The following is a 57,671-nucleotide window of genomic DNA, read 5'->3' as shown; positions in this document are numbered from 1 at the left end:
TAGTGCTACTTCAGGATTGTCATTTTTCCATCGTTGCCTTATTGATTCTTCAAAATCTGTTTGAGTAAATTGTTTTTGCTTAGGCATACTAAATTTCCCTCTGCTTTATTTAATATTATATTAACATATTTGGTAAATTCTATCAATATAAAACTAATAAATTTAGTATATTAATCAATGATTTGATAATTATTCATATAACTTTGTAGAACTTTTGGAACTTCAATTGAACCGTCAGCGTTTTGATAATTTTCTATAATAGCAGCTATGGTTCTGCCTATAGCTAGTGCAGAGCCATTGAGAGTATGAACGAATTTCTTTATCTTCTTATCCTGCGTAACATAATACCTCGCTTTCATTCTTCTTGCTTGAAAAGTACCACAATTTGAGCAACTTGAAATTTCTCTATATTTGTCTTGCTCTGGAAACCAAACCTCTAAATCATAAGTCATCTGTGCAGCAAAACCCATATCACCGCTGCACAAGAGCATCACGCGATATGGTAATTCTAGACGTTTTAGTACTTCTTCTGCAATGCTTAGCATACGCTCAAGCTCTTTTTGAGATTGTTCCTCAGTTGTAATACTTACAAGTTCAACTTTACTGAATTGATGCTGCCTAATCATTCCACGTGTATCACGACCTGCACTACCTGCTTCTCGACGAAAGCATGGAGAAACAGCAGTAAACCTCATAGGCAGATCTTCAGCATTTACTATGCTATCTGCTACTAGGTTTGTCAGTGGTACTTCACTTGTTGGGATCAGTCTAAATCCATCTGTTGTTACAAAAGAATCTTCGGCGAATTTTGGTAATTGACATGCTCCATACATTGTTTTCTCAAGCACAAGGGCAGGATGTGATACTTCAGTATAACCAAATTCCTGCGTATGAATGTCTAGCATAAAATTAATTAATGTTCGTTCTAATTTTGCCAATTTATCTTTTAGTATTACAAACCTTGAGCCAGAAATTGCTGCTGCTTGTTTAAAATCCATAAAGCCTAATTTCTCTCCTAATTCATAGTGTGGTAAAGGCTTAAAGCTAAACTCTTTTGGCTTTCCAACTTTTCTTATTTCTACATTTTGATTCTCATCTTCTCCTATTGGAACTCTCTCTAATGGAAGATTTGGCAGAGAAGAAAGTAAAATAAATAATTCGTCTTCTAGTTTTAGTATTTCAGGATTAATTGCATTAATTTCGTTTGTAATGTTCTTTGACTCTTCCACTTCACTTATGCATTCAACTCCATCCTTCTTTAACTTTGCAATTCTATCAGTTACTTCATTACGTCTCATCTGTAAATCTTGAATGCTTGTGGTTAAAGCTCTTTTTTTTGTATCAAGCTCAAGTATTTTTCCAACTACTGATTTTTCTATCCCTCTTTTTTCAATCATTTGAGAGAAAGTTTCAGGATCTTTACGTATGAGTTCTATATCATGCATAAGCACTACAAAAAATTGATGATAATATAGAACTAAAACAACTTCAAAACTATTCTTGTTTACCGGGTTTTTCTGGTGGAGCTTGAGAAAGCATTTTACTTAGAATTTCATCCCTCGGTCCCATAGCAGTAACTGTACCATCATGCATAACTATTATCTTCTCTACCACAGATAATAAAGGAATTTTGTGAGTAATTATCAAAGTTGTAATTTTATTATTTCGTGCATGCTCAATCGCTTTTATCAAACGAGCCTCACCTGTACCATCTAAGTTGGCATTTGGCTCATCTAAAACTAAAAGTTTTATGTTACCATAAAAAGCTCTTGCTAAACCGAGTAATTGTTTTTGACCACCAGAAAGTGTGACTCCTGAGCCACCGATCAATGTATCATATCCATTTGGCAAACTTAATATCAGCTCATGTATTCCAGCAACCTTTGCAGCTTTTATAACTCCTTCAGGGTTCGGATTTGGATCCATTCTTGCAATATTTACCTTAATGCTAGTATTAAATAATTCAATATCTTGTGGAAGGTAGCCTACATAATGACCAAAATCTGTGCGATCCCAAGAATAGACATCAGCTCCATCAAGCCTTACAACCCCTGCAATAGGTTTCCAAACACCAACAGTTAATTTTGCTATCGTTGATTTTCCCGATGCACTAGCACCAATGACGCCAACTACATCTCCTGGATTTATGGCAAACGATATACCCTTGATAGTTGGTTTATTGCTGCCGTATGGAGTAAAAAATACTCGATCAAATAACAACTGCCCCTCAGGTTCTGGTAAAGACATGGTTTGCTCTCTTTTGGGACTGGTGAGTATTAAAAGTTGCAGCCTTTTATAAGATAGCCTTGCCGATGTAAGCATTTTCCAGGTATTAATTGAAGCTTCAAAAGGTGCTAAAACTCTCCCCATCAAAATCGAGGCAGCAATAATGCTTCCGGCAGTTTTATGAGCAACAATTGCAAGCAAAGCACCTGTACCAATCACTGATATCTGTAGGGTCGAGCGTAAAAATTTTGTTACACCCATAATAACATTAGAACGACCTTGAGCTTTAGTTTGCAAAGTGCGATTTTGATCATTTTTTTCGCACCACTCAGTAACTATATGTTCAGCCATACTCATAGCTTCAACTACTTCAGCATTTCTAGTTGCAACATCTATTGCATTTATATTTCTGATCGACTCTTCATTAGTTTCTTTTATTATTCTTTTAGTGGCAAATTCATTCCATATAGCCATCGATAGCAATACAACCACACCAATTACAGCAATAAAGCCAGTGGAAGGGTGAATCATAAATATGGCAATTAAGTAAATTATTGACCAAGGAGTGTCAAATAAAGAAAATACCCCATAACCAGTGATAAAACCCTTAATCACTCCAAGATCTCTAAGTGCTTCTCCGCTTGATGTAGAGCTTCTAACTGACGTGAGCCTTATTGATTTAATTATGAGATCTGGGGTCATTACTTTATCTAACCAATCGCCAATTTTTGCCATTGCCAAATAACGACATGTCTCAAGCATTGAAGAACAAGCAAATGCACTTAGGCTGATAATTGAAAGCATAACAAGAGTAGGAACGCTACCACTTGAGATAACACGGTCTAATACTTGCGAAGTATAAAGTGGCAAAAAAAGTACTAAGAAATTGATGCCAGAACTAAACCAAAAGATAAACCAGAACGCACTTTTGCATTTCTCTAAGCATATATATAAAAGACTTTCTTTTAATTCTTTTGCTACTGCTGGTTGTAAATTTACTCCTTCCACTTCTTATTACCCTTTATAATCTTCTGTCTATTTATAATATATTATTTAAAAAAATATTAATATGAATTATTGATTGTATATTACTATACTTATTCAACTTTTTCTATTTTTACTTTTGTAAATAATTCAAAAAAATTATTAGTAGTAATTACTTCTACTTCCTGAGAACTCTTATCCCATAATTTTGCCAGACAATTGACAACGTATTTTGTCATTGCTGGTTCATTTTTTTTACCTCTATGCGGCTCTGGTGATAGATATGGTGAATCTGTCTCAACCAAAACACGCTCGTGGGGAATATAAGTAGCAATATCTCTAATGACTTGAGCATTTTTAAAAGTGATTATTCCAGAAAATGATATATAAAACCCAAGTTCAATTGCCTTTTGTGCAAGTTTGTCAGATGAGGCAAAGCAATGCATAACAGCAGTGAAAGGACCTTTTTTCATCTCTGATTCTAAAACATTTATCATCTCTTCATCCGCTGCGCGCGCATGAATAATCAGTGGTAGGCCTGTCTTTCTTGCTGCTTCTATATGTGCTAAAAAACTTTTCATCTGCTTTTCAGCGTTACCTTGCTTATAAAAATCTAAACCTGTCTCTCCAATACCTATGACTTTTTTATCCGTAGTAAGTTTGATTAGGTCTTCTGCGCTTATATATTCATCATCAGTGTTTGATGGATGTACACCAACTGAGGTATAAATTTGCGCATAAGAGTGAGCAATTTTTAGCAAATCGGCAAATTCACTTATGGTAGTGCAGATAGTTTGCATTATGCCAACACCACTTTCCTTTGCATTTGTAATAACTTTTTCCACTTCTTTTTGTGAAAAATGGTTTAAATGACAATGAGAATCAACTATCATGGCCAGAAATACACTAATGTAAACTCTAACCGTAAATTGTCAACTGCAGCCAATCAAAATGGGAAGTTTGATTAGTGAAGCAGGTTTTAAACCTCAGAAAGTTATTCATTATTAATAGCTTTTGGTACCACAAAATATCCATGTTCAGATTGAGCACAAGATAAGATATCATCTTTTGTGTTTTCACAATTTACAACATCCAACCGCATGTGTAACGTATCTACAATACCGCCATAACGCATTGGTAATATGTTATCAGTGTTTAAATGTGATAAAATTTTATTTACCCAGTTTAGCATGGCTAACTCTCCTGCATAATATTCAACTTCATCTTGGGAGAGTTTTATTTTCACAAGTTTTGCAATCTTTTCTACTTCAGAAGTGTCAATAGCGTTTGCTTCTTTGTTATTTGCAAATTTGATTAAAGATAATATGATATCTTCTGTTGATTTATGTTTCAATTTTACCTCTATAAGAATTTATTGCTTTAACTAAAATGTCTGTAATAGAGATAATTTCAATCTTATCACATAAATCATTATCATGAGATATGGTATCAGTTATAACTAACTTATTTAAAGCAGAAGATGAAATTTTATCTAATGCATTACCTGATAATACTCCATGAGTTATATATGCTACTACAGATTTAGCTCCACGTTCCCTTAATGCAAAGGCAGCGTTACATAACGTGCCTGCAGAATCCACTATATCATCTACAATAATGCAATCTTTATCACGTACTTCCCCTATGACTTGCATCACCTCAGATATACCAGCTTTTTCTCTATATTTATCAATTACTACAACTTCATTAATTAGATTAACTTTATGCTGATTTAACAAAACTTTTGCAAAATTACGTGCTCTACTTAATGCTCCAACATCAGGTGCTACAATTACTGCATTTTCAAGCTCCACACTTCTAGTAGCAAATACCTCAAGTGTACTTAAGTTGTTTATAGGGATATCAAAAAAACCCTCTATCTGATGAGAGTGTAGATCTACTGCAATGACACTATCCACACCTGCTGCTTTAATTAAGTTTGCAACCAGCTTAGCACTTAATGCTGAGTGCATTTTGCCATTTTTGATTACTCTATCTTGACGACTATATCCATAATAAGGCACAACTAAAATTGCTCTTTTTGTTCCTACTCTCTTTACCGCATCAGCTGTTAGCAGCACTTCTATTAGGTTGTCATTTGCAGGAGGTGAAATTGCTTGGATAATGAAAACTTCATAACCACTTAAATCACTTACTACTTCTACGTTTGTTTCTCCATCGGAATATTTAGTAATATTTACATTGCTTATATCTATCCTAAGCTTTAAAGCAACTAACTTCCCTAAGTTTTCACTTGCACTTCCTGCAATAACCTTCATAAACTCTTTTTAGAGAAAGAGGTAATTATAGACGTATTTTTTTATAGATCAAATCTAAAGTATTAATTAGTTTACGTTGTATGAAAGATGCTAATATGTAAGTAAAAGATGTGATAAATGAAGAGACAGTCAAGCTATCCCTAAAAAAAGTAATTGATCAAGATATTGGTAAAGATGTTGTTACGCTTGGTATGGTATCTTCAATAGTAATTAAAGAAGGACATGTTGGTTTTGTTCTGCAATTTTTAAGCAGAGGGCATGCTGTAAAGAAAGCGAATCTTAAAATAGAATGTGAGAATACTTTAAAAGCCATACCAGATGTAACAAAAGTAACTGTAGTAGAAGCAATAGTAGGTACTACAAATCAAAAAATTAATAATAAAATATCAATTGAAGGAGTAAAAAATACTATTGTAGTTATATCAGGAAAGGGTGGAGTTGGAAAATCTACAGTAGCATTAAATATTGCAGTATCGCTTTTAAAGCTTGGCTACAGAACTGCTATTGCTGATGTGGATATATATGGTCCATCATTACCACAAATGCTAGGCAGTCAAGATCTCACTCCACAAATAGAAAACAAAAAAATGCTCCCTGTGGAAAGATATGGACTGCAAACAATGTCTATCGGTTATGTCATAGATAAAAATCGCGCTGTCATATGGCGAGGACCGATGATTACCAAGGCATTACACAATTTATTACTTGGAACCAAGTGGCAAGATGTAGAATATCTAATTATCGATACACCTCCTGGCACCGGTGATGTGCATTTAAGTCTTGCAGAAAAATTTAATCTAACAGGGGCAGTGATAGTTTCCACTCCTCAAGAACTTGCTTTAATTGATGCTAGAAAGACCTTTGATATGCTGAGAAAATTGGATATACCTATAATTGGTATTGTTGAAAATATGAGTTACTTTAGCTATCAAGGTTCACAAATTCACATTTTTGGAGAAAATGGCGCAGAAAAAATGGCAAAAGAATTAAATATGAAATTTTTAGGAAAAATTCCTCTTGATCCACAAATATGTAAGGCATCTGATAGTGGTTTGCTACCTGAAACATTAATGAAAGTCTATAATGATATTATCAAGCAGATTCTAGTGAATGATTAGAGAGAATTTTTATTTTTTAATCAATTAATTTATTATTAAATAATATTGTGTATAATTAAATCTATACCCAAGTCTAATACTATGAAAATATTTTATTGTTTAGTAATTCTACTATTTAGTACTAACTTAAGTTATGCAGATGAATTTTTATTAAACAGCAGTGATAAGAAAGATGAGATAAATAAAATTGAGGCTGAAGAGAATGAACTACCTATAGCTTCTCAAAATTATGTTTTAAACTTGGATAACAAACAAGTTTTAATAGATGAGAATTTGTCAGCTGATCAGGAGAATATGGCATCAGAAGATTTTGTGCGGTTATTACCTGACAAGAACTTTGAGGAAGATAAAAATTCTAGTTTTCAGGAAGAAAAAGATATTGAGGTTTTTGATTTAGAAGGCCGAAAAAACGATCAAAAAGAAAAATTAGACGATAACATTAAACTAAACAAAAATCCTTTACCTCAAATACAGCAAGGTCCAGATACAAGTATAATTGATAAACCAGATAAAGATAATAAAACTTCTAAAAAAGGTAATGATACTTCTCGTAACTCAGATAGTGATAAAATCAAGGAATCTGATGAAGAAAATGCTGAAGCCTTTGAGTTCTCACAATTGGAAGATCTATTTAAAGATGAAATTGCTGTATGGAAATATAAGAAAGTACCTAACATGGCTATATATAGTAAGTTAAGTAAAAATAACAACAATCACCTGCCAAGAGCAGTTTATTTACAAGACTATAATCAACAGATTTATTACTGTATAATGAAAAATGATTTATCTGGTTTAAGAGCCATAATGAACAAGCTTGAAGATATTGGTATGGACGATATATTTGCACTTCAACCAGACTCAGTAGATGACTTGTTAACTTTTGCTATGAAAACTGGTAAACGCGATATAGTTGATTTTCTTTTATATAAAGGAGCGGTTTTTAACGCTAACAATAGTAGTGAGCTTCTTTCTATTGCAATTCGACATGGTTATTTTGATCTAGCAGAATCAATTAAAAAGATAAGAGATTCTTCTTTTAAAAAGATAAATAATAATCCAAATTCTGATATGTATAAATGGGCAATGGAAACGAAATATAATAACTACTATATTAATAAATAGCATATTTGCAAAATATTTACTCTTTGAATGATCTGTGATATCTTATCAGTAGGTTAAGCTAAGAAGATAAAGTGAATGTTTTAAAACCTAAAGATTTAATGCAAATTACAAGATCAAGCTTACCATGGCTACTTGTTTTTTGTTTTATTTTTTTTATATGTGGGATATGTCTTGCACTCTTATTTTCACCTGATGATTATAAACAAGGAGAAATCGTCCGTATTATGTACATTCATGTACCAACTGCGTGGATGTCACTTGCAATATATATGCTGATTGCACTTTTGAGTTTTGCATTTTTAGTTTGGAATAATGTTATCTGCAGCGTACTTGCACGTGCTGCATCTTCTGTTGGAATGGTTTTTGCTGCTGTATGTTTAATTACTGGTAGTATATGGGGAAAGGGAACTTGGGGCACATGGTGGGTGTGGGATGCAAGACTTACTTCAATGCTCATTTTATTCTTTTCCTATGTTGGTTATCTTATGCTGTGGAATTTTTTTAGTGATGAAGCAAGAGCTATGAAATCCGCTTCAGTATTTGCGATATTTAGCGCGATTAATGTGCCAATAGTTAAATTCTCTGTTAATTTATGGTCAACATTGCATCAACCAGCTAGTATCCTACGTGCAGGAGGGGTAGCAATAGATAGTTCTATGTTAATACCACTTATTGCAATGTTCATATTCTTTATATTCTTATTTCTTGTCTTATGGGTATTAAATTCCCACAAATTGATAGATACATATAAGATAAAAAAAGAGATTGTTCTTAGGTTTTAAATGATAGGAAGCTTAACTGGTATAATTGATGAAATTAATAGTGACCATGTTATTTTAAATGTAAATGGTATTGGGTATATTGTTTACCTCTCAGTAAAAAGCTTAAATTCATGTTATTTAGAAAGTAGCATTAGACTTTTTATTGAAACTCACCATAGCAGAGACAATATAATTCAACTATATGGCTTTATTACAAGGGAAGAGCAATCTTGCTTACGTTTGTTAGTTAAAGTCAACGGTATCAGCTACAGAACTGCAATTACAATCTTGAGTAAATTAGAACCGATTGAAGTTTTATCAGCAATTGCTAGTGGTGATAAAGTAGCATTTAAATTAAGTGGCATGGGGCCAAAATTAACAGCAAGAATCATAACTGAACTACAAAATGAAGTAAACAAACTTAATATAAGTTATTCTCCTATTGTTCAAGAAGATGCTACTCTTGCTTTGATTAATCTGGGGTATGATAGATCAAGGGTATACAATATTGTCCAAGATATAAAAAAGGATTCACCGAATTTAAAGACTGAAGACATTATTAGCAGAGCCCTTAAGGATCTATCTATAAGTTAAAGTATGAAAGTTTAAGAACATATGTCTCAAATAGCAATTTAGATTAAATAAAATTTTTCATTTAATAACGCAGTAGAACAGAAGCCCAGGTCATACCAGCGCCGATGGATGCTAGTAAAACTAAATTCTTAGCTTTGATTTTACTTTTTACAGAATCCAGTGCAAGTGGTATTGAAGCAGCAGAAGTGTTTGCATGCTGATTGACCGTGATAACTGTTTTATCCAGTGGAAGACTTATCTTTTTAGCAACTGCTTCGATAATGCGCACATTTGCCTGATGAGGAATGAGCCAGTCAATGTCACTAATTTGTAAATCATTCTGCTTTAGAGTTTCCAAAATGACATCTGCTAATTTTTCTATACCATGCTTAAATACAGCTTGGCCACTCATACAAATATAACCAGAATTACCTGTTGTTCCAACTCCACCATTAGTACATAAAATGTCCACCTTTCCATCTGAATAAAGGTGGGTTGATAGTATTCCATGCTCTGGATCAGAGCCAACCACTACAGCACCAGCTCCATCCCCAAACAGCACACATGTTGATCTATCTTGCCAATCTATAATTTTGGACATAGCATCTGCACCGATAACTAATGCATACTTTGCCTTACCAGATTTTATAAATTCATCTGCCACCGCCACAGCATATAAAAAACCAGAGCATGCAGCTTGCACATCAAACGCAAATGCATTTTTGCATCCTAGTTTTGCTTGCACAATAGTAGCACAACTAGGAAAAGTCTTATCAGCAGTTGTTGTAGCAACAATAATAAGATCTATATCTTCTGCTAGTATTTTTGCATCTTTTAAAGCATTACTAGCCGCATGCCTGGCCATATCTGAAGTGAGTTCACCTTCACTTATAATATGTCTATATTTAATTCCCGTCCTTTGATAAATCCACTCGTCACTAGTATCAAGTGACCATTTAGCAGCAACTTCATCATTACTTAATTTTTCTTTTGGTAAGTGGGAGCCAATACCTAAAAAGCGGCTTTTATTCGACACTGCTAATACCACTTATTATTTTAGCATTAAGGTTATTACGTATTGCATCAACAGCAAACTTAATTGCATGACCAAAAGCTATATTATCAGCATTACCATGACTTTTTATCACAACACCATTTAGTCCCAAAAACATAGCACCGTTTCTTGTTTTAGGGTTAAAATGACCTAAACTGCTGCTTAACTTTTTTTTTATAAAAAAACCAAATAATTTCGTTATAAAGGAACTAGATATTTCATCTTTAACGAGAGATATTATTGTATTTACCATAGTTTCAGCTGCTTTTAACATGACATTACCCACAAAACCATCAGCAACAATAACATCTATATCACCGTTTAAAAACTCACTTGCTTCTATATATCCTTTAAAGTTTAAAATGTCTGTTGCACATTTGAGCAAATCAAAAGCCTTACGTATTGCATCAGTACCTTTAATCTCTTCAGTTCCTATATTGAGCAGAGCAACTTTTGGGTTATCTCTTCCTAAAACAGTCTTTGCAAAAGCACTACCCATTACAGCAAATTGAAAGAGTGAATCAGCATTGCAATCTACATTTGCACCTAAATCAAGCAAGATAAAATCCTTTGATTTGGTTGGAAAAACAGAAGCAATAGCAGGACGATAAATATTTGGCAGGGTACCGAGCACAAAGCGAGCAATAGCCATAAGCGCTCCAGTATTGCCAGAAGAAACTACACCAGCCACTGTTCCATCTTTAATTGCTTCAATGGCGCTATACATGCTAGATTTTTTGCGCTGTCTTAAGGCAAAAGAAGGCTTATCATCTGATAAAATTACATCCATACAATCCACAAAAGTGCTATTGCCTAATACTCTTTTATATTTTGACAATATAGGTAAAACCTTCTCCTCCTGCCCATAGATATGAAAAGAAACGTTAGTATTAGAACCTATAAGATTATTAAAAAAGAAATCTACACCTTTTATCACCGAAAGCGGAGCAAAATCCCCACCCATTGCGTCAATAGCGATAACTATATCATTTACATTCACTTGCTTTCATTTTTTACAATTACTTGTCTGCCACGATAATAGCCATCAAGAGATATATGGTGTGGCAGCATATACTCCCCTGTTGTTGAATTGATAACAATATTTTTAGGTTTAATCGCATGGTGAGAGCGGTGCATGTCACGACGCGATTTAGACTTTTTTCTTTTAGGTACTGCCAAGATACTCCTCCATATATAAGTAATTTTAACTAAAGAATTATAGTTAGCATTTTCTTTAAAGTAAATGATCTCTTAAATTTCTTAAAAAGTCTATTGTAAAACATTACTTTAATTATCTATGGTTCTAGTGAGGAACTAATAATGCCTCGTCAATGTTTAACACCATACTTAATTCCTTTCTCTACTGTTACAGGGCCAATCTTTTGATTTATTTCCATACTATCGTTAGTATAATCCCTAGTTATTGAACCATCATTTGATTTTACCTTGCCAAAGTTCTGTCTAACCACAGCGCCTTTACAATTTCCCTCTATTCCATCACGATTTATTATTACAATTCCATAATTTTTCTTTATTTGGCCATAGTTTATTTCTACTGTACCAAAATTTTTCTCTACCACATCTCCTATTTCTACTACTCCTAATTCCTCATAAGTATTTATTACTTTGCGCATAAAACCCCCTTTACTAATATGAGCTATCTAATATAAAAATTACAATAGTTATATTCTTATTGAGACATAGATACTATACTATAAAAGATATAGTAAAGCGAATTTTATGTTTTTTCTACTTTAGTCTAAAAATCACAGATATTGATAATTTTGAGATCGGGAAATGGTGTTTCCTTATTGTGTCCGGTGATCACAACTATACCGTTTTGCTTGGCACGCACTAGTATCAGCTCAGAGATTAAATAAGTTGCATTGTCATCAAGATTTGCAAATGGCTCATCAATAAGCCATAAATTTGCGTTGGCTATAAGTAGCTGAGAAAGGGATGCTCGCCTCTTCCAACCTTCTGAAAGCTCGCTATATCTAATATCTAGTACAGGCTGCAATTCAAGATAATGCGCAGCAGCCATTATAAGTCCTGTTGTTTTTCTCATCTTCGCCCAAAATCTGATGTTTTGCATAACTGTGAGATCATCCTTAAAAGCATTTTTATGCCCTATGTAGATCATGGAAGATAGGTACAAGTTGCGATCTTCATCTATATCATTTCCGTTATAACTAATACTGCCACAAGCAGCTGGGGATAGGCCAGCAATAGTGCGTATTAATGTTGTTTTGCCACTACCATTGGGACCAACAATTAAAGCTATAGAACCTGATTCAACTTCAAATTCAAGATTAGAGAATAACTCTCTATTGCCACGTATACATGATATATTTTTACATTTGAGCATAGTCTAAAATCTCACATTTGGAGCTTAAGTATAACAATAAATTTTCATTGTCTCCAGTTTACGCATGAGATAGAACTTTATTACACAATAAATGGTACTGAAAGCTATGAACCCTATTATATGCGCTTTAGATACGCAAGATATAGATCAAGCAGTTTCACTTGCAAAGAAACTTAAGAGCACGGTTTCTATGTTCAAATTGGGCTTAGAGTTTTTTGTGGCCAATGGCATATCTGGAGTGCAAAGGATAATGGATTTAGGCATGCCAATTTTCCTTGATCTTAAGCTCTATGATATACCGAACACTATCGCTAAGACAGTTGAAGTTATCAAATCAATGAATATTGCAATGCTAACTTTGCATTTAAGCGGAGGTGCAAAAATGCTCAAAAGTGCATTAGATGCTGTTTCTGATTCAGGTATAAGTTTAGTTGGTGTCACTGTTTTAACTAGTATGGATAATAATGATCTATTAGAAGTAGGAATAAACAAAACTGCAAAAGAACAAGTAGCCATTCTTGCCAAAATTGCAAAAGAGGTAAATCTATATGGAGTAGTGTGTTCAGCATGGGAGATTGCAGAAGTGCGTAAGATATGTGGAAATAGCATTAAAATAATAACACCAGGTATACGCTTGAAGAGTAGCACTGACGACCAAAAAAGAACCGTAACTCCAAAAGAAGCAATAGAGCTTGGTGCAGACTATATCGTAATTGGCAGGCCTATAACTGAAAACTGCGATCCAAAGCATACTGTAGAGTTGGTACTAGATTCACTGCAAAGAAAGACATAAATTATTATTAATATATTAATTGGTATTAGTGACTTCTCTCTTAAGATGCATTATTCCATTTGACATAATTCATATTTTTATCTACTTGACTACTATCTTTAAATTATAAATATGAAAAATCTACTATATCTAGTATTAATTATTCTGCTTACTGCCACAAATAGCTATAGTATTGAGCTGCAAGAAGCAATAGATAAAGCAATTGCAAATAGCATAAAGATTAAAGCTCAAAGCTATGCTCTTCAAGGGGCTAAAAAACAGCTAAAGATGAATGGAGTTTCTAATTTCTTGCCAATGGTTACTTATGACTTTCAAATTGCAAATGTTAATGAACCAGAAAAAGATATGTTTGGTCATATTAATCCAAATAATCCAAGCATTGATTATACATCAAAAGTAGGGCAACTCTCTATCAGTGAAAGAATAGATGGAAGTTGGCTTGCTGCTCCAAGCCAAGCAAAGTATCAAATTGCTGTAGAAAAATTAAATTTTCTTCAAATCAAGCAAAAGGTTTTACTCGATGCTGTAGGTGCTTACGTTAAAGTTTTAACTGCTATGGGAGTTGAGGACTTGAGCAAACGCAATGAAAACGTTCTTAAGCAATATTTGGATATGGCGCAAAAGCGTTTTGCTGTTGGCGAAGTAACCAAAACAGACGTCTTTCAAGCAGAAGCAAGACTTGCCTTTGCAATGTCTGAGCAAATAAAAGCAGATGGTAATCTAAGAATTGCCAACGCCTCTTATTCTCATATAGTAGGTGAAGAGCCAAAAGATCTTCTACAACCAGCTGATTTGCCTGCTATACCAAACTCTTTAGAAGAATGTTTAGAAATTGCAAAAAAGAATAATCCTATTTTGAAATCAGTGTTTTACAGACACAAAGCTGCAGATCAGGCGGTTATAATTGCGCTATCGAAATCTTTACCATCTCTTGATATTTCAGCTAAAATTAAAAATATCTATAAGTCAAGCAATCAAAGAGATTACAGTTTGTCATTTAATTTATCTGTTCCTATTTTTCAAAAAGGTATGAATTTTGCTGGAATAGATCAAGCAAATTTCACTGCAAAACAATACATGCACGATTATTATGAAGCTATTAAAAACATAGAGGAAGAAGTTATTACTAGATGGGAAAATGTTTTAACTGTTCGTTCTATACTTGCTTCATCGAAAGAAGCTGTTAAAGCTGCAGAAGTTGTAGTAGATGGAATAAAGCAGGAAGCAGAATTAAATCTTAGAACTACAATTGATGTTCTTGATGCTGAACGAGAATTATTTAAAGCTAAAATAAATTTTACAGAGGCAGAAGGGAATCATGTAATTAGTATATACAACTTGCTCTTTACAATTGGCAGTTTAAACATTACTTAACAAATATTGTTTATCATATAGGTATTATATCCAATAAGGTATTTTACTTATGATGCACGATAAAAATGATCAACAATCTGCTAGGGATGTACTGGAAGATATTAAAAAAGTGATGCATAATAATGGTTACAATAAATCTTCTATAATAAGCCAAAAATTAGATGACGAAATACCGCATCTTCAATATGATAATGATGAAGATGATGATGAATCTTTAGATTTTGAAGAAGAGAATGAAGAGTTTGAAACTTCAAATGATGCTTCTGAGCCACTTATAGATATTGCAAATACAGAAGATAGAAGCATACGAGAACAAGAAAATAGAAGCCTTCTTTCAAAAGAAAATATCGATGCTACATCTGCAGAGATTCAACATTTAGTTGAAAAAGTACATAAAACACGTGAATTGTCTAAGGGATATAGCCTCACTCTTGAGGAACTTGCAATTAAACTTTTGGAGCCTCAGTTAAAAGAATGGTTAAATAGTCACCTACATAATATTACTAAGGAAATTGTTGAAAGAGAAATCAAGTATATCACAGGTAAGTAATTTTGTATAATTGAAGATTAAGCTTGTAACTACTATTAGGATGTTACAGCTATACTTAAAATTTAAAAATCTATAAGAGAAAATTTATATCTTTATTAAGCAATCCTTTTTAAAAGACTATTATATAGTATAAGCTCTTAAATCAAATCTCAATTAGCCCTTTTTTTATAAACCACTGAATTTTTTCAGTTGCTTGCGCACCAACACTCAACCAATACTTTAATCTATCAATACTTTTTACCTTTACACGCTCCTTATTATCTTCAGATAACATTGGATCATAATGTCCTAATCTCTCTATAAAAGAACCATCTCTTGGTGCTCTTGCATCAGCAACAACAATTCTATAAAAAGGACGTTTTTTAGCTCCATGCCTTGCTAATCTTATCTTTACTGCCATAATATAACTGTTTTATTAACTAACTTTTGATTCATTATAGGTTAGTAAGTTTACAATATCAATATAAATAAAGCTGTATAAAAATAAGAAAAGGGCTAAACTTGAAGTAGCTTTATTAACAGATAATATTTATGAAAATTACTATATTAGGGTGTGGTCCTTCCGTTGGTATTCCAACAATTGGATGCAAGTGTGATATTTGTAAATCAGCTTTATCTGATAGTAAAAATAAAAGAACACGTACGTCAGCTCTAATTGAACATGAAGGAACTACTATACTCATAGACTCATCTCCTGATTTTAAAATGCAGGCAATTGCAAATCAGATAGGTAGCATAGATGCAGTGATATATACTCATCCTCATGCTGATCACTGCGCAGGCATAACTGAACTATCTGCAATAGAACCAAAAGGAGAGCAAAAAACTATGCCAGTATACGGAAGTATAAACACTTTAACTAGTGTAATATCTAGTTATCCTCAACTTTTCATTCCCAATACTCCAAGTAATCCATGGAATAAATGTCATTATCTTACTATTAATAGGATTGACTATTATAAAGAATGGGAAATAGGAAGCTGTAAAATAGTTGCTTTTCCACAAGTTCATGGAAATATAATATCTACTGGTTTTATTTTTAATGATCTAGTTGCATATTGTACTGACGTGAAAGAGTTTCCACAAAAGTCTTGGGAAATACTAAAAAGCAAGAAAAACTTAACCTTAATACTGGGATGCATAGGATATCAAGAAGCTACTGCCCATGCTCATCTTGATTTATGTCTTAATTGGGTTGAGCAGTTAAATACAAAACAGGTGATACTCACTCATATGAGTCATTATATTGATTATTATAAAATTAACAACGAACTTAAAACAACACCAAAAATTAAAGCAGCGTATGATGGCCTTGTTATAGAAATATAAAAGCAGTTTTTAGGCATTTAAAATAACTAGATTTGTATTAATGAGTATAAATAAAATATATGATGAATAAGAGGTACGTTGATAATAGTGGTAAAGAAAACAGAATAGATTTCGTATTTAGGGATTACGGTACATCAGTCTTAGTTACTTTAGTACTTATGTCTATTCCTCTTGTTTTAATATCAATACTTTATTTTTCTGATATATATAGCAGGCACTTTAATATCGAAATTAATGTGTTAATTATAATAGTAACTACTGCATTTTTTATCTTTAGAATAAAAGTCTACAAAGATGTAATAAATAAAGTAGAATTTCAAAATGCGGTGTTTGCAAATGCATTAAATCATAACACTGAATTTTGTCTTATTATACATAAAAATGGCAATGTCATTTATGCAGATGCTAGGTTTTACGAAAGATTTAAAACCTATGGCCAAAACATTGATTTAAGTAGTATATTAACAATGGGAGGAGTTGTAGAGAGGGAGCAGAAAGCTTTTTATAAAGCCCTAAGAAATAACTCTTCTATACAGACTTACTTTTCCTTTTATAAAAACAATAAAACATCAAATTTTCTTTTAACTCTTGATCCTGTCAGTACTAATCCAGAAGTTGCTACTGATAAGTGTCATGAAATATATAATTTATCATTTGCTCCCATAGCTAGACCCCAAGAATATTTTGTTTTAAAAGCAACTAAAATAAGCAAAGAACAATTATATGAAAGATTGATGGAAGCTCATGATATAGGAGTTTATTGGCTTAATCCCAATGGAATTGTTATATATGCTAACAAAAGTTTTTTAAGAATGTTTGAACTAGAAAATTTAAAAAAGGATACTTTATTTACCGATTTTATTGCAAAAGTTAAAGATAAAGTACAAATGAAAAATGGGGAAGTCACGCTATGCACTGCCAATGGCATACCATTTAACGCGCACATAAGTAATGCTATATTTTATGATAAATATAATAATCGATACAGATGTGGATTAGTTACGCCAGTTACATCAAATATAGATGATTATCAACTTAATCCATGTTTTATCAATGCACCAGTTGCTATTGCATTGTGTGATAGCAAAGGCAATTTTGTTAAAAAAAATCAAGCACTATTAAAATTTGCAAAACAACAAAACATAGACTCAATTTTTACTCTGATAGCAATAACAGATCACAAAAAGATCAAAGAATATCTTGAAAGCAGTAATATTAATAATATGACCGAAGATCTGCAATTACAGAATAACCATAATATAAAAATATATTTTAATAAATTTATTCATAATAATAATATATTTATTATTTGCTACTTTATTGATAATACAGAGCATAAGAACTTGGAAATGAAGTTTGAGCATTATCAAAAAATGCAAGCAATAGGTCAGTTAGCTGGGGGCATAGCGCATGATTTCAATAATATTTTAACTGCAATAATAGGTTTCTGTGACTTGCTTTTAATAAGACATACAGGAGGTGATCAATCGTTCTCAGATATAATGCAAATTCAGCAAAATGCGAAACGAGGATCAAATTTAGTAAAGCAGCTTCTAGCTTTTTCAAGGAGACAAACTCTGCAATTTGAAATACTTGATGTGAATAGTATTATAGCTGATCTTTCACAGATGATAAAAAGGCTTATCGGGGAGAATATAGAATTTATACTGGATTACAAGCAAGATGATGGCCTGGTAAAGGCAGATCAAGGACAACTAGAACAAGTAATAATTAATCTTGTCGTTAACTCTGGTGCTGCTATGGAAAAAGGTGGCAAATTGATTATCAGAACGCTCAAGGTAAAAATAGATCATAAAACTACCATAGCGCAAAACATGTTCTTACCCGATAAAGAGCTTATAGAACATGGTGAATATATTGTTATAGAAGTGATCGATAATGGATGTGGTATTAAAAAAACCGTCATTGAGAAAATATTTGAACCTTTTTTCTCCACTAAAGATGTAAAGTCTGGTACTGGTCTTGGATTATCAACAGTGTATGGAATAGTAAAACAAACAGGTGGATATGTTATGGTTGACAGTAAAGAGGGAATTGGTAGCAAATTTAGCGTATTTCTGCCAGCAATACATGTATTGAAAAATAATGAAGCTTACAAAGGTGAATCAGTAAAAAATACAGCTGCAATCGATGTGCATCATAGTGGTACAGTTTTACTAATTGAAGATGAGGATTCAGTTAGGATTTTCAGTAGCAGAGCGTTAACGAAAAAAGGTTACAATGTTATAGAAGCAGATTCTGGCAAGCATGCTATAGCAATTATAAAGGAGAAAATTGACAAAATAGATATTATAGTAACTGATGTAGTAATGCCAGAAATTAGTGGTCCGGAAATAGCAAAAGAAGCAATCAAAATTAAACCGGATATTAAAATTATTTTTATTTCAGGATATGCTGAAGATGTCTTTCTAAAAAATGAGGACATTAATATAAAGAAGTTTCATTTTTTACCGAAACCTTTTACTCTAAATGAAATAACAATGAAAATCAAAAAAGTATTGGAATCAAATAATTAATTTACACGATTTTAGTTTTAATTTAGACTAAACATAATTTCTTAATTTAGCGTAATGTCAGTACCAATTACAGTAGCATATGGTGATGGAATAGGTCCAGAAATTATGGAGGCTGTACTTTCCATATTAAAAGAAGCGAAAGCAGATGTAAGTATAGAAAGTATAGAACTTGGTGAGCGTCTTTATGAAAAGGAATGGAAAACTGGTATCTCTGATAGTAGTTGGGAGTCCATTGAAAGGACAAAAATACTTTTAAAATCTCCAACTACAACACCGCAGGGAAAAGGTCATAAAAGCTTAAATGTTGCCTTAAGAAAAAGATTAGGGTTATATGCAAATATTAGACCGTGTATATCATATCATCCTGTCATAGAAACAAAATTTAGTCACTTCAACATAGTAGTGGTGCGAGAGAATGAAGAAGATGTATATGCAGGAGTAGAACACAGATTGACTGAAGATTCTTATCAATGCACAAAAATCATCACAAAATCTGCATCGCAGAGAATATGTAATTATGCTTTTGAATATGCACTAAAGAACAATAGAAAAAAAGTTACTTGCTTAATAAAAGATAATATCATGAAAATGACAGATGGTATTTTTCATGAAGCCTTCAGAGAAGTTGCTAAAAATTATGAAGCAATACAAGCTGATCATTATCTTGTTGATATTGGAATGGCAAAAGTTGCAACTAATCCAGAAGCTTTTGATATCATTGTAACTGAAAATTTATATGGTGATATACTATCAGACATTGTTGCTCAAATTTCTGGCTCTATAGGGCTTGCAGGTAGCGCAAATATAGGAGATGAGTACGCAATGTTTGAAGCAGTGCATGGGTCTGCTCCTGATATTGCTGCAAAAAATATAGCAAACCCTTCAGGGCTTTTAAATGCTGCTGTACAAATGCTTGTTCATATAGGGCAAGTTGAGATAGCTCAATTAGTCTCTAATGCATGGCTTAAAACGCTTGAGGATGGCATCCATACTGCTGATCTCTATAAAAAGGGAAAAAGCAGCAAAAAAATTGGTACCACTGAATTTGCACAATCTGTGATTGATAATTTGGGACAAAAGCCAAAATTTTTACCTGAGTTTTTAGCAAGTAAAAATATTCAAACCAATAGGAAAGTATTTCATTTAGAAGAAAGTACAAAACAGAGTATTAGGGAATTGGTAGGTGCTGATATATCAATTAGGTGGGATAATTCTGCTAATTTTGATAAGTTAACTGATCTTTTTTCCAAAGGATCAAGTAGGATAAATCTTACTACTATATATTCTAAGGGATTAATTGTATGGCCACAGTCTAGCAAGTTTGTTGGTGATCAAATAACTTGTAGGTTTCATGCAAGCCAGAATGATGATATTAATGAATTATTGGTTACTCTTGAAAAAGAAGGTTTGGATGTTGTAAAATTAGAAAAACTTTATTACTTTGATGATAAACCAGGGTTTTTCTCTTAATTATTCTATAAAGAACTTATCTACTCTTAGATAAAAACCTTCTTAATAACCTCGTTTTGGTTCATAAGATCCAATACAGTTTGCTAGTTTTAAACATGGAGATTCAGCATATTTAATACTGCTGCTTCTTCGCGTTTTTTTATTCCCTAGTTGATTCATAGGTAAATCCCTATCTGCGTTTTCGTTTCTATGCAAAAGTTTATTTCCATGTTTACAATATAATAGCGAAATTATAGAGAATATGAATAAAATAATTACCATAAATATTGTTGAGTAATTATTATCTTGATTTGGATTAGGCAAAGGTTTAAGGTAACTTGAGTTAGATGAAGGTGCCAATGGCCTTAAATTTTTTGAAGTATTTTTTATAGGTTGATAATATTGATCAAAGCACTCTTTCATGTCTGGAAAACTATATCTTATTAATGTACTACAGCTTTCTGATGTACTATATTTTTCTTTGGAAACTAGGCAACGATAAAGATCCAATTCCTTGTTGTATTCTATTTTTTCTTTTCTAGTATGGGGTTTCTCAGTACTTAAATATCTACCAAATAAAGCATAAATTTTTTTTGCGTCATCAAAGTCTATATTACGGCGCCTAACGCATTTAGAAAATTCTCTAATGCCTAATGCATTAGTTTTCATGTTTCGTTTAGCATGTTGTTTCATAAAAACATCTACGCGAGGATCATAGTCACCATAATAACAAAAGTTGAGTATAGTATATCCTTTTAAAAAATCAGTTGCACTTAGGTTATTAGGAGATTCAATAGTTGGAATCTGACTACAATTATGTGGATATATCAGATCCCGATAACTTAACATACGAGATGATACTTCACTCTCGATAAAATTATTGCGCATGATTTTCATTTTTCTTGCTTTATGTTTTCTCACACTTTAATTCCTAACTTAAGTAGACAGATTTGCTAAATTTAGCATAATAATCTTAGCCTGCAATAGCTAAATCTGAAACCATTGCTACTTATTTAGTTTGTTAATATAATTAAAGAAGTTTGATTAAAGTTTAAGTTTTTATGCTAGCTCTTGCACAAAAGGTATTTGGATCAGCGGGTCAAAGGTTAGTTAAGTCGTTCTATAAGATAGTTGAGCAAATTAATTCACTAGAGCCGGAAATTCAGAAGCTCTCAGATCAGATGCTATCTGATAAGACAAAAGAGTTTAAGGAACAACTAAAGGGTGGTAAAACCTTAGATGACTTGCTAATTGAAGCATTTGCAATTGTGCGTGAAGCCTCAAAGAGGTCTTTAGGCATGCGGCATTTTGATGTGCAATTAATTGGTGGTATAGCACTGCATCATGGAATGATTGCCGAGATGAAAACTGGTGAAGGTAAAACTCTAGTTGCTACTTTAGCTACATATTTAAATTCATTAACAGGGAAAGGAGTACACGTAGTCACTGTTAATGATTACCTAGCAAAACGCGACTCAGAATGGATGAGAAGGCTATATGATGCTCTGGATTTATCTGTTGGTTGTATAACACATAATATGACTGATGAGGAAAGAAGGGTTGTATATAGCAAAGATATTGTCTACTCAACAAATAATGAACTTGGATTCGATTATCTACGTGATAACATGAAATTTTCCCGTAGTGATGTAGTTCAAAGAGGGTTTAATTATGCTATAGTAGATGAAGTTGATTCGATTTTAATAGATGAAGCTCGTACTCCCTTAATCATATCTGGTCCAATAAGTGAAGATAATAAGATATATACAAAGATAGATAAAATAACAACTAAACTTCAATCTTCAGATTATGAGCTAGATGAAAAAAATAGATCAGCTCTTTTAACTGAAGATGGGATGTCAAAAGTAGAGGAATTGCTAAAAATTAATAACTTAATTGCAGCAGATTCTTCTTTATATGACGCAGGTAATATAATAATAACTCACTACATAGATCAGGCTTTACGTGCCCACAAATTATTTACTGTAGATAAAGATTATATAATTAAAAATGGCAAAGTAGTAATTATTGATGAATTTACAGGGCGTATGATGGAAAGTAGAAGATATTCTGACGGTCTGCATCAAGCACTGGAAGCAAAGGAAGGGCTAGAAATACAGAATGAAAGCCAAACTCTTGCTTCAATAACATTTCAAAATTACTTTCGCCTATATAAAAAATTAGCAGGAATGACAGGTACAGCAGCAACTGAATCAGCAGAATTTTGGGATATATATAAACTTAAGGTTATGCAAATACCAACAAATGCTCCTGTTAAAAGAAAAGATTTAGACGATGAAATTTATTGTACGGAAGAGGAAAAGTATAATGCAGTAGTAAAGTTTATAATTGAATGTCATAATCGCCATCAGCCCATTCTTGTTGGCACAACAAGCATTGAAAAATCAGAGAAACTTTCACAGCTTTTAACTAAAAACTCACTGAAGCATTCGGTTTTAAATGCGCGTTATCATGAACAAGAAGCTCATATAATTGCCCAAGCTGGAATGCCAGGAAAAATTACAATAGCAACTAATATGGCAGGACGTGGTACTGATATTCAACTTGGTGGAAATGCTAAAATGTTAGCAAGAATAGAGCTTAAAAATCCAAATCAAGATCAAGAAATAATCCAAAAGGTAGAGAAAGATAAAGAGATCGCAATTAATGCTGGTGGGTTATGTGTGATTGGAACTGAGAGACATGAAAGTCGTCGTATAGACAATCAGTTAAGAGGACGTTCTGGTAGACAGGGTGATCCAGGATTATCAAAGTTCTTTTTATCTCTTGAAGATGATTTACTTAGGATATTCGGCTCAGATAAAATAAAAATTTTTCTTAAAAAACTAGGTCTTAAAAAAGATGAGGCAATACATCATCCATGGATCAATAGCGCACTTGAAAAAGCACAAAGAAAAGTTGAATCTAAGAATTTTGACGTACGCAAGTCATTACTAAAGTTTGATGATGTTATAAATGAGCAGCGCAAGGTAATATTTAAGCGAAGAAATGATATTCTAAACACTGAAGATAATGATATATCTTCAGTGTATAAGAACATTAACTACTTTATTGTCAATAAAATTATTTTGGATAAGTATTGTGATGAAGAAAGTTATGAATCTATTATTGATGAAATTAGTCGAATATATAGATTAAAACTAAATTTTTCTGAATTTGATTTAGATAAAGACAGTATCTTAGATTATGTAAATGGGGAAGTAGATAAGCTCTTTTGTAAAAAAGAACAATCATTTAACCAATACAGAGATGATTTATGGAATACTGTAGTTAAACAAATTATGATTATGACACTTGATCATCTGTGGAGAGAGCACTTATTAGCTTTAGAGAATTTAAAACACAGTGTTAATTTGCGTGCAATAGGACAAAAAGATCCTTTAAACGAATTTAAAAAAGAAGCATTCATTATGCTGCAAAGAATGTTAAATGAATGGCAAGAATTGATTCTACATCGTCTGGTACGCTTTAACATCAAAGATGAGCAACAATATATAGATCAAAAATTTAGTAAAATAAATGACTTTCCATATACATCGAGAAACGATAAATGTCCATGTGGTTCAGGCAAAAAATATAAACATTGTCATGGATAAAATTATAAATAAAAATTTGCAACTAATCCAATTTAAGGCCTTGGTTTTTGCAGTATAGAATTGATAGTTCATTTTTTCATACTGCACACATATCTTATTGATCGAGCAAAAATAATTATTATCCACTCTAGGTAAGAAAAAATAAATATATTGAATATAACCTACTAAGAGGTACTTATATTAATTGATGATTAAATATGGCAGAGTTTACAGAACAACGAGCAGTAAACAAGTTATGTTCATATTGGAACTTACTTAGAGAAAATAGGGATTATCCAAAAAAGGATGATATAGAATTTGAAGAAATAAAAGATATATTACAATACTGCTTTATTATCAAGGTTAATAAAATAGATGATGAGATAAAAAAGTACAACTTTATACATTTAGGAGGTGAAGCTGCTGAAATTTATAATATTGATATAGATATAACGTTTGTGCCAACTACGGTTGAGCATTTGTATCAATATCTAGATTCAGTAATAATAGATGGAGAGCCAATAATTGAAGATCTTGATCTTCAAGATTCTGTCGGTCATCATCTTATAGGAAGGCAATGTCTTCTTCCCTTAAGTGATAATGATCAAGAAGTTAATTATATATTAGGTGCAGTTAGCTGCAGAAAAGAAAAATACGATTACTTTTACGATGTAAATACTTGACAAAAAAACATAAAGATCTAATTTATTATAGTTATGTTTAGCAAGTGATGGTTATGCCAAAGTTGAAAACGAAATCATCAGTAAAGAAGCGTTTTTCCCTTACAGCAAGTGGTAAAGTACGTACAACTCAGTCTGGTAAAAGGCATGGTATGACTAAAAGGAGCAAAAGAGCAATTCGTAACCAGCGTGGTACTGCTATATTAAATAAATCTGATTCACGTATTGTTAAACTTTATATACCATACGGTCTTTAAAAGGTGGAGGATTAATAATGGCTAGAGTTAAACGTGGGGTTAGAGTTCATGCTCGTCATAAAAAAATACTGAAGCTAGCAAAGGGGTATAGAGGGCGTGCAAAAAATTGTTATAGAATTGCATTGCAGCGTGTTGAAAAAGCTTTAAGTTATGCTTATAAAGATAGGAGAGTTCGTAAGCGTGATTTTCGTGGCTTATGGATAATGCGTATTAATGCTGCTGTCCGGCAATATGGACTTACTTATTCCCAATTTGTTCATGGTCTTATAGTTGCTAATATTAAACTGAATAGAAAGATACTTGCTGATATGGCAGTCAACCATAAATATATTTTTACTGAGCTTATTCAAACTGTAAAAAGTAAATTGAACAACTGTGCCGCTTAACAAAATATCTTTGATCAAAGTAGAGGCTTTATCCAAGATTTCTGCTTCCTCCTCAGAACGTGAGCTGAAAGAGGTATATACATTATATTTGGGAAAAAAGGGCATTTTAAAATCATATTTAACGGAATTAAAAAACATAAGTGACCTAAAAGCAAAGCGTGGTAGTGGTAGTGTTATCAATGAGCTATGCAATGAACTAGAGAAGCTAATTACTCACAAGAAATATGAGTTGAAGCAAAAAGAAATTAATTTAAATTTAGATAAGGAAAAAGTAGATTTAACTACTCCAGAGAGGCCAGAAAAAGTAGGTAAAATTCATCCTATAGCCAAAGTTATCAACGAGATAAGTGTTATATTCTCCTATATGGGGTTTAAATTAGCTGATGGTCCAGACATAGAGGATGAGTTTCATGTGTTTGATGCACTTAATACACCAAAATATCATCCAGCAAGGGAAGAAAGCGATACCTTTTACTTAAATAAAGTACAAAGAATGGTTCTTCGTCCTCATACTACCTCAGTGCAAATTAGAGTAATGGAAAATAATCGAGATTTTCCGATAAAAGTTATAGCGCCAGGCAGGGTTTATCGTCATGATTTTGATAAGACTCATACGCCAATGTTTCATCAAATAGATGGTTTTTATGTCGATAAAAATATCAACATGGGACATTTAAAATTTTGTTTAAATCATTTTTTAAGTAAATTTTTTAACTCAAGTGAAGTAAAAATAAGATTCCGCCCTAGCTTTTTTCCATTTACTGAACCTTCAGCAGAAATAGATATTAGCTATAATGGTAGTGATTGGATAGAAGTTTTAGGCAGCGGCATAATTCATCCAAACGTTTTAGAAAATGTTGGTATAAATCCAAAAGAATACAGTGGTTTTGCATTTGGTATGGGTATTGAAAGGCTAGCAATGCTAAAATATAGTATTAGCGATCTTCGAGATTTTTATAATAATAATATGATGTGGCTGAACCATTATGGGTTTAACTTTTTGTCATTAACCATTTGATGTCTATCATAAGGAAAAAAGCAGCAATTATAACTGGCGCAGCAAAAAGATTAGGTAGAGCTATTGCTCTTACTTTTGCTAGTTATGGTTATGATATTGTAGTGCATTATCACAATTCTCATAATGAAGCGGTTTTTCTTAAGTATGTAATTGAAAAGCTTTATCAAAAAAAATGCTTAATTGTAAAAGCAGACTTCAATAATTTTTATTCCTTAAAGGATTTAGTAGAAAAAGCTTTTAAAATTATGCCATATTCTAATGTTTTGATTAATAATGCTTCAATATTTCACCGCAAAACTTTTTTAGAGATAGAAAATGAAGATCTTACATATAATTACAACGTTCACGTAAGAGCACCGTTTTTCTTAACTCAATATTTCGCTAAAAAATGTCAAGATAAGGGATCTATAGTTAATGTTATAGACTACGGCATTATAAAACAGTCAAGTAACTATTATGCCTATATGTTAACAAAGAAATCACTAGCAAATTTAACGCAAATGTCCGCCTTTGAGCTTGCTCCTAGAATTACTGTCAGTGCTATTTGTCCAGAGTTTATACCTGATGATGCATTTCTTTCCGGTTCTAGTCGAGATAGCACCTTAAGCAAAGTGCTAAGAAAAATCATCGATCTGCTGGATGCAACAGGACAATTTTATTTTTTATTTAAATAACTTGTTGATATAAAAAGTATTTAAGTTAAAATTAAAACTTACTAATTTAAAGATATAAAAAAATATAACGTAAATAATGAAGGGGGAACTAAGCCAAATTATGGAAGGAAAATTATCTGCTGCTAGTACAACGTTATCAACTGAAGATTGCCGTGGTGCTATTAGAATGGCAGCTCAGTTTTTTCCAATAGATAATCAATATCTTACTTCAATATATGATAGGGAAGTATTAAGCTATCCCTTTTTGATTCAGCACTTTCTCATGAAAGATATTACTTGTAGGGTGGTCGAAAGAATACTTGATAGACGATTGAAATCTGATCAGGAAGAACTAAAGTCGCTTAAAGAAGAATCGGACGGACAAAAATCCAAAGGAAAAGATTTTATCGATAGCGAAATTGAATGTACTGAAGATATGATTGATCAATATGATTTTGATATAGAAAGACAAAAAAAAGTTTTATATAGTTGGCAAAAAGGTAATTTTTCGCAATATGCTGAAGAAATAAAAGCAAGAGTTTTCAAGTATAAAAAAGGAGCAATTTTTCAAGAAGAGGTAGAAAAGGAGCTTGCTAGATACATAATTTCATTAAGTGATAAGAATGTTCAGGGTATATTTAAAAGGTTTGAAGATATTTTACCTATAAGTAGGGAAGCTAAGGTAGGCTATACTGATTACAATACAAGAGATTTAAGTAGAGAACATTCTATGCCATTTAAAATATTATCGAGCATGTCCATGATTATTTTTGTTCCTTTATCTTTCTCGTATTACACATTTGCACTGGCTATTACTCATATTTATAATACATATGCAAACTCTCAATGTAGTGGTCCTATACGTGAAAAAGTGCAAGGTATTGCTGCCGAACTAGATACTAACCACAAAAACTACTTCAAGAAAAATACTGAAGAAAGCCCAAGCAATAAGCTGAAGAAACAAGAAGTGCAAGAAATTGCAAACAATAACCCAAAGTTATAGCTGATAATTTAAAAAAATATGAAAATTGCAGAAAAAAATGCATTATACTATCATAAAGACTTTAAGTGTTTTATGGATATAAACAATACAGAAGAAAAAATTTATCAGACAAAACGTGTCACAGTCAAAGAGATAGATGACATTCTATATAAGGAGCATAAGATTTTAGACCATGGTTTTATTCGTGTAATAGATTACATGGGTTCCGATAGCGCTGTAGTGCAAGCAGCTCGAGTTTCTTATGGAGAAGGAACCAAACATATTAGCCAAGATGCAGCTTTAATTAATTATCTAATAAGACACTCTCACACTACGCCATTTGAGATGTGTGAGATAAAATTTCACATAAAGCTTCCTATATTTGTTGCTAGGCAATGGGTTAGACATAGGACTGCAAATATCAATGAATATTCAGCAAGATATTCTATACTTAGCCGTGAATTTTATATACCAAAAACCACTCAGGTTGCTGAGCAATCTAAAAATAATGCACAAGGTAGAGGAAAAGAGTTAGATTATGAAACTGCTAAAAACATAACAGAAGTTTTAAGTAAAAATTCTGACCTAGTATACTCCAGCTATGATAAATTTCTTGAAGATGGCCTAGCAAGAGAAATTGCAAGAATAAATTTAACGCTTAATTACTATACTGAACTTTACTGGAAGATTGATTTGCACAATCTTCTTCACTTTTTAAAACTCAGAAGTGACCATCATGCTCAATATGAAATCAGAGTTTATGCTGAAGAGATGATTAAAATAATAAAAAAGTGGGTGCCTTTAACTTATAATGCCTTTATTGAGTATTGTTTAGAATCAGTTTCTATTTCAAAAAGTGGGCTGGATGTAGTGCGCAAGCTAATTAAAGGAGAAGAAGTAAAAAGAGAGGAAAGTGGTGTTGGCAAAAGAGAATGGAACGAGCTTATGTCCGTATTACAAATAGATGATAAAAATGGGTGATACAATCTTTGCTTTATCTACAGCGTTTAGTAAATCAGGAATAGCAGTTATAAGAATATCAGGCCCTAGTTCTTTAAAAGCGTTAGAGTATTTCAGTATACGAAAAGAAATTAAGCCAAGAGTTGCAACTTTTGCAAAACTATATGATAAATACCATCAGTTAATAGATGAAGGCATAATTCTCTATTTTCCTGCTTCAAACAGTTTCACTGGTGAAGATGTTATAGAGCTACAGCTGCATGGAAGCAAAGCTGTGATTAAAACAGTGCTGGAGGAGCTATCAGAAATTTTTGTTATGGCCAAACCAGGAGAATTTTCCTTAAGGGCTTTTCTTAATGATAAGTTAAGTTTAATTGCAGCTGAAGGGCTTGCTGATCTCATAGATGCCGAGACAAAAGTGCAAGCAAAGCAGGCACTAAGACAAATGTCAGGAGAGCTAGACGCATTATATCAAGAGTGGCGACAAAGACTGATTAATTTGCAATCGAATATTGAGGCATATATCGATTTTCCTGAAGATATTGAAGATTCTGTACTGAAAGAATTAAGTAAGGAAATACAAGATTTAATCAGCTCCTTAGAAAATCACCTAAATGATGAGAGAAAAGGTGAAAGGCTGCGTGAAGGGTTGCATGTGGTGATAATAGGTGAGCCAAATGTTGGTAAATCTACCTTATTTAATTGTCTAGCAAAGCGTGATATCGCTATAACTTCACAGTATGCAGGTACAACTAGAGATGTTTTGGAAGCACATATTGATATTGGTGGATATCCAATTATTATTTTAGACACCGCCGGCATCCGAAGTAGCTCTGATCCGATAGAATGCGAAGGAATTGCAAGAGCAAAAAAAAGGGCCAGTGCAGCTGATATTAAAATTGCACTATTTGATAAAATAAGTAACTTGGATTGTGAAACCTTATCATTAGTTGATGAGCAAACAATTTGTGTGATAAGCAAAGCTGACAGTCAAGATAGTGGTTTTCTTTCTACAAGCAGCATGAATTTTTTGCCAATTTCTGTCCATAAAAATAAAGGGATTAGTAGATTGATAGAGTTAATTAAGGATAAAGCGCAAGCAATGCTAACCTGCAGCAATGAACCAGTTATCACACGCCAAAGGCATCGGAACTGCGTACAAAAAGCTTTAGAATACTTGCTGCTTTTTGATAATAAAAAGCCAATAGAACTCATATCAGAAGATTTGAGATTGGCTACTAGAGAACTTAGCAAAATAGTTGGGGCAATCAATGCTAATGAAATATTAGATAGCATATTTAGCAAGTTCTGTCTTGGAAAGTGATAATAAATTTAAATATCTATTTAACCTTTCCTCTAATTTTTATATAATTAACTAACTTGAGTTATTATAAATGCATAAAGATTTAAAAGAGTGTGATGCAGTTTTAGTTTTGCAGGATGGTAAATCCTTTTGGGGAAAATCAATAGGTAAAAAGGGAGAAGCTGTAGGAGAGGTTTGTTTTACCACTTCAATGACTGGTTATCAACATACTATCACAGATCCATCTTTTGCTGAACAAATAATCACATTCACATTTCCTCATATAGGTAATGTTGGCATTAATGATAAAGATTACGAAAGGCAAAAAATCTTTGCCAGCGGAATAGTAGTACGAGAAATATCCCAGGCTTACCATTCTTCCTGCAAAATGGACTTAGATGATTGGTTAAAACAGAACGAAATAGTTGGAATATCTGGGATTGACACCAGAGCGCTAACTAATCACTTAAGACGTTACGGGCACCAAAGTGGTGTTATCTGCTCACCTGATAATCTACAAAACATAAAATTTTTACCATCAGAAGGGCTAGATTTAGCAAGTAAAGTAAGTAAGCATAATGGTTACATGGTAAAGGAAGGAGATGGCAATTTAGATTATAATGTGGTTGTAGTCGATTTTGGCGTAAAAAGTAGTATAATTAACTGCTTAGTAAATTTAGGCTGCAAAGTGACAGTGATTGCAGCAAAGGAAAATTTTGCTAAAGAAGTATTAAGCTTAAAACCAGATGGTATAGTGCTTTCCAATGGTCCAGGTGATCCATTAGCTACAGCAAAGTATGCTACAAGAGAAATAGATATTCTTATAAAATCCAATTTACCTATTTTTGGTATATGTTTAGGGCATCAGTTGCTTGCTATTACGCTTGGGGCTAGGACAATAAAAATGAATCTAGGTCATAGAGGTAACAATCATCCAGTATATGAAGTAGGTAATGCAAAAGTGGAGATAACAACTCAGAATCATGGTTTTGTGGTTGATCCTAAAACTTTGCCAAATAGTGTTGAAATAACTCATATTTCTCTCTTTGACAACAGCATAGAAGGGATAAAACTAAAGGGATATCCGGTTTTTTCTGTACAGTATCATCCAGAGGGATCTCCTGGTCCTTATGATTCACATTATTTGTTTAAACGCTTTGTTGATAGTATGAAGAAATTGAGGAATTTTCATTAAGCTAACCTCTTAAATTCGTGAATTAGACCTTCTTTATAAGTTGGATATTGCAAAACTACGTTAAGGTTCGTTTTTATTTTTGCATTGCTTATGCGTTTTGTTCCATTATAAAAGCTTCTGATAGATTTTGGCAGTTTTGAAAAATGAATTGGTGCTGGTGGTTCAATCTTAAGGAGGTTTGCAGCATAAGTTATCACTTCAATTTGTGGTGACGGCAGATCATCAGCGCAGTTGTATACCTCTCCTGGATCTGGACTGTTTATTGAGCTAAACAGTATGCTAGCTATATCTTCAACATGAATACGCGAGAAAACATGACCTTCTTTTATCACACTTTTTGCTTTACCTAACTTTAGATCAACTAAAGCATTTCTATCTGGACCATATATTGCTGCCAAACGAAAAAAGTGCACTGGCAAATTACTCTGCCTCCACTTCTTTTCACATTCAAGCCGCTTTATTCCCCTTTCTTCAATTGGTTTTGTTTCTGAATCTTCTGTTACCCAGTGGCCATAATGTTCACCGTAGACACTCGTTGCTGATAGGTACCCTATCCATTTAACATTTTTAAAATAACTGCTGTATTTTTCCAATACATTATCACCGTTTGGGGGTATTGAAATTAAAACATGAGTTGCATCTAGCAGTGAGCTTTGTACAAGATTGGAGTTATAATTCAATATGTTAATATCTGCATTTTCATTAGTTTTGCTTGAAGTCCCACTGATTTTCCAATCTAAATTAGCCAATTTTTGTGCTAGAAACTTAGCTACATATCCGTAACCAAAACAAAATAAATGCATACTAAATAGAAATTTAAAACTATATATTATAGGTCTATTTATTTCTTAGCAAATGTTTGAAAGTAGTGATTTAGTAAGTGAAGATTTAAAAATCTTGGAGAATTTCTTAAATAATAGCAGCGAAAATAGCAACATATCTCTTGTCAGTAGTGTTATATCACACCTAATTAAAGCTGGAGGTAAAAGACTGCGCCCTGCATTAGTATTTATAGTATGCAAAATGCTCAGTTGTCAGGATGAAGAAGGTAAAAGAATACGTGTAGCTGCGGCAATAGAATTTATACACAATGCCACTTTACTACATGATGACGTACTTGATGAAAGTGATCTCAGAAGAGGAATAAGCACTGCAAACAAAATCTGGGGAAACAAAACTAGTATTTTAGTAGGTGATTTTTTACTGACAATGGCATTCCAGTGGCTGATAGAATGCGAAAATTTCGATGTACTATCTATTTTATCGCAGTCTTCTGCTACTATAGTAAGTGGAGAGATAAAGCAAATGCTAATTTGTAGCAATATTACTATGACAGAACAAGACTATATTGATGTCGTATCAGCAAAGACAGCAGCTCTATTTGCTGCTTCTTGTGAAGCTGCAGCTGCCTTAGCTAAGGTATCGGTACAACAAAGAGAAGCTTTAAAGAGCTTTGGGGTTAATTTTGGTATTGCGTTTCAGATAATTGATGATGTTTTAGATTATAGTGGAGAGCAGTCTGGTAAAAATTTAGGTAATGATTTCTACAATAGAAAAGTAACTCTACCTGTTATTATTTCCTATAGCCTTGCAGATGAAACAGAGAAGGAATTTTGGCAAAGTTCTTTTAGCGCAGTAGAAAATTGCAGCAACTTCCAAAAAGCTATATCTTATATTAAAAACCACAAAGCTATAGAGCTAGCTAAAGAAAAAGCAGAATCTTATATCAAAATAGCTAAAGAAAGTTTAGATATTTTCCCTAGCTCTCTATACAAAACTGCCCTTATCAATTTATTAGATTTTACCTTACATCGTAAATTATGATAAAACTATATTTTGGTTTTGCAAATTGATTTATGTTATTATACTATACTGTGTAGCTAAAAATTTTTTATTTACTAAAATTACAATATCGCTTAAAAATTTATAGCATAAAAGTTTTTAAAGTAATGAATATTAGATATTATATTACACTGTTTATTTTATGGATTATTTTATCCGGTCACTTTGAGTGTTTTTTTATAGTATCGGGTGCCTTCAGTTGTCTATTTACTATATTGCTTTGCCGACGTTTAAGTAGTGCTTACTCAAATATTTGGAATAAATTGGATAGAGTGTTTCTTTTTCGTTTTATTGCCTATATTGGCTGGTTAATGTTGCAAGTGGTTCTATCATCTGCATATATAGCAAAAAGAATATGGCAATCATCATTTAATCCTCAGATCACTGTTTTTGAATCACAACAAAGAAACAGCATAAGCCTGGCTTTATTTGCCAATTCTGTCACGCTAACCCCTGGTACTATAAGTGTTGATGTAATACAAAAAGATCCATATAAAATTATAATATCTGCAATAGATAAAAAACTTATAGATGATTTAAATGATATAGATCATAAAGTAGCACAACTTTTTTTAGATTTTAAATAAGCTTGCAGCATCTTTATACTCTTTAATAAAATTTTCTTCCATATCTTTAGGTAATGTAGCATTTAGTGTATAGCATAGGTGGCTATATAAATCTTGCAAATGCAATATATTACTTCTTTTTTTACTATTGTTATTGAACATATCAGGAAATATTCCCTTCATTATTTCAATTGTTAATAGTTTTTTTGCAAGGATATTTTCTCTTGTAATAGTAATTCTTATTAAAAGAGTGTTAAAATGATGCTTATTTCCTAAAAGAAATTCATTATTTTGCGGTTCATAGATCTTAATTATATATAAATTAATTATTTTTGATAAACTATTATTGTGATATTCACGGTTTTTTATGACTTCCCAGTTAATTACCTGTGAATCTTCAGGTTTAGAATTACTGTTGACGTTAGCTAAAAATTTGCTCATTTAACTGTCCCCTATGATGATTAACTTATGTATTATATGTTCCTTTGGTTAAGTAACTTATAACTTAGCTAATACAGTTTTTTAAACAACGGAAACTTCATGAATTAAACGATATAAGAAAATATTGAATAAATAAGTTAAATATGTTAATATATTAAAATAACTATTATTAATGGGGGTAAGAAATGATAGAAGAAACACAAAACAAAATCAATGATGGGAGTGCTTTAGAAGAGATTATAAAGAAAAAATCAGACCTTAGTGATAAGAAATTAAAAAATTACAATAATGCCTTTAAATTAGTTTCTGAGTTTTTACCTACAAGAGATAGCTTTATTATTGCCTCAACATTAAAAGACAGTGCTTTAAGTTATCCATTTTTAATTCAGCATAGCCTTGTTGATGATATTTTTAGGAGAGCAATAAAAAGTCAAATACATGAAGAACTTAAAAAAATAAATGGAGAACTTGATTCACTCAATAGTGAAAAAGAAGAAAAAATTACTCTGTTTAAGAATGCTGCTTCTAGTGAAACAAAACTTGAAAATAAGTTAGATGAACAATACTCACTGTATAATAATCTTAATCAACAAATAAAAGAGTTAAATGCAAGAAAAGCACAGCTTGAAGCTATCAATAATGATAAATACATAGAATTAATAAGATTAACAAAAATCGAATATAATACAATTTCAATTGTGGATACAGAAACAGGAATTAAGATTTGTGATTTAAAACCTATTGAAGAAAAATTCAAAGAAGAGCTTATAAGGCATATTGAACAGTTAGATGATAATTATGCTCAGAATGCATATTCGAAATTCGTTGATGAGAATCTTCAAAAGAAAATGAAGAGAGCTGGTCTTGCTTATCGTATTGAGTCTGGAATTTTAGGATGGTTTGTAGGAATTGGTTCAGCTACAATGGTATGTACCTTATTTTATCAATTAGGTTGCATAATGTTTAGAAAGTTGTCAATAGATGAAATACTAGCTAGAAGAGAGGTTCCCTTTTTCCAAAGCCCAGAAACTATAGCATTGTTATGTGGCATATCTGCTATATTATTAGGGGCATTACTCTCTGCTTCTCCAGCCCTATATCGGTGTTATCAAAGCAGTTCTGCACGCAAAGAATTGAAAGATATAGAAGAAAAACTAAATTTCGATTACGAAGATAATCATAAATTAAAGTTAGATGTTGAAGAAAAGGCACAGAACGAACGAACAAAACAAGTACAGCCTATACATCATAATTTACAACAAGAAGCTCCTAAAGAAGATCTAGCTGCTATAACGACGGTGTTTCAAGTTCAAACCTCTCTAGAGTATTCTCCTTCACCTCAGTAGTAATTCAATTATAATTAAATTGGTTATAAGTTTATATATTTTTAATGGATGATTTTTGAAAAGATAAAAGAGGAATTTTTAGATCTAAAGGCAAAGGTAAAACATTATGATGCTCTTTATTATACAAATGATAAGCCAGCAGTTACTGATGCTGAATATGATGATTTGCGTGCAAGGTTAATAGAGATAGAAGAGCAATTTCCTCAATTGAAATTAACAGGTAGCGTGCAAGAAAGCGTAGGTTCAGAACCTGACAGTAGGTTTAAAAAAATCCAGCATAAAAAACCTATGCTTTCTTTAGACAATGCTTTAAGTTTGCAAGACATAGAGAAATTTTTTGCAAAAGTAAAACGCTTTTTAAATATAGATGAAATAGAGCTACTGTGTGAGCTAAAAATAGATGGGCTATCGTTTGCTATAACTTATGAAAACGGAGCTTTAGCTTATGCTGCAACACGTGGTGATGGTTATTTTGGTGAGGATATTACAGCAAATATTGCAACTCTAAAAGAATTACCAAAAGTTTTAAATACAAATGATACTTTGGAAATTAGAGGAGAAATATATATAGATCGGGATGATTTTATAGATTTAAATAAAGATAATGAGTTTGCAAATCCCAGAAATGCAGCAGCAGGGTCTATAAGACAGCTTGATCCTAAAATTACAGCAAGCAGATCTCTTAAATATTCCGCTTATTCTATAACCAATTGTAAAGAAGAAGCGCAATATGAAATGTTGAGAAAATTAAAAGAGCTTGGATTTTGCGTGAGTAATAATATAGCAGTAGTTAAAACTATAGATGAAATTGCTGATTTTTATAACAAAATTTACAGCAGCCGTCATAGCATTAATTATGACATTGATGGGCTTGTCTATAAGGTAAATAATCTAAAATTGCAAGAGCGCCTTGGCAGTACAAGTCGTGCACCGCGTTGGGCCATAGCACATAAATTTCCTGCTATGGTAGCCAAAACAAGGTTGAATAAAATATCAATTCAAATAGGTAGGACAGGTGTTTTAACACCAGTTGCGGAATTGGTTCCTGTAAATATTGGCGGGGTTTTAGTGAGCAGAGCGAGCTTGCATAACAAAAATGAAATTGAGCGCAAAGATATAAGAGAAGGTGATATTGTTACAGTGCAAAGAGCAGGTGACGTGATCCCACAAGTTGTAGAAGTAGATAAAAGCTTACGCTCCTCTGAGGTACAAAAATTTGTTTTCCCTAGCTCTTGCCCAGAATGCGGCAGTAGTATCTGTAAAACCGAAGGTGAAGTTGCATTAAGGTGTATGGGAGAGTTTTATTGCAAAGCCCAATTAATAGAAAAGCTTAGGCACTTTGTTTCTAAGGATGCTTTTGATATTGTTGGCCTTGGTAAAAAACAAATAGAATTTTTTTATAGTAATGGCTTAATTACAAAAATTTCTGACGTCTTTTTCTTGGAAGAGAAGATTAAAGATCTTAATTTTCCTCTAGAAACCAGCAGCGGTTGCGGAAAAAAGTCAATAAATAATTTATTTAACGCAATAAGAAGTAGGGAAAAAATAGATTTATATAGACTAATATTTGCACTTGGCATTAAGTTTGTTGGGCAAAAAGCAGCTAAATTGTTGGCTAACTATTACAATTCATATACTAATTGGTATAGTGCTATGAGAGAATTGGCTATAGATGATCTGATGAGTATTGATGGTATAGGAGAAAAAACAGTTAGTTCAATTAAGTCTTTCTTTTCTGAAAAACATAACATTGAGGTATTAGATAGGCTTACATCCCGCTTGAAAATTTTAGATTCTGATTGTGGCAACTTAGATAACAAATCTGAGCTAAATGGCAAAACAATAGTATTTACTGGTTCACTGCTGCATATGACAAGAAGTGAAGCCAAAGCAAAAGCTGAATCGCTTGGGGCCAAAGTGAGCTCAAGTTTATCAACAAAAACTGACTACTTAGTTATTGGTAAAAAACCAGGATCGAAGTATAAAAAAGCTGTAGAACTTAGTGTAACTATTTTAGATGAAGATAAGTGGCTACTTTTGAGTTCTAAGTAATATATAAAGACAGTAAAAATATATGTATAAAAGTTAACAGCTACGAGCTGTCTGTGATTGATGTTGACCTGCTACAGTACTTTGGTGGCGGTTATTTAATTTTTCTTTTGTTCCAACAGCCATAGTTGATTGTTCTATATTACTTAACCCTTGACCGGCTTCTTTTATTTTATTTTTATCTATCTTGTCTAAACTATTACACTTTTGATTTTGTTTACTTGCTTTATCATCGGTATCTTTATTAGTATTGATACCTTTTATTTCTTGCAGTTTCTCTACGTCACCATTTATGCGTGCTGTGCAAGCTTGCAATGAATTTGTAGTATGTTTTTTTATGCTGGATAAATCATGATAGGTATTAGTAATTGAAGATTTAATATTAGCCCAAGTGGCTTTACGGTCTAAATCATCGTGATGGAACATGAGGTTTGGAGTTCTAAGCAGTGCATCTGCAGTACGCCCAGTACCTTCAACTACACTACCAGTTGCAATAAAGAGTGAAGCTAAAGATTCAAAAATAAAAGCAACAGCAGAACGTGTTTTAAGTAATCTTTGATTTGATTTAAGAACATCATTCTTATTTGCGCTAATCTCATCATCAAGGCCTTTCGATATATGCTTAGCAATATTTAAAAATAATCCACCTCCTATTTTGTTTAAAATCCCACCAATGAACCCACACACAAAATTACATGCAGCACCACCTAAATTAAATGGTAGCATTATAAGTGATGGTAACCATCTTGTCTCATTAGTTTTGCGATCAACAACTCGAAAAGAAGTGGGTTTTATACCACCAGAAAAAGAGTAGTATAAAGCTTCACCAAGTTTTGGTGATACAGCTTCACCATTTTTATCAACTTCAATTACTATAGTTTTATTTTTTAACTCTTCTTTGTTGAAGCCAAAAATCTTCTGCTGCTCTGAAGAAATTGCCATATCTACAAAAGGCATTGCATATATAGTGTTGCCATTATAAGATTGGCCATAACGTCCTGGTAGTTCAATAGGGTGTCTATGTTTTCCATCCCAAAAATAATTATATTTTAATGGCTGAAAATCGTTTGGAATTTCTTTAGGGAAATAGCATTCTTTTCCATTATAAAGAATTTCACGTCTTCCATCATCAACGTAAATTTCTTCAGCTTCATCATAGTTACGTATAAAATATCTGTAAGAAAAGAATTTATTCCTATGAAGACTAAATTTTTTATATCCACCGTATAAGGATGAAAGAGTATCCCCTATTTTTGACATAATTAATTGATATAAATTATATTAATTTTACATAATACTTGATTAATAATCAATTAATACTGATTCCTATAAAGAAAGTAAGTGCAAGCAACTAATACTGCTAGAAACGTAATGATAGAAATTACCTTACTAGAAAGGTTAAGTAAAGATCTTACTTTTATATTATAAACATAATCTTCAAAAATAACTTGCACCCCTAAAACAGCATGCCAAAGTACTAAGAATAATAACATAAAAAAAATTAAAACTTGCAATGGATGAGATAAAATGAAGTGAGCAATTTGCTGTTCATCTTGAATGGTAAATAGATGAGTAAAAATGTATATAAACCATGGAAATAAAAACAGCATGACAACAGCTGACAAGCGTTGAAACCACCAATGAAGAACTGGATTTTTCATAAAAAAATTAAAAAAGCTGAAGAAAGGGCAGAAAGCAAAAATAAAATTACTACTATTATACCTGTAATCGATACTCCTTTATTGGTAATATTTACACCAAAATCCCATAGTAAATGGCGAATACCATTAAAAAAATGGTAGGTAAAAGAAGATAGAAATAGAAAAGCAAAAGCCTTATTAATTAAAATAAAATATTGATGAGAAGAAAATGCAATCACAAAATCAGTAAAAAAAACATACAATGCAAAGCACCAAGAATAAAATAAGACGCCAAGGAATAAAAATACACCACTTACTCTATGAGATATAGAAAGCAAATTAGTGACTTGCATCTTACATATTATTTGAAGATATGGAGAAAGAGGCTTTACCATAACATATTGATTTTACAACAAAATAGAAAAAAAGACAGTGGCACATTGTATAATTTATATTATTAATAAAATAATAAATAAACTATACATAAAGCTAAGGAGGTAATCCAGCCGCAGGTTCACCTACGGCTACCTTGTTACGACTTAACCCTAGTCATCAGCCCTACTTTAGATAGCTGCTTCCTTTAAAGGTTAGCACACTAGCTTCGAGTAAAACCAACTTCCATGGCTTGACGGGCAGTGTGTACAAGACCCGAGAACGTATTCACCGTGGCGTGCTGATCCACGATTACTAGCGATTCCAACTTCATGCTCTCGAGTTGCAGAGAGCAATCCGAACTGAGACGATTTTTAAGGATTAGCTCAACTTTGCAGTTTCGCAGCCCATTGTAATCGCCATTGTAGCACGTGTGTAGCCCACCCCATAAGGGCCATGATGACTTGACGTCGTCCTCTCCTTCCTCCAATTTATCATTGGCAGTTTCCTTAAAGTACCCAGCTTGACCTGTTGGTAACAAAGGATAAGGGTTGCGCTCGTTATGGGACTTAACCCAACATCTCACGACACGAGCTGACGACAGCCATGCAACACCTGTGTGAGGCCCAGCCGAACTGAATCCTTCTGTTAAGAAGGAGATAGCCTCCATGTCAAGGAGTGGTAAGGTTTTTCGCGTAGCATCGAATTAAACCACATGCTCCACCGCTTGTGCGGGTCCCCGTCAATTCCTTTGAGTTTTAATCTTGCGATCGTAGTCCCCAGGCGGAATGCTTAACGCGTTAGCTACAACACAGAAATAAAAATTCCTACATTTAGCATTCACCATTTACAGCGTGGACTACCAGGGTATCTAATCCTGTTTGCTCCCCACGCTTTCGTACATCAGCGTCAGAATCGAACCAGATAGCCGCCTTCGCCACCGGTGTTCCTCCTAATGTCTATGAATTTTACCTCTACATTAGGAATTCCACTATCCTCTTTCGATCTCTAGTATAGTAGTTTTAAAAGCAATTCTGAGGTTAAGCCCCAGGATTTCACCTCTAACTTACTAAACCGCCTACGTACCCTTTACGCCCAGTAATTCCGAACAACGCTAGCCCTCTCCGTATTACCGCGGCTGCTGGCACGGAGTTAGCCAGGGCTTTTTCTGTAGGTACCGTCATTATCTTCCCTACTAAAAGAGCTTTACAATCCTAAGACCTTAATCACTCACGCGGCATAGCTGGGTCAGGCTTTCGCCCATTGCCCAATATTCCCCACTGCTGCCTCCCGTAGGAGTCTGGACCGTATCTCAATTCCAGTGTGGCTGATCATCCTCTCAAACCAGCTATAGATCACTGCCTTGGTAAGCCATTACCTTACCAACTAGCTAATCCAATATAGGCTCATCTAATAGCGATAAATCTTTCCCTCATAAGGAATATATGGTATTAGCTGTCATTTCTAACAATTATCCCATACTATTAGGTAGATTCCTATATATTACTCACCCGTCTGCCACTAAAGCATATTATAGTAAACTACAATATAACTCTCGTCCGACTTGCATGTGTTAAGCTTGCCGCCAGCGTTTGTTCTGAGCCAGGATCAAACTCTCAAGTTAAACTTAAATCAAAATGACTTAAGTACTGTACTCAAACCAAAACTAAAATAATAGCATTGGTGTACAAAAAAAATTTTGCTTTGCACCACTGCCTTTATTTCTATTCTCAAATTTACTAATCAAACAACAAAATTACTTTTTTAAGTAAATAAATAATATTAATTTATGTCAATATATTTAATTATATTTTTTTATATTTCAGAAATTGACTACATCAGAACGATATATTATAAGATTATAAAATTTTTGAAATTAATTATGATAAATCTAAGAAAGATTATATCCATTGCAATTTTTCTCATACTAATCACCCTTTTATCAACCTTATCACTTTTATGAGGTTCTAACAGACTGAAATTAAATATGCAATCGACATATTAAATTCAATAATGAATGATAAAAATTCCCTTCTACCTGTGAAGGAAAATGCTAAAACAAATAGCCCTTGCAAACTACTAACATATGCAAAATTCTATTAAATAATCATAGAAGGAATTAAAAATTTATATACTATAAATAACATATAAGTTTTTATAGTAGATTGGGATGTTTTCAAATATAGATGCAATTAATTATGTCAATGAAGGTATAAAAAAAAATGATATCGACAAAATAAGAGAAGCATTAGCTAACGGTAACGTAATAATTAATGACGCAAATCAAATAGAAGATACAAGTTTAGGGTTAGCAATAATACGTAATTGTAGTATACAATTAATAAATTTTCTATTGGAAAAAGGAGCTCAAATAAAAACAGAATATAAATTCAATAAATCTTATCTCCATCCCTCTTACTCCTTAATAATACATGAATATAACCACCTACATTTAGCTATTGCTTATAAACGTGTTGATATTGTTAATTTGCTTCTAAAACATGGTGCAGCAATTGTAGATAATATACCTTTTTTAGAGATATTAAATAATCTTAATAAAAAGATGGAATTACATAGTACTTGTTCATTTATTAAAGATAATGAAAATCGCATAATTTATGCTGAAATTGAGTCATATTCAAGTAGTATATTAACTACTCTAAATATTGCATTTGGCGTTGGTGATCCAAAGATTATTCATTTAATATTAAAACACAACAAAGCTTCTTTTATAAAAGATATTGAAGATGATGGTACTGTATCGCACTATGAGTATGGTACTCAACAAGAGTGGCAAGAGTATTATACATATCATCCATATAGTGATTCTTATGCTTCTAATAAGCGCCTTAATCGTAAATGCTATATACATTATATACAAAATTTGGATATGGGAGGTGCAGGTTGTTTAAATCATTACATTATTTCTAACAATACTGAAGCCATATTAGATAAACGAATAGGGCTATTGAAGCCTTATATTAGTACACCTAGCAGAATTGCATACATCATTATTCAACATGCTTTAAAAAGTATACAACCTGAGCAAAGCACTGAATCACAAGATTTATATAAAATAAATATACTAGATTTAATTACAAGATGCATATGTTATTATCAATTAAAGCTAGAGGACATTACTAAATCGACTTATGTTTTAATACAAGATGGTGTTGTTAATCAATTGCAACATAATATGAAATGTTGTAAACGTTTAAAAAGCAAAGAGATAGCAGATATAATTTATAACTATACAGAAATACTTTTTAATTGTGCAAAAGACATATCTTGTAGTATAGCGGTTTGTAGAGAGGAAGAAGAAAAGATTAAGAAATCAATTAGTACTACTTTTTCAAATACTACTATTCAAGATCTTTCAGTACAAGTAGATATATGGATAGGAAAACATAGGTGAATTCACTGTGTTTTAAGGCATCTAAACATCAGATTACCAATCAATATTCTTATCGCTTTTTTTAATTTGTAATACAGATATTAAACTGATCATTGCAGAGAAGATTATATAAAATCCTGGGGAAATCTTAATTCCTGTTGCCATCACAAGCCAAGTGCATATTAAAGGCGAGAATCCACCAAAAACTCCTGCTGAAATATTATGTGCCAAACTCAAACCAGTGTATCTAACTTTTGTTGGGAATAATTCACACACAATTGCGTTATATATGCCAAATGATGCTGCACTAGGCACAGCAAACATCAAATACGCAAATATAATAGCTAGATAGCTATTAGAGTGTAGCATAAGAAAAGCTGGAAAACTGGTTATAGCTAGTGTAACACAAGATAATACCATTATAGCTTTTTTTCCTATCTTATCAGATAAAATAGCAAAGGATACAGCAAGTATTCCATACAGTAGATTGCCAAAAATTTCTATTATGTAGGTAATATCAAAATTTACTGATGATACTTCCCTTATATAAGTTTTAAAAAATACTAAAAGAGCGTAAACAGAAGCATTTTGAGCAATGCCAATTCCTATGGATATAAGGAGTGGTCTTTTATAGTACTTAATAAACTCTAAGATTGGTGATTTTGATAAGTTTTTTTTATTTACTTGATATGCATAACTTTCATCAAAGATAAATCTTGTACATATAGCAACAAATCCCATAAATAGGGAAAATATAAACGGTAATCTCCATCCCCAAGAGTCAAAATCAGATGTTTTTTTACAGATTACTATTACTATTAAACAAATAATAGAACCAAGCATGCCACTTAAAACTTTGATGCTACCGAGAAAACTTAGATTTTTTTTATTATCTGCATTTTCAATTAAAAAAACTGAGCTACCTGCTTCTCCTCCCATTGCCATTCCTTGTAATAAACGAAGTATTGCTATAAGCAGTGATGCAAATATCCCTATACTACTATAACTCGGTACAAATGCAATAAATGCAGATGAAGCAGACATAAGTAGCGTTGAGATAAGTAGGGCAATTCTTCTGCCGTATTTATCACCAATGTGCCCAAATACAACTGCGCCAAATGGTCTTGCTAAAAAACCAATAGCAAAAACACTAAGGGCTTTTATTAAACTTATGTAATAGCCTTCTGACGAGAAAAAAACATCACTTATTATATAAATTAAAACGCCAAATAAAGTATAACCATACCATAAAATTACGTTGCAGATTACACTTGAGATTATTGCTTTCTTAATGTTTTTCATTTTTATAAGATTTTTGTCAACAATTGTAATTATGTTTTAGAAAATACTTTATAGAATTCTTTTTGTAAAACTTCATCAACTGCACTTAGGGAGGGTTTAATTCCTAATTTTTTCATAGAAGTGATTCCATATTCACTAATGCCACAAGGGATTATGCTGTTATAGTGGGATAGATCAGGGTGAACATTTAAGGCAATACCATGATAAGTGATCCACTTTCTTATCTTTATGCCAAAAGCTGCAATCTTTTCTTCTTTTCCATTTGTATTTACCCACACTCCTATTAAGTCACTTTTAAACTCTCCATAGATTGAAAAATGGCGTAGGCTGTTTATTATCCAGGTACTTAAATTTTTGATATACAGCCTTACATCGCATTTATTTCTTTTTTTAAGATCAAGCATTGCATAGATTACCCGTTGCCCTGGACCATGATAGGTATACTTACCTCCACGACCAGTTTGAAAAACAGGAATGGTGACATTTGTACTTATCTCTGCTGCATCTGCGCTGATACCTGCTGTATATATTGCTGGATGTTCAAGTAGCCAAATTAGCTCTGGTTTTATTCCACCAGAGATCAGCTTAATCCTCTCTTCCATAAATTCTACAGCATTTAAATATTCAATAGGTTCATCTGATTTGAGCCATTCTACCATAAGTGTATAGAGATAGGAGCTATTAATTTTTTACAGGCTGAAATAAAAACAAGCAATATATAAAATTATATTTATTAATAAATTAACATTATTTTAATATAAAATAAGTACAATTTGTAAATTAATTAATAAATAAGATTATGGCTACAGACCACTATACACGTCTTGGAATTAAAAAGGAAGAGTTTGATAAACTTGATAAGAAGGAAAAAGAAGAATTAGTGGAGAAGCAATTCAAGAAGATAGCACCTAAAGGATTGGTTGCTACGCTTCTTACTAAATTTCTTGCTCCAAAAAAATTTCAATAGACCTCTATCGAAACTAGCCTAAAATCAGAAAAGGGGAAGGTTTCAAAAAAATATAAAATAGTAAAAGAGTTGGAGGATGAGAAATTTCGCAAGGGCTAAAAATTCAATAAGATAGTGAAAGTTCTACAGGAAAAAAGAGGAAGGCTAAATGAGGAAATTAATGGCATTATTCGTGGACCTATTTCCATGTTGCACAAAGCTATGGGAGATATAAAACAGTAAAGTGGGTAGAATAATAGAGCACCCAGATTTTGCGTTACCGAATCGAAAAGAATTATTAAAAAGTGATATGGAATATGAAGTTTTAGTGATAGATAGTACAGAAACACCGATAGAAAGACCCAAAAAAAGCAACGAATTCAGGTAAGAAATACATTCAAAACTCAGTTAATTGTAGAAAAACAGAGCAAATCATTTGCAAACGGCAGAATTTTCGAATATTCAAGGAATCAAAAATTGTTAAAGTTTTAGCGGATAGTGGATACAGAGGGATGAGAAAAATTCATGAGAGCTGCCACATAGAAAAACAAAAAATTGACTAACGAACAAAAGAAAGAAAATCGGGAACCCATGAGCAAAAGAGTGGTAATAGAGAATGTGATTGGGTTAGATTCAAAATTATCGCAGAGTTTTGCTCTGAGATTCAATTTGATTGCTGCTATTTATAATTTTCTATATGAGTTTCGAAAGAGGTCTATTGTTGTTCGAATAGGAGATTATTGCGTAACCACATATTTGTACTAAAGGAAGCAATGATATGTTTGTAAATGGAAATCCTGTTGCAAGAAAGTCTGATAATTTCACAGAAAATAAAGTGTTAATTCAGCTACTGTTTTTGCTTTGGTATAGCAAGAGTGGGAGATTTAGTCTCATGTGGATTTGAAGTAATAAGTATAATGTATTTTGTAATTAAAACATGAGGGGAATGAGTGTCAGTAATGGTAAGGTATTAGAAGGGTTAGAGCATTTAAAGCAATCGATAGTTGATATTCTAACCACACCAATTGGCAGTAGAGTTATGAGATGGCTCTAGACTATTTGAACTTATAGATAAATCGAAACTTGGAGATCTATGCAGCAGTTGCTGAAGCTTTAGCCAAATGGGAAAGAAGATTTAAACTTGATAGAGTTAAAATTACAGAAGTGAGTGAAGGTTTTATCACTCGAAGGAAAGTATCTGCCAGAAGGGAAGAATGTTTCTTTTGATAATATAACAATTTGCTTGAAGAAGTTTATTGATTGAATATTATCTATAATATTCTAATTTTATCATATTCAATAAGGGGGGATATGATGTTATCATCTTATGAATCAGTTAAAATATCAAATGTTGAAGAACTAAAAAAGCAAGGCCAACAAAAGCGTTCATACATAGATATGAAACGTCCTGAAGACGTAGGAGAGTTTAATTTGAGCATGACAATATATAAACGAATTGAATTGGAAGAGCGGCGTGTTATTTTAAATCGTATAAAAGAAATAGAGGAAGAGTATAAAGGTTCTGTAAATCATTCTACTACAGAGAAAATAATAGATAGTTTGTCAGAGCTTAATGAAAGCTTTTTACAGCATAACCTAAACTATATAAGCATGATGTTTCCTTTAGTTGCAAGTAATGTAAGGAAAAAAAGTACTCTAATGTTATCTATTTAGCTAATTCCTTAAAATCTTCAGATGTCCTTTAAGAGAAAATTTAACTTACGTCTATAAACTAAATATAGCATACAAAACAGGTAGAGGGGAAAAATATGGCTGCGGAGGAAAGTTCTTTAAGTAGAGAGGATATACCGGAAGATTTATGGGAAGAGCAAATAGCTAAGTGGTCTAGTGAAGAGCTAAAACTAACAAAGAATCAAAGAAAATTAAATAGTGAATTTTTGAACAAATTGAAAAATTTAAGATTATATTTAGGAGTTTATGATTTCAACACAGATTTTGAATATGATCGTCCTGGTACTGTAGAACTTAAGAAATTTTTAGAAGCTTATAAGAATGATCGAGACTTAAAAGTAGTATTTGATCTTAAAAGAGGAGAATCAAAAATAACAGTACTACATGAAGTAGTTAACTTTAATATTGATGTCCTAGATCTATTATTGAAAGCTGGTGCTAATCCAAATGTGCAAGACAAATATGGAAAAACACCACTGCATTATGTTGCCGATAATAGTGGATCCCATGAATGTGATGAGAGTATAAGTTGTCTTTTGGAGCAAGGAGCAAGAGTTGATATTCAAGATAATTATGGCAATACACCACTACATTACGCAGCTGATCGTGGATATGTTGAGGGGACAGAGCTTCTTGTAGAAAAAAATCAAGGAATTAACATTACAAATAAGGATCAAAACACAGCATTACATCTTGCCCTTTCTAATAAAGACGTGCGTGTTGCAGAATCTATTCTAGATCAAGGTAAAAATGTAAATGTCAATATAGAAAACCAGAATGGATGGGTTCCATTATCACTTGCTGCATTTTCAAATTCTACAGAAGTAATACATAGAATATTAGCAAGAGGAGCAAATATTAAGTATACAGACAGTAAAGGTAACAGTGCTTTACATTATGCTGCGTGTAATGACTATACAGGAGATAATCTAAAAACTACTAAATGTGATTTACTTTCGCCAGATAATGATCCGTTAAATAGTAATAGTAACGATTATTCTGAAGATACAGCAGTGAAAAATGTAAATGAACTTATTGCTGCAGGTATGGATGTTAATATTCGTAATAAAAATGGTAACACACCGTTGTTTTTTGCTGTCGAAGATATGAAACCTGAAGTAGTTAAACAGCTTATATGGCAAGGAGCAAATATAGAAGCAGAAGATGGGTATGGCTATACAGCGCTTCACTATGCAGTAAAAATAAGAAGTTTGAGAATGTTAAAAACATTACTTCCTCATCAGGTAGATAGTGATGGAATTGAGAGTGATGAAGAGATAGATGGTGAAAAAGCTAGAGTTCTACTTTCCAGCGCTGTGGATAAAAAAGGAAACACACTTTTGCATCACGCAGTTAAACTAGGATGTAGTAGGGAAATGCTTAACTTTCTTGTAGGAAACGGAATAGATATTAATGCAAAAAATAAAAATGGAATAGCACCTATTCATATAGCTGCTAAATATGGCCACGAACACCTCATGGATTTTTTTATAGAAAATAAAGCAGATATTAATGTTCAATGTGGAAATTTTACAGAATCGGAAGTTGGGTCTGGAGAAGAAAAGTTTATCAACATGCAAGATGGCAGTGCTGATGAAAGCAGTGTTATATATGTTGAAAATGATGCTAATTACAAAAAAGCAACACCCATGTCAATAGCCACTAGCAATAGTCACAAAGATGCTGTGAAAAGGTTATTGTTGCAAGGAGCAAAGCCAAGTATTGGTAATGATAAGGGCTGGACACCTATACATATAGCGATTAGAAAAGCATGTGATAAGAATTGTGAAGAAGAGGAAAGAGAAAGAGCATATAAAATCATAGAAAGGTTAGCAGTATTTTCTAGTGTTGAATATTTCAGACCAAAGGGTCTCATTAATAAAATGATTGCAAAAACAAAAGAGGTACTGACTGGTGGGACTCAAGGGTTACCAAACCTTATGCAAATGGTAAATGAAGATAGAAGAATTAGAGATATAATAGAAAGTGCCTTAAAAAGCAGAGAAAACAACCAATCATCAACTGCTCCAGTGGATGAATATGCTCCTAGTGCTCCGCTTGATGATAGTTTTTATGATAAATTAGGATCTTATGTGGAAGAGATACCTGATCTTTATCCCGATTTTGTACAGGAATTTGATCAAGAGCTAGAAGAAAGCACTAATATAGATATTGTAGAATTTTCTGAACAAAAAGATATAGAAGAAATACCTGACAACAAATCAGATAAGTTCTCAGATGGAATAGCTAAAGATATTATTGGACTAAATAAAGCTGTAAATGAAGCGTTAGAGTTGGGAATAAAAATAAAACACGGTTTTGTCAATCTAGTTATGGCAGAAATTGAACAATTAAATGGAGTAAAGGAGAACCCTGAAATTGCAAGTGATATAATTTGTAAGCTGATATCAAAAGGAGCTGATATTAGTAAGTATCAGAAAATGAATGAAGAATTAGAAGTATTATTAAAAAATCACAAGGTTAAAATGCTAAAGGCTAATTCTGAATTTTTCAACCTTACTAGAGATTTGCATGACGTTGCAACAAAAGCAACATATGAAGGTGAAGTCAGTCGCGTAGAGATAGACAATACTACTTTTTACTTAGAATATTTACCAAACAGTATAATAGATACTGCTAAAATTATAGATGGAACAAGGGATTTAAGGTTAAATCAAGGAAACATAGTACTTGGTGGCAATGTGATTAAAATAGGCAGTAGTAAAGTAGAAATTGAGATAAAGGACAAAGTAAGAAATTATACAAACCTTTCAGACAATAGTAACATTATGCTCACTTTTCGTACTAGCATAGGAGAATTAAAAGTTAAGTTATGTCATAGTATGCAAAATGAGGATGTGATTGAAGTAAAGGTATGTGATCGAGAAAAATTTGAGCAATTAGTTAGAAATCAGGAAGAAATAGGAAAGAATTGCTTATTAGGAGGATTAGCTGTTTGCGATGCTGTTAAGAAAGGATATTTTATAAGATCAGAAAAGTATCAATCCTCTGAAATAATACAGGATATATCTCAAGATACCGAGGAAAGGGTGGATTATATAGCTCAAGGAAACAATAAAGTAAATACAAAAAATATCTGGCAAAATATGTTAGAAACAAAAAGAGAAAGCAGTTGTGAAAGAGGGATGTAAATTATATTTTACATTCTGTTTGAAGAAGCTATTTTTAAAGAGAGCGTTCAACAAACCATGTCAAACCGAATATAAATAATATAAAAAAGGAGGAATGAACGAAAAAACACCGAATAAAACCAGTGGAATAGTAGACTATAAAGAGTTAACATATTATCGCCCATCCGAGAAACTAACTGGAAAAGGAGGAACTGCTAATCAAAAAGTTACTAGAGGCAAGTTTAGAAAGAAAATAAATGAGAATGAAATCGTAGAAAAGCTCAAAGACTGTATACACAGATACAGACTCATTTGAGCTTTCGAGATAGAGATGGAAGTTTTGAACCACAAAAAGAGGCAGACTAATTTACATCCTGAACTTGAAAATTAGCACAGCGGTATGAGTTACAAAATCGCATATTGAAGAAATTATAAGATATCAGCTGCAACAATATCCAGCATTACAGATAAATTGCTACCAATAAGTGGCGTATTTGCAAACCATTTATTCAATATGGATGGAATGTTTTTCAAGGTTAAAGTAAGCAAATTCGGCATAGATCAAAAAAAGAGGTATTAGGCTTTTATAGTACTTTCAAAAATAAGTGATAAAGGTATAATGAAATTTTTAATATATAAAGAGATAGCTTAGATTTACGGGAGAAAGCGGTATCTATGGTTGAGAAAGGGAAGTCGAAAGCTGAGGTTGTGGAGCTGTTGGAATAGCAATACTATACAGATGGCTGAAAAAGAAAGCTGTTGGTTAAAACCAGCAAAAAATGGTAATTTTATCCGAAAAATAGACCCCTAGAAGAATATGTAAAAAAGCATCCAGCTGGCAGAGATGAAAAAGATTTATCGAAAAAATTGCCAAAATAGACCAATCGTATATATAGATGAAAGATTATATAGAGAATATGGACAAGAGGAGAGAAAATACATGCACTGGCAAAAGACGAGAACATAATAGGATGGAGGAAGATTTCAATGACTGTTTACTGGAGGTTATGATAAAGAAGTATTTAATACATGGTTAGAACACTACCGGAGCTGCCTGTTAATACAACTGTAGTTATCGATAATGCAATAAAACCGCTAAAACAAGAGAATTAATTGAAAAGGCAATTTACTCTATCTTCCTCCATATTCTCCTGATTTGAACCCCATTGAGCATTGCTCGCACACCATCAAAAGTTACCTCAAATGCATCAACATTTCTTCTTCTTGTTGGTAACGCTATTATTGAGGTTTATCGTTTCTTTTAGGAAAGACTATATGTAGAGAAGTTTTTATGCTTCGAAAAAACGAAGTTATAGTCTGTGATAATGCTTCATTTCACAAATCCATAAAAACGAAAAATTTGATTAAAAATTCAAATTGATATTTTTGCCACCATATTCACCAGATCTGAATCCAATTGAGCATTTTTTTTAAAGTCTAGAATTAGAAAACTGATGCAAAAACATAAATTTAGCTATCTATCGCGCTTTCCAATAGTCCTGATTTAAAGTGAATTTACTATTACAGATACAATAGATAAAATTATTGGTTATGAACTTAGTTCGGAATATAGGTCTAATACTTTACACAAATCAACTAATAATATAGTTGGAAAAGTAATTAATGGCAATGAGCAAATAAATGATACTCCTAGTCGTGTAATTAAAGTTCAAGATATAATTAATTATGTTATTGATCATACTCCTTTGCATCAAAAAGGTTCTATTGATTTCCACTAAACAATTAACACTTTTTATAAATTAGAAACTGAAGAATCACTAATTATAAAGTAATTAGTGATTCTTATACGCAAAGTATAAATAAATCGCGCTACTTATAGGTATTGTTAATATGTATACTATCCCTACTATTGGTAGTGTTATCCAAGGTTTAGTTATAAGAGAGATAATTAGTATGCCAAAAATTAGCATGAATATATAAGACAGGCTTTTTGGTATGTATAAATGCTTAGCAGAAAAAGTTGGAATATTACTTACCAAAAGAAGGGCTATTACTCCAGAATATATAGCTATATTGTTTTTAGTTAGAAACTTTTCTGCAATAAAAACATATTCGCTTTCATAAAGTTGAAAGGTAATAATTACAGGTAAGAGCAACAACAAGGCACCTAAAGGTGCAGGTACACCAGCAAAAAAGAAATTTTGCCATGGTAATTTTTTTTCATTTAGTGAAATATTAAAACGTGCAAGCCTTATCGACATACAAGTTACGTATATCATAACAAGCATCCACCCAATGACCCTTATTTCTTTAAGTACCCAAAAATAAAGCAAAAATGCTGGTGCTACACCAAAGCTAAGAAAATCAGCAAAGGAATCAAGCTCTGCACCAAAATGACTTGTAGACCCAAACAAACGTGCTATTCTACCATCTATTCCGTCAACAATTGCAGCAATTAGTATAAAAATGATAGATAATTCATATTGCTTTATAAATGTAAATTTAATTGCAGTAAGCCCACAACATAAACCCAATAGAGTTACAACATTAGGAAATAATTTAGTAATTGGTAAGAACTTAAGATTACTATCTTCGTCCATACTATATAATGTTAAAGCTTAATTTCTTTTGAGAACTGTCCTTTAAATTTGCAATTACGGTCTCACCACCTACTACAGTTTGCCCCTCTACCACACTTAACTTAATGCTATGCTGAAAATATATATTAACACGGCTACCAAATCTTATTATGCCAAATCTTTCTCCCGCTTTAACTTGCTGATCAACTTTTAAATTGCAAACTATGCGGCGAGCAATCAATCCTGCAATTTGGTCAACAATAATCTCCTTGCCGTCTTTACAAGTAATTAAAGTTACTTGTTTTTCGTTTTCATAGCAAGACTTATCCAGCATTGCAGAAAAAAATCTTCCTTTTTTATATACTAAATTCCTTACTATACCAGAAATTGGTACGCGATTTACATGAACGTCCGTAACACTTAAAAATATGCTGACACACGTAAATTTTTCTTGTTTACCATCTTGCTTCTGATCTAACAAGGGATGATCGATCTCCATAATTTTATCTATTACACCGTCAGCTGGACTCAATATTAAATTTTCATCATTTAATACAACCCTTGCCGGATCACGGAAGAAATAAATACAGATTAAAGTTAAAAATAAAAAAGTGATACCAATTCCCCAAGAAAGGGCAAACGCTATACAAGACACAATAAAGGAGATCGCTATAAAGATATAACCTTCTCTGTTTATGTTAGGTATAAATTTGCACATCTGTAAAACTTCAATAAATAGTAAATAATAGTAAATTATGAAAAGTATTTTAACAAGGGTTATAATTCTTGTGTACTAAAAATAGATGAATTAACAATATAGTTTATAAAAATTTAAGAAATGTATTATTAATATACGCAGAATTATAGAGCATAAATGGTGAGAACTGTTAACTACAAGAAAATTCTATTGTTCATAGTCATTATTACCATGACTTTTATTTTTGTTTCTTTTACAGGAGGGTTTGCTCTGTTAAAATTAATTAAAATGAGTAAACCACTTGTTACTTATCCAGAAAACACTACCGGTTATGACTTTTCTGTAGACTGGTTTAGCCATAATTTAGAGAGCTGGAATAAATATAAAGCTTTTTTTGAAGGTAATGAGAATTCTCAATGCCTTGAGATTGGTGCCCTTGAGGGTAGATCAACACTGTATACTGTTCAGAATTACTGTAACTCAAAAAATAGTAAGACTTATGTTATAGATACGTGGGAGTGGCCGATATCATATTACACACCACAAGAACAGAAAGATTTATTCGCTATATTTTCTTATAATTTAAGAGACTACATAAAAAATAAAAAAGTTGTTCCCCTTAGGTAGTGTCGACAATTATTGCAACCAAAGATAAATGCCAGCAAAAAAGATAAGAAAGCGATGACTAATTTGTCATAACAACTCTGCGGAAATGCTTGATTTTATTGAATCGATTAGATTTCTCTCTTTGTACAGCTCTTTATCGTATTCTCTCGGTTGTTGGAACGCGGTGGCATAACTGGCTCTGCATTTACAGCTTCTGCGGCCTCAATCATGTAGTTTGCATCTTATCAGCGATTCCATATTCTTACCTTCTATCAGATCTAAAGCTTTTGCATAATCCGATCTGCAGTAACAAAAAATCTCAATGAAGCATGTAATTTGCTTGAAATTTAGAACGCCCCAACTCTTGCCCTTGCACTTTACATTTTTTTCTTGCACCAGCTGCGTGTTGATATGATTGTTGAATCTATCATTCTGTATCTTCATTAACTGCTAAAGTATTGAAAATCATTTGCCATATACCGGATATCTCATGAATCTCTTATTGACCATTTTCCATATTCTGCTGGCAAAGCTCTCCACTGTTCTACCTATCCACATTACTGCAGCTATAAATTTTCTGTTATCTTTTGCACTCCTGCCACTTCTTTTCCTGGCAAGCTGTCTTTTATCCTATCCCATTCCCCATCTTTCATGTCTTGCTTCTCTCACTTTTTAAAAGAAATATTATACCATTATCATTTTTTATTGTCGACACTACCTAGGAAAAAGAATGCCTTTCCATTGCCAAAGAATTCAAACTGATAGAAGACAGGAATTTTTTGCTTATGAGGTACAAGAACGTTTTAGAGAATGGAAAATTAAATTTCGTCCTATTAAGCCGTTTTCCCCGCATCTATAGTACTTTCAAAAATAAGTGATAAAGGTATAATGAAATTTTTAGTATATAAAGAGATAGCTTAGATTTACGGGAGAAAGCGGTATCTATGGTTGAGAAAGGGAAGTCGAAAGCTGAGGTTGCGGAGCTTTTAGAAATAGGAATTGTACAGATGGCTAAAAAAGAAAGCTGTTGGTTAAAACCAGCAAAAAATGGTAATTTTATCCGAAAAATAGATCCCTAGAAGAATATGTAAAAAAGCATCCAGCTGGCAGAGATGAAATTGGTTTCGGAATAAGCGCAATTTGGTACAACAGCTAAAAATCACATTAAAAAAAATTTATCAAGAGATGAAAGATTATATAGAGAATATGGACAAGAGGAGAGAAAATACATGCACTGGCAAAAGACGAGAACATAATAGGATGGAAGAAGATTTCAATGACTTTTACTGGAGGTTGTGATAAAGAAGTATTTAATACATGGTTAGAACACTACCGGAGCTGCCTGTTAATACAACTGTAGTTATCGATAATGCAATAAAACCGCTAAAACAAGAGAATTAATTGAAAAGGCAATTTACTCTATCTTCCTCCATATTCTCCTGATTTGAACCCCATTGAACATTGCTCGCATACCATCAAAAGTTACCTCAAATGCATCAACATTTCTTCTTGTTGTTGGTAACGCTATTATTGAGGTTTATCATTCAGTTTAGGAAAGACTATAGTTGAACGAGCTTTTGCTCATCTTTGCTTTGTTTACTCTTTTTTTACGCTCAAGTTTCTTAGCTTCTTTAACCACTCGAAAATAGTGCTTCTTCCAATTTTAAAAACCCTACAAGCTTCAGCTTTCGAATATCCAGAGTTTATAAATTCTATTACTTTTTTTCTTAAGTCTAACGAATGTCATATCTTTTATTCTCACAAATCTATTATTTTTAATAATAGTCCTTTTGTATAGTGAATTTACTATATCTAAAAAATGGTTTTTTTCATTTTCTAAACTTTATAATTAAATCAAATATACAAATAATTAACTGAATGTAAATAAGGGTAAGAATTTCCTCGTAACATGTCTATTTTTTAATCAATTCTACAAGTACTATAGCAAAAAATGATCTTACAATAATTCTTGAAATTTTAAAGATTATTCCATTCGTTTATCAAATTGCTGACCCTTTTGTCTATAAAATAATCAGATCCAATTTTAAGCCTAATCCCTTCTTTTTTTGGAATGCATATTTCTTTGCAAACAGCATATTCAACTGTTAACAAAAATTCAGCACCATTACTGTTTTTTAGTAAATCAATTGTCATTGGAAATACAACAATGCCTTCATATATAAAACTTATAAATGCATCTTCCTCTATTCTGTATATATGCAATTTTGGTTTTGGCCAATGTGTTTTGACAATAAACATTTTATCATCAAAGCTAAATGACGTTGGTATACCAAAATCCCCATTATCTTTGTAGTATATATGCCACCCAGTTTCAATTTTTGCTTTTAAAGCTGCTTCAATTTTTGAATCTTCCACTTTGCCAACTAGCAATTCGAACTCTACAATCCTATCTCTGCTTATTACAACATAAGGACACAATAGCAGCAAAATCAATAATATAAGAAATCTTGATTTCATAAGTATTTCACTATTTTTGCACAAGAATACAACTAAAACGATAATAATCTATTAAAATATAAATTAATAGTTGTTAATAAATTTAACCAACTCTTCAACATGCTCAACTGGAGTATCTGGTATTATACCATGACCTAGATTAAATATAAACGGCTTATCTACAAAACAATCCATTATCTTCTTTGCTTGCTCAATTGCTCCTGCTTTATCATATGCTAGCAAATACGGGTCCAAATTTCCTTGTACTGGTAGTTCTATGTTATCCCTAATCCAATTTATAGGCATACTATAATCTACGCTTACAGCAGAGATACCAGTTTGCGTAGCGTATTTTTTATAAAACAAACCTGCATTTCTTGGAAATCCTATTATTGGAAATTCTGGATATTTACTCCTAATACTAGATACTATTTTTCTTGTAGGCTTTATTACCCATTTATCAAAAATCTCTTCTGTAAGTAACCCTGCATTACTCTCAAAAAGCTGTATAATGTCCACTCCACTTTCTATTTTCCTTATAAGGTAAGCAGTAGTTACATCTACTAACCTTCCTATAATAAACTCAAAATCAGACTTATTTGTGTAACACATCTTTTTTATTTGTAGCAGCTGTTTACTACTTCCTCCTTCTACTATGTACGATGCAACTGTCCAAGGGCCACCTGCAAAGCCAATTAGTGCTTTTTCTTTTTGTAATTTCTCTCTTACCAGCTTTACTGCTTTAAATACTGGTGAGAGCTTATCTAGCGCCTCTTCTTTACTTTTTAGTGCTAAATAGTTATTTATTGGGTGAATCTTTGGTCCAAAATCCTTAATAAATTCAACATTAAAACCAAGCGCATCTGCTATTACTAAAATATCCGAAAAGATTATAGCAGCATCTAAGCCAAATCTTTCTATTGGTTGTAATGTGAGCTCTTTTACCAAATCTGGCGTATAACAAAGACTAATAAAGTTAGCTGATTTTTGTACTACTTTGTGATACTCTGGGAGATACCTCCCAGCCTGGCGCATTAGCCATATACTTTTTCTTCTGCCTTTTGTTCTTTCTTTTATTACTTTTACTAAACCTTCCTTTTCCA

At 32.4% G+C, this 57,671-nt stretch carries 59 protein-coding genes, 1 rRNA gene and 3 pseudogenes (1 of these 63 running past the window's edge); 37 read left to right on the top strand and 26 right to left on the bottom strand.

Translation table 11 applies throughout. From position 1 onward, the window contains the following. The 6 genes from AACL09_RS00305 to AACL09_RS00280 form a co-directional block, all read right to left on the bottom strand. Window positions 1-87, bottom strand: the 5' end (the start) of a protein-coding gene (locus AACL09_RS00305) for a hypothetical protein (RefSeq protein ID WP_339047937.1). 1,077 nt of this gene lie to the left of the window's left edge; only the first 87 of its 1,164 coding nucleotides appear in the window; it begins with the start codon at window positions 85-87; the stop codon falls past the left edge of the window. A gap of 83 nt (window positions 88-170) precedes the next feature. Further along, window positions 171-1,445 carry a serine--tRNA ligase gene (gene serS / locus AACL09_RS00300; RefSeq protein WP_339047935.1) on the bottom strand — a complete coding sequence of 425 codons (1,275 nt, stop codon included), beginning with the start codon at window positions 1,443-1,445 and terminating at the stop codon, window positions 171-173. Window positions 1,446-1,494: 49 nt separating this feature from the next. Then, the gene (locus AACL09_RS00295) at window positions 1,495-3,234 is read right to left on the bottom strand and encodes a type I secretion system permease/ATPase (protein WP_339047933.1); all 1,740 of its coding nucleotides are present in this window, start codon (window positions 3,232-3,234) and stop codon (window positions 1,495-1,497) included. 89 nt (window positions 3,235-3,323) lie between these two features. After that, the gene (locus AACL09_RS00290; protein ID WP_339047931.1) at window positions 3,324-4,103 is read right to left on the bottom strand and encodes a TatD family hydrolase; all 780 of its coding nucleotides are present in this window, start codon (window positions 4,101-4,103) and stop codon (window positions 3,324-3,326) included. A gap of 101 nt (window positions 4,104-4,204) precedes the next feature. Continuing rightward, the gene (locus AACL09_RS00285) at window positions 4,205-4,564 is read right to left on the bottom strand and encodes an Asp-tRNA(Asn)/Glu-tRNA(Gln) amidotransferase subunit GatC (protein WP_339047929.1); all 360 of its coding nucleotides are present in this window, start codon (window positions 4,562-4,564) and stop codon (window positions 4,205-4,207) included. Next, window positions 4,554-5,489: a ribose-phosphate diphosphokinase gene (locus AACL09_RS00280; RefSeq protein WP_339047927.1), complete on the bottom strand. Its 936-nt coding sequence runs from the start codon at window positions 5,487-5,489 to the stop codon at window positions 4,554-4,556. Before AACL09_RS00280 ends, AACL09_RS00285 begins: the two co-directional genes overlap by 11 nt. Window positions 5,490-5,599: 110 nt before the next feature. Here AACL09_RS00280 and AACL09_RS00275 point away from each other — a divergent pair, with 110 nt between their 5' ends. From AACL09_RS00275 to ruvA, 4 genes are all read left to right on the top strand, one after another. Next, window positions 5,600-6,607, top strand: a complete 1,008-nt coding sequence (locus AACL09_RS00275; protein WP_339047925.1) for an Mrp/NBP35 family ATP-binding protein — start codon at window positions 5,600-5,602, stop codon at window positions 6,605-6,607. Window positions 6,608-6,688: 81 nt separating this feature from the next. After that, on the top strand, window positions 6,689-7,729 hold the full coding sequence (locus AACL09_RS00270) for a hypothetical protein (RefSeq protein WP_339047923.1): 1,041 nt from the start codon (window positions 6,689-6,691) through the stop codon (window positions 7,727-7,729). Window positions 7,730-7,800: 71 nt separating this feature from the next. Next, on the top strand, window positions 7,801-8,511 hold the full coding sequence (gene ccmC / locus AACL09_RS00265; RefSeq protein WP_339047921.1) for a heme ABC transporter permease CcmC: 711 nt from the start codon (window positions 7,801-7,803) through the stop codon (window positions 8,509-8,511). Continuing rightward, window positions 8,512-9,084, top strand: coding sequence for a Holliday junction branch migration protein RuvA (ruvA, locus tag AACL09_RS00260; protein ID WP_339047919.1), 573 nt, complete (start codon window positions 8,512-8,514; stop codon window positions 9,082-9,084). Between the two features lie 61 nt (window positions 9,085-9,145). Here the strand turns inward: ruvA and AACL09_RS00255 are convergent, their stop codons facing one another. The 5 genes from AACL09_RS00255 to ccmA all read right to left on the bottom strand — a co-directional run bounded on the left by AACL09_RS00255 (window position 9,146) and on the right by ccmA (window position 12,485). Further along, window positions 9,146-10,099 (bottom strand): beta-ketoacyl-ACP synthase III, encoded by a 954-nt coding sequence (locus AACL09_RS00255; RefSeq protein ID WP_339047917.1) that lies wholly within the window; start codon window positions 10,097-10,099, stop codon window positions 9,146-9,148. Further along, window positions 10,089-11,081 (bottom strand): phosphate acyltransferase PlsX, encoded by a 993-nt coding sequence (plsX, locus tag AACL09_RS00250; protein ID WP_339048936.1) that lies wholly within the window; start codon window positions 11,079-11,081, stop codon window positions 10,089-10,091. Before plsX ends, AACL09_RS00255 begins: the two co-directional genes overlap by 11 nt. A gap of 32 nt (window positions 11,082-11,113) precedes the next feature. Continuing rightward, the gene (rpmF, locus tag AACL09_RS00245; RefSeq protein ID WP_339047915.1) at window positions 11,114-11,296 is read right to left on the bottom strand and encodes a 50S ribosomal protein L32; all 183 of its coding nucleotides are present in this window, start codon (window positions 11,294-11,296) and stop codon (window positions 11,114-11,116) included. Window positions 11,297-11,445: 149 nt separating this feature from the next. Beyond that, the gene (locus tag AACL09_RS00240; RefSeq protein WP_339047913.1) at window positions 11,446-11,751 is read right to left on the bottom strand and encodes a hypothetical protein; all 306 of its coding nucleotides are present in this window, start codon (window positions 11,749-11,751) and stop codon (window positions 11,446-11,448) included. Between the two features lie 125 nt (window positions 11,752-11,876). After that, window positions 11,877-12,485 carry a heme ABC exporter ATP-binding protein CcmA gene (ccmA, locus tag AACL09_RS00235; protein WP_339047911.1) on the bottom strand — a complete coding sequence of 203 codons (609 nt, stop codon included), beginning with the start codon at window positions 12,483-12,485 and terminating at the stop codon, window positions 11,877-11,879. A 106-nt stretch (window positions 12,486-12,591) separates the two neighbouring features. Between ccmA and pyrF the strand changes: the two genes are divergently transcribed. The 3 genes from pyrF (at window position 12,592) to AACL09_RS00220 (ending at window position 15,202) form a co-directional block, all read left to right on the top strand. Then, window positions 12,592-13,278: an orotidine-5'-phosphate decarboxylase gene (pyrF, locus tag AACL09_RS00230; protein WP_339048934.1), complete on the top strand. Its 687-nt coding sequence runs from the start codon at window positions 12,592-12,594 to the stop codon at window positions 13,276-13,278. A gap of 111 nt (window positions 13,279-13,389) precedes the next feature. Continuing rightward, window positions 13,390-14,652, top strand: coding sequence for a TolC family protein (locus AACL09_RS00225; RefSeq protein WP_339047909.1), 1,263 nt, complete (start codon window positions 13,390-13,392; stop codon window positions 14,650-14,652). 49 nt (window positions 14,653-14,701) lie between these two features. Further along, entirely contained in the window at window positions 14,702-15,202 is a 501-nt protein-coding gene (locus tag AACL09_RS00220; protein WP_339047907.1) for a DUF2497 domain-containing protein, read from the top strand. 142 nt (window positions 15,203-15,344) lie between these two features. On the opposite strand, the gene rpsP is transcribed toward AACL09_RS00220, so the two are convergent. Then, window positions 15,345-15,602: a 30S ribosomal protein S16 gene (gene rpsP / locus AACL09_RS00215; RefSeq protein WP_339047905.1), complete on the bottom strand. Its 258-nt coding sequence runs from the start codon at window positions 15,600-15,602 to the stop codon at window positions 15,345-15,347. 131 nt (window positions 15,603-15,733) lie between these two features. Here rpsP and AACL09_RS00210 point away from each other — a divergent pair, with 131 nt between their 5' ends. The 3 genes from AACL09_RS00210 (at window position 15,734) to icd (ending at window position 20,538) form a co-directional block, all read left to right on the top strand. Continuing rightward, window positions 15,734-16,531 carry an MBL fold metallo-hydrolase gene (locus AACL09_RS00210; protein ID WP_339047903.1) on the top strand — a complete coding sequence of 266 codons (798 nt, stop codon included), beginning with the start codon at window positions 15,734-15,736 and terminating at the stop codon, window positions 16,529-16,531. Between the two features lie 62 nt (window positions 16,532-16,593). Beyond that, window positions 16,594-19,068 carry an ATP-binding protein gene (locus AACL09_RS00205; protein WP_339048932.1) on the top strand — a complete coding sequence of 825 codons (2,475 nt, stop codon included), beginning with the start codon at window positions 16,594-16,596 and terminating at the stop codon, window positions 19,066-19,068. Between the two features lie 54 nt (window positions 19,069-19,122). Next, complete coding sequence (gene icd, locus AACL09_RS00200) at window positions 19,123-20,538, top strand: isocitrate dehydrogenase (RefSeq protein ID WP_339047901.1); 1,416 nt, start codon at window positions 19,123-19,125, stop codon at window positions 20,536-20,538. 42 nt (window positions 20,539-20,580) lie between these two features. Here icd and AACL09_RS00195 read toward each other — a convergent pair whose 3' ends face one another. Then, a complete protein-coding gene (locus AACL09_RS00195) occupies window positions 20,581-21,438 on the bottom strand; it encodes a hypothetical protein (protein ID WP_339047899.1) in 858 nt (285 codons plus the stop codon). Window positions 21,439-21,578: 140 nt separating this feature from the next. Here AACL09_RS00195 and secA point away from each other — a divergent pair, with 140 nt between their 5' ends. From secA to carA, 10 genes are all read left to right on the top strand, one after another. Continuing rightward, window positions 21,579-24,134 carry a preprotein translocase subunit SecA gene (gene secA / locus AACL09_RS00190; protein WP_339047897.1) on the top strand — a complete coding sequence of 852 codons (2,556 nt, stop codon included), beginning with the start codon at window positions 21,579-21,581 and terminating at the stop codon, window positions 24,132-24,134. A 197-nt stretch (window positions 24,135-24,331) separates the two neighbouring features. Then, window positions 24,332-24,796, top strand: a complete 465-nt coding sequence (locus AACL09_RS00185) for a PAS domain-containing protein (protein WP_339047895.1) — start codon at window positions 24,332-24,334, stop codon at window positions 24,794-24,796. A 53-nt stretch (window positions 24,797-24,849) separates the two neighbouring features. After that, entirely contained in the window at window positions 24,850-25,050 is a 201-nt protein-coding gene (gene rpmI, locus AACL09_RS00180) for a 50S ribosomal protein L35 (protein WP_339047894.1), read from the top strand. A 17-nt stretch (window positions 25,051-25,067) separates the two neighbouring features. After that, window positions 25,068-25,436 carry a 50S ribosomal protein L20 gene (gene rplT, locus AACL09_RS00175; protein ID WP_339047892.1) on the top strand — a complete coding sequence of 123 codons (369 nt, stop codon included), beginning with the start codon at window positions 25,068-25,070 and terminating at the stop codon, window positions 25,434-25,436. Between the two features lie 37 nt (window positions 25,437-25,473). Continuing rightward, the gene (gene pheS, locus AACL09_RS00170) at window positions 25,474-26,454 is read left to right on the top strand and encodes a phenylalanine--tRNA ligase subunit alpha (protein ID WP_410519816.1); all 981 of its coding nucleotides are present in this window, start codon (window positions 25,474-25,476) and stop codon (window positions 26,452-26,454) included. After that, window positions 26,454-27,128 (top strand): SDR family NAD(P)-dependent oxidoreductase, encoded by a 675-nt coding sequence (locus AACL09_RS00165; protein WP_339048930.1) that lies wholly within the window; start codon window positions 26,454-26,456, stop codon window positions 27,126-27,128. The genes pheS and AACL09_RS00165 overlap by 1 nt, the downstream gene beginning before the upstream one ends. 100 nt (window positions 27,129-27,228) lie before the next feature. Further along, window positions 27,229-28,110: a hypothetical protein gene (locus AACL09_RS00160; protein WP_339047888.1), complete on the top strand. Its 882-nt coding sequence runs from the start codon at window positions 27,229-27,231 to the stop codon at window positions 28,108-28,110. 72 nt (window positions 28,111-28,182) lie between these two features. Next, window positions 28,183-29,070, top strand: coding sequence for an FAD-dependent thymidylate synthase (gene thyX, locus AACL09_RS00155; protein WP_339048928.1), 888 nt, complete (start codon window positions 28,183-28,185; stop codon window positions 29,068-29,070). Beyond that, a complete protein-coding gene (gene mnmE, locus AACL09_RS00150) occupies window positions 29,054-30,373 on the top strand; it encodes a tRNA uridine-5-carboxymethylaminomethyl(34) synthesis GTPase MnmE (protein WP_339047886.1) in 1,320 nt (439 codons plus the stop codon). Before thyX ends, mnmE begins: the two co-directional genes overlap by 17 nt. A 70-nt stretch (window positions 30,374-30,443) precedes the next feature. Then, window positions 30,444-31,547, top strand: coding sequence for a glutamine-hydrolyzing carbamoyl-phosphate synthase small subunit (gene carA, locus AACL09_RS00145; RefSeq protein WP_339047884.1), 1,104 nt, complete (start codon window positions 30,444-30,446; stop codon window positions 31,545-31,547). On the opposite strand, the gene AACL09_RS00140 is transcribed toward carA, so the two are convergent. Next, on the bottom strand, window positions 31,544-32,350 hold the full coding sequence (locus AACL09_RS00140) for an SDR family oxidoreductase (RefSeq protein WP_339047882.1): 807 nt from the start codon (window positions 32,348-32,350) through the stop codon (window positions 31,544-31,546). The two genes, carA and AACL09_RS00140, sit on opposite strands and share 4 nt — an antisense overlap. A 52-nt stretch (window positions 32,351-32,402) precedes the next feature. Here AACL09_RS00140 and AACL09_RS00135 point away from each other — a divergent pair, with 52 nt between their 5' ends. Further along, window positions 32,403-33,371 (top strand): polyprenyl synthetase family protein, encoded by a 969-nt coding sequence (locus AACL09_RS00135; protein WP_339047880.1) that lies wholly within the window; start codon window positions 32,403-32,405, stop codon window positions 33,369-33,371. 125 nt (window positions 33,372-33,496) lie between these two features. Beyond that, on the top strand, window positions 33,497-33,976 hold the full coding sequence (locus tag AACL09_RS00130) for a Na+/H+ antiporter subunit E (RefSeq protein ID WP_339047878.1): 480 nt from the start codon (window positions 33,497-33,499) through the stop codon (window positions 33,974-33,976). Here the strand turns inward: AACL09_RS00130 and AACL09_RS00125 are convergent. Further along, window positions 33,962-34,396, bottom strand: a complete 435-nt coding sequence (locus AACL09_RS00125; RefSeq protein ID WP_339047877.1) for a hypothetical protein — start codon at window positions 34,394-34,396, stop codon at window positions 33,962-33,964. The two genes, AACL09_RS00130 and AACL09_RS00125, sit on opposite strands and share 15 nt — an antisense overlap. A 185-nt stretch (window positions 34,397-34,581) precedes the next feature. Here AACL09_RS00125 and AACL09_RS00120 point away from each other — a divergent pair, with 185 nt between their 5' ends. Both AACL09_RS00120 and ligA read left to right on the top strand, forming a co-directional pair. Further along, a complete protein-coding gene (locus AACL09_RS00120) occupies window positions 34,582-35,742 on the top strand; it encodes a hypothetical protein (RefSeq protein ID WP_339047875.1) in 1,161 nt (386 codons plus the stop codon). Window positions 35,743-35,790: 48 nt separating this feature from the next. Then, on the top strand, window positions 35,791-37,794 hold the full coding sequence (gene ligA / locus AACL09_RS00115) for an NAD-dependent DNA ligase LigA (RefSeq protein WP_339047873.1): 2,004 nt from the start codon (window positions 35,791-35,793) through the stop codon (window positions 37,792-37,794). Between the two features lie 33 nt (window positions 37,795-37,827). Here ligA and AACL09_RS00110 read toward each other — a convergent pair whose 3' ends face one another. From AACL09_RS00110 to AACL09_RS00095, 4 genes are all read right to left on the bottom strand, one after another. Next, window positions 37,828-39,051: a hypothetical protein gene (locus tag AACL09_RS00110; protein ID WP_339047871.1), complete on the bottom strand. Its 1,224-nt coding sequence runs from the start codon at window positions 39,049-39,051 to the stop codon at window positions 37,828-37,830. A 53-nt stretch (window positions 39,052-39,104) separates the two neighbouring features. After that, a complete protein-coding gene (sdhD, locus tag AACL09_RS00105) occupies window positions 39,105-39,452 on the bottom strand; it encodes a succinate dehydrogenase, hydrophobic membrane anchor protein (RefSeq protein WP_339047869.1) in 348 nt (115 codons plus the stop codon). After that, the gene (gene sdhC, locus AACL09_RS00100) at window positions 39,449-39,826 is read right to left on the bottom strand and encodes a succinate dehydrogenase, cytochrome b556 subunit (protein ID WP_339047867.1); all 378 of its coding nucleotides are present in this window, start codon (window positions 39,824-39,826) and stop codon (window positions 39,449-39,451) included. Before sdhC ends, sdhD begins: the two co-directional genes overlap by 4 nt. Window positions 39,827-39,921: 95 nt before the next feature. Further along, window positions 39,922-41,427: ribosomal RNA gene (locus AACL09_RS00095) — 16S ribosomal RNA — on the bottom strand. Between the two features lie 546 nt (window positions 41,428-41,973). Between AACL09_RS00095 and AACL09_RS00090 the strand changes: the two genes are divergently transcribed. Next, a complete protein-coding gene (locus AACL09_RS00090) occupies window positions 41,974-43,218 on the top strand; it encodes a hypothetical protein (protein ID WP_339047865.1) in 1,245 nt (414 codons plus the stop codon). Between the two features lie 33 nt (window positions 43,219-43,251). On the opposite strand, the gene AACL09_RS00085 is transcribed toward AACL09_RS00090, so the two are convergent. Both AACL09_RS00085 and lipB read right to left on the bottom strand, forming a co-directional pair. Next, window positions 43,252-44,499, bottom strand: coding sequence for an MFS transporter (locus AACL09_RS00085; RefSeq protein ID WP_339047863.1), 1,248 nt, complete (start codon window positions 44,497-44,499; stop codon window positions 43,252-43,254). 29 nt (window positions 44,500-44,528) lie between these two features. Beyond that, a complete protein-coding gene (gene lipB / locus AACL09_RS00080; RefSeq protein ID WP_339047861.1) occupies window positions 44,529-45,158 on the bottom strand; it encodes a lipoyl(octanoyl) transferase LipB in 630 nt (209 codons plus the stop codon). 140 nt (window positions 45,159-45,298) lie between these two features. Here lipB and AACL09_RS00075 point away from each other — a divergent pair, with 140 nt between their 5' ends. The 8 genes and pseudogenes from AACL09_RS00075 (at window position 45,299) to AACL09_RS00040 (ending at window position 51,702) form a co-directional block, all read left to right on the top strand. Next, window positions 45,299-45,466, top strand: coding sequence for a hypothetical protein (locus AACL09_RS00075; RefSeq protein WP_339047859.1), 168 nt, complete (start codon window positions 45,299-45,301; stop codon window positions 45,464-45,466). A 223-nt stretch (window positions 45,467-45,689) separates the two neighbouring features. Further along, window positions 45,690-45,833, top strand: a complete 144-nt coding sequence (locus AACL09_RS06305; RefSeq protein WP_410519805.1) for a hypothetical protein — start codon at window positions 45,690-45,692, stop codon at window positions 45,831-45,833. Between the two features lie 549 nt (window positions 45,834-46,382). Next, window positions 46,383-46,709 (top strand): annotated as a pseudogene (locus AACL09_RS00060) (GPW/gp25 family protein). Window positions 46,710-46,759: 50 nt separating this feature from the next. Beyond that, entirely contained in the window at window positions 46,760-47,119 is a 360-nt protein-coding gene (locus AACL09_RS00055) for a hypothetical protein (protein ID WP_339047857.1), read from the top strand. Window positions 47,120-47,214: 95 nt separating this feature from the next. Continuing rightward, window positions 47,215-50,289 carry an ankyrin repeat domain-containing protein gene (locus AACL09_RS00050; RefSeq protein ID WP_339047854.1) on the top strand — a complete coding sequence of 1,025 codons (3,075 nt, stop codon included), beginning with the start codon at window positions 47,215-47,217 and terminating at the stop codon, window positions 50,287-50,289. 94 nt (window positions 50,290-50,383) lie between these two features. Continuing rightward, entirely contained in the window at window positions 50,384-50,584 is a 201-nt protein-coding gene (locus tag AACL09_RS00045) for a hypothetical protein (protein ID WP_339046943.1), read from the top strand. Between the two features lie 840 nt (window positions 50,585-51,424). Beyond that, window positions 51,425-51,502, top strand: a complete 78-nt coding sequence (locus tag AACL09_RS06300) for a hypothetical protein (protein ID WP_410519841.1) — start codon at window positions 51,425-51,427, stop codon at window positions 51,500-51,502. A gap of 143 nt (window positions 51,503-51,645) precedes the next feature. Then, the gene (locus AACL09_RS00040) at window positions 51,646-51,702 is read left to right on the top strand and encodes a hypothetical protein (RefSeq protein WP_339049053.1); all 57 of its coding nucleotides are present in this window, start codon (window positions 51,646-51,648) and stop codon (window positions 51,700-51,702) included. Between the two features lie 359 nt (window positions 51,703-52,061). Here the strand turns inward: AACL09_RS00040 and pssA are convergent, their stop codons facing one another. Together pssA and AACL09_RS00030 are read right to left on the bottom strand one after the other, a co-directional pair. Beyond that, on the bottom strand, window positions 52,062-52,829 hold the full coding sequence (gene pssA, locus AACL09_RS00035; RefSeq protein ID WP_339047852.1) for a CDP-diacylglycerol--serine O-phosphatidyltransferase: 768 nt from the start codon (window positions 52,827-52,829) through the stop codon (window positions 52,062-52,064). A gap of 1 nt (window position 52,830) precedes the next feature. Continuing rightward, the gene (locus AACL09_RS00030; protein WP_339047850.1) at window positions 52,831-53,526 is read right to left on the bottom strand and encodes a phosphatidylserine decarboxylase; all 696 of its coding nucleotides are present in this window, start codon (window positions 53,524-53,526) and stop codon (window positions 52,831-52,833) included. A gap of 210 nt (window positions 53,527-53,736) precedes the next feature. Here AACL09_RS00030 and AACL09_RS00025 point away from each other — a divergent pair, with 210 nt between their 5' ends. The 4 genes and pseudogenes from AACL09_RS00025 (at window position 53,737) to AACL09_RS06295 (ending at window position 55,633) form a co-directional block, all read left to right on the top strand. Continuing rightward, complete coding sequence (locus tag AACL09_RS00025) at window positions 53,737-54,132, top strand: hypothetical protein (protein ID WP_339047848.1); 396 nt, start codon at window positions 53,737-53,739, stop codon at window positions 54,130-54,132. 703 nt (window positions 54,133-54,835) lie between these two features. Beyond that, a pseudogene (locus tag AACL09_RS00020) lies at window positions 54,836-54,967 on the top strand (IS481 family transposase); the annotation flags it as partial. Window positions 54,968-55,055: 88 nt separating this feature from the next. Further along, window positions 55,056-55,190, top strand: a complete 135-nt coding sequence (locus tag AACL09_RS00015) for a hypothetical protein (protein ID WP_339047846.1) — start codon at window positions 55,056-55,058, stop codon at window positions 55,188-55,190. A 365-nt stretch (window positions 55,191-55,555) separates the two neighbouring features. Continuing rightward, window positions 55,556-55,633 carry a hypothetical protein gene (locus AACL09_RS06295; RefSeq protein WP_410519830.1) on the top strand — a complete coding sequence of 26 codons (78 nt, stop codon included), beginning with the start codon at window positions 55,556-55,558 and terminating at the stop codon, window positions 55,631-55,633. 74 nt (window positions 55,634-55,707) lie between these two features. Here the strand turns inward: AACL09_RS06295 and AACL09_RS06290 are convergent, their stop codons facing one another. From AACL09_RS06290 to hemE, 3 genes and pseudogenes are all read right to left on the bottom strand, one after another. After that, window positions 55,708-55,818 (bottom strand): IS630 transposase-related protein, encoded by a 111-nt coding sequence (locus AACL09_RS06290; RefSeq protein WP_410519840.1) that lies wholly within the window; start codon window positions 55,816-55,818, stop codon window positions 55,708-55,710. 270 nt (window positions 55,819-56,088) lie between these two features. Next, the gene (locus tag AACL09_RS00010; RefSeq protein ID WP_339047844.1) at window positions 56,089-56,589 is read right to left on the bottom strand and encodes a protein-disulfide reductase DsbD domain-containing protein; all 501 of its coding nucleotides are present in this window, start codon (window positions 56,587-56,589) and stop codon (window positions 56,089-56,091) included. 66 nt (window positions 56,590-56,655) lie between these two features. Continuing rightward, window positions 56,656-57,666: pseudogene (gene hemE, locus AACL09_RS00005) on the bottom strand (uroporphyrinogen decarboxylase); the annotation flags it as partial. Window positions 57,667-57,671 lie beyond the last annotated feature (5 nt).

Origin of the sequence: Candidatus Mesenet endosymbiont of Phosphuga atrata (genome assembly GCF_964020175.1) — a bacterium.
In the GTDB taxonomy this organism is placed as follows: Bacteria; Pseudomonadota; Alphaproteobacteria; order Rickettsiales; family Anaplasmataceae; genus Mesenet.
This window is presented reverse-complemented; position numbering and strand designations above follow the sequence as displayed.

Coding starts and splice junctions, on each gene's coding strand:
- rplT (WP_339047892.1), top strand. CDS start 25,068: ATGGCTAGAGTTAAACGTGGGGTTAGAGTTCATGCTCGTCATAAAAAA.
- sdhD (WP_339047869.1), bottom strand. CDS start 39,452: ATGAAAAATCCAGTTCTTCATTGGTGGTTTCAACGCTTGTCAGCTGTT.
- AACL09_RS00085 (WP_339047863.1), bottom strand. CDS start 44,499: ATGAAAAACATTAAGAAAGCAATAATCTCAAGTGTAATCTGCAACGTA.
- AACL09_RS00055 (WP_339047857.1), top strand. CDS start 46,760: ATGTTATCATCTTATGAATCAGTTAAAATATCAAATGTTGAAGAACTA.
- AACL09_RS00050 (WP_339047854.1), top strand. CDS start 47,215: ATGGCTGCGGAGGAAAGTTCTTTAAGTAGAGAGGATATACCGGAAGAT.
- AACL09_RS00225 (WP_339047909.1), top strand. CDS start 13,390: ATGAAAAATCTACTATATCTAGTATTAATTATTCTGCTTACTGCCACA.
- AACL09_RS00010 (WP_339047844.1), bottom strand. CDS start 56,589: ATGAAATCAAGATTTCTTATATTATTGATTTTGCTGCTATTGTGTCCT.
- AACL09_RS00205 (WP_339048932.1), top strand. CDS start 16,594: ATGAATAAGAGGTACGTTGATAATAGTGGTAAAGAAAACAGAATAGAT.
- rpsP (WP_339047905.1), bottom strand. CDS start 15,602: ATGGCAGTAAAGATAAGATTAGCAAGGCATGGAGCTAAAAAACGTCCT.
- AACL09_RS00210 (WP_339047903.1), top strand. CDS start 15,734: ATGAAAATTACTATATTAGGGTGTGGTCCTTCCGTTGGTATTCCAACA.
- plsX (WP_339048936.1), bottom strand. CDS start 11,081: ATGGGTGGGGATTTTGCTCCGCTTTCGGTGATAAAAGGTGTAGATTTC.
- AACL09_RS00090 (WP_339047865.1), top strand. CDS start 41,974: ATGTTTTCAAATATAGATGCAATTAATTATGTCAATGAAGGTATAAAA.
- ruvA (WP_339047919.1), top strand. CDS start 8,512: ATGATAGGAAGCTTAACTGGTATAATTGATGAAATTAATAGTGACCAT.
- AACL09_RS00220 (WP_339047907.1), top strand. CDS start 14,702: ATGATGCACGATAAAAATGATCAACAATCTGCTAGGGATGTACTGGAA.
- pssA (WP_339047852.1), bottom strand. CDS start 52,829: ATGGACGAAGATAGTAATCTTAAGTTCTTACCAATTACTAAATTATTT.
- serS (WP_339047935.1), bottom strand. CDS start 1,445: ATGCATGATATAGAACTCATACGTAAAGATCCTGAAACTTTCTCTCAA.
- AACL09_RS00120 (WP_339047875.1), top strand. CDS start 34,582: ATGATAGAAGAAACACAAAACAAAATCAATGATGGGAGTGCTTTAGAA.
- AACL09_RS00280 (WP_339047927.1), bottom strand. CDS start 5,489: ATGAAGGTTATTGCAGGAAGTGCAAGTGAAAACTTAGGGAAGTTAGTT.
- AACL09_RS00140 (WP_339047882.1), bottom strand. CDS start 32,350: ATGCATTTATTTTGTTTTGGTTACGGATATGTAGCTAAGTTTCTAGCA.
- icd (WP_339047901.1), top strand. CDS start 19,123: ATGTCAGTACCAATTACAGTAGCATATGGTGATGGAATAGGTCCAGAA.
- AACL09_RS00165 (WP_339048930.1), top strand. CDS start 26,454: ATGTCTATCATAAGGAAAAAAGCAGCAATTATAACTGGCGCAGCAAAA.
- ccmA (WP_339047911.1), bottom strand. CDS start 12,485: ATGCTCAAATGTAAAAATATATCATGTATACGTGGCAATAGAGAGTTA.
- AACL09_RS00135 (WP_339047880.1), top strand. CDS start 32,403: ATGTTTGAAAGTAGTGATTTAGTAAGTGAAGATTTAAAAATCTTGGAG.
- AACL09_RS00160 (WP_339047888.1), top strand. CDS start 27,229: ATGGAAGGAAAATTATCTGCTGCTAGTACAACGTTATCAACTGAAGAT.
- AACL09_RS00240 (WP_339047913.1), bottom strand. CDS start 11,751: ATGCGCAAAGTAATAAATACTTATGAGGAATTAGGAGTAGTAGAAATA.
- AACL09_RS00015 (WP_339047846.1), top strand. CDS start 55,056: ATGGTTGAGAAAGGGAAGTCGAAAGCTGAGGTTGCGGAGCTTTTAGAA.
- AACL09_RS00270 (WP_339047923.1), top strand. CDS start 6,689: ATGAAAATATTTTATTGTTTAGTAATTCTACTATTTAGTACTAACTTA.
- AACL09_RS00185 (WP_339047895.1), top strand. CDS start 24,332: ATGGCAGAGTTTACAGAACAACGAGCAGTAAACAAGTTATGTTCATAT.
- rpmI (WP_339047894.1), top strand. CDS start 24,850: ATGCCAAAGTTGAAAACGAAATCATCAGTAAAGAAGCGTTTTTCCCTT.
- pyrF (WP_339048934.1), top strand. CDS start 12,592: ATGAACCCTATTATATGCGCTTTAGATACGCAAGATATAGATCAAGCA.
- AACL09_RS00125 (WP_339047877.1), bottom strand. CDS start 34,396: ATGAGCAAATTTTTAGCTAACGTCAACAGTAATTCTAAACCTGAAGAT.
- carA (WP_339047884.1), top strand. CDS start 30,444: ATGCATAAAGATTTAAAAGAGTGTGATGCAGTTTTAGTTTTGCAGGAT.
- thyX (WP_339048928.1), top strand. CDS start 28,183: ATGGATATAAACAATACAGAAGAAAAAATTTATCAGACAAAACGTGTC.
- AACL09_RS00290 (WP_339047931.1), bottom strand. CDS start 4,103: ATGATAGTTGATTCTCATTGTCATTTAAACCATTTTTCACAAAAAGAA.
- AACL09_RS00110 (WP_339047871.1), bottom strand. CDS start 39,051: ATGTCAAAAATAGGGGATACTCTTTCATCCTTATACGGTGGATATAAA.
- AACL09_RS00045 (WP_339046943.1), top strand. CDS start 50,384: ATGAACGAAAAAACACCGAATAAAACCAGTGGAATAGTAGACTATAAA.
- sdhC (WP_339047867.1), bottom strand. CDS start 39,826: ATGGTAAAGCCTCTTTCTCCATATCTTCAAATAATATGTAAGATGCAA.
- AACL09_RS00075 (WP_339047859.1), top strand. CDS start 45,299: ATGGCTACAGACCACTATACACGTCTTGGAATTAAAAAGGAAGAGTTT.
- AACL09_RS00130 (WP_339047878.1), top strand. CDS start 33,497: ATGAATATTAGATATTATATTACACTGTTTATTTTATGGATTATTTTA.
- AACL09_RS00030 (WP_339047850.1), bottom strand. CDS start 53,526: ATGTGCAAATTTATACCTAACATAAACAGAGAAGGTTATATCTTTATA.
- mnmE (WP_339047886.1), top strand. CDS start 29,054: ATGATAAAAATGGGTGATACAATCTTTGCTTTATCTACAGCGTTTAGT.
- AACL09_RS00025 (WP_339047848.1), top strand. CDS start 53,737: ATGACTTTTATTTTTGTTTCTTTTACAGGAGGGTTTGCTCTGTTAAAA.
- lipB (WP_339047861.1), bottom strand. CDS start 45,158: ATGGTAGAATGGCTCAAATCAGATGAACCTATTGAATATTTAAATGCT.
- secA (WP_339047897.1), top strand. CDS start 21,579: ATGCTAGCTCTTGCACAAAAGGTATTTGGATCAGCGGGTCAAAGGTTA.
- ligA (WP_339047873.1), top strand. CDS start 35,791: ATGATTTTTGAAAAGATAAAAGAGGAATTTTTAGATCTAAAGGCAAAG.